This is a genomic window from Pseudoalteromonas sp. BZB3 (genome assembly GCF_040104455.1).
In the GTDB taxonomy this organism is placed as follows: domain Bacteria; phylum Pseudomonadota; class Gammaproteobacteria; order Enterobacterales; family Alteromonadaceae; genus Pseudoalteromonas.
Genome location: NZ_JBECOS010000009.1, coordinates 1 through 57,671 on the forward strand (window position 1 = coordinate 1; position 57,671 = coordinate 57,671).

Annotated in this window: 46 protein-coding genes and 1 rRNA gene (1 of these 47 running past the window's edge); 35 read left to right on the plus strand and 12 right to left on the minus strand. The window is 40.4% G+C overall.

All coding sequences use genetic code 11. The annotated features are described in order from the left end of the window. Nucleotides 1-4: 4 nt before the first annotated feature. The 4 genes from rrf (at nt 5) to ABMY35_RS08185 (ending at nt 2,959) form a co-directional block, all read left to right on the plus strand. Nucleotides 5-118 (plus strand): 5S ribosomal RNA (rrf, locus tag ABMY35_RS08170). Nucleotides 119-367: 249 nt separating this feature from the next. Continuing rightward, complete coding sequence (locus ABMY35_RS08175; RefSeq protein ID WP_349285748.1) at nt 368-1,006, plus strand: glycoside hydrolase family 19 protein; 639 nt, start codon at nt 368-370, stop codon at nt 1,004-1,006. Next, nucleotides 1,003-1,824, plus strand: a complete 822-nt coding sequence (locus ABMY35_RS08180; protein ID WP_349285749.1) for a lamin tail domain-containing protein — start codon at nt 1,003-1,005, stop codon at nt 1,822-1,824. The genes ABMY35_RS08175 and ABMY35_RS08180 overlap by 4 nt, the downstream gene beginning before the upstream one ends. A 31-nt stretch (nt 1,825-1,855) precedes the next feature. After that, nucleotides 1,856-2,959 (plus strand): hypothetical protein, encoded by a 1,104-nt coding sequence (locus tag ABMY35_RS08185; RefSeq protein ID WP_349285750.1) that lies wholly within the window; start codon nt 1,856-1,858, stop codon nt 2,957-2,959. Nucleotides 2,960-3,008: 49 nt separating this feature from the next. Here the strand turns inward: ABMY35_RS08185 and ABMY35_RS08190 are convergent, their stop codons facing one another. Further along, nucleotides 3,009-3,266 carry a hypothetical protein gene (locus ABMY35_RS08190; RefSeq protein ID WP_349285751.1) on the minus strand — a complete coding sequence of 86 codons (258 nt, stop codon included), beginning with the start codon at nt 3,264-3,266 and terminating at the stop codon, nt 3,009-3,011. A gap of 116 nt (nt 3,267-3,382) precedes the next feature. Between ABMY35_RS08190 and ABMY35_RS08195 the strand changes: the two genes are divergently transcribed. The 6 genes from ABMY35_RS08195 to ABMY35_RS08220 all read left to right on the plus strand — a co-directional run bounded on the left by ABMY35_RS08195 (nt 3,383) and on the right by ABMY35_RS08220 (nt 8,451). Next, nucleotides 3,383-4,378 (plus strand): hypothetical protein, encoded by a 996-nt coding sequence (locus ABMY35_RS08195; RefSeq protein WP_349285752.1) that lies wholly within the window; start codon nt 3,383-3,385, stop codon nt 4,376-4,378. Nucleotide 4,379: 1 nt separating this feature from the next. Further along, nucleotides 4,380-4,817 (plus strand): hypothetical protein, encoded by a 438-nt coding sequence (locus ABMY35_RS08200; RefSeq protein WP_349285753.1) that lies wholly within the window; start codon nt 4,380-4,382, stop codon nt 4,815-4,817. A gap of 15 nt (nt 4,818-4,832) precedes the next feature. Next, a complete protein-coding gene (locus ABMY35_RS08205) occupies nt 4,833-5,135 on the plus strand; it encodes a hypothetical protein (protein ID WP_058029318.1) in 303 nt (100 codons plus the stop codon). A gap of 55 nt (nt 5,136-5,190) precedes the next feature. After that, nucleotides 5,191-6,369, plus strand: a complete 1,179-nt coding sequence (locus ABMY35_RS08210; protein ID WP_349285754.1) for a hypothetical protein — start codon at nt 5,191-5,193, stop codon at nt 6,367-6,369. Between the two features lie 94 nt (nt 6,370-6,463). Continuing rightward, entirely contained in the window at nt 6,464-7,168 is a 705-nt protein-coding gene (locus ABMY35_RS08215; protein WP_349285755.1) for a hypothetical protein, read from the plus strand. 65 nt (nt 7,169-7,233) lie between these two features. Further along, nucleotides 7,234-8,451 (plus strand): hypothetical protein, encoded by a 1,218-nt coding sequence (locus tag ABMY35_RS08220; protein ID WP_349285756.1) that lies wholly within the window; start codon nt 7,234-7,236, stop codon nt 8,449-8,451. A gap of 130 nt (nt 8,452-8,581) precedes the next feature. On the opposite strand, the gene ABMY35_RS08225 is transcribed toward ABMY35_RS08220, so the two are convergent. Further along, a complete protein-coding gene (locus ABMY35_RS08225; protein ID WP_349285757.1) occupies nt 8,582-8,797 on the minus strand; it encodes a hypothetical protein in 216 nt (71 codons plus the stop codon). Between the two features lie 555 nt (nt 8,798-9,352). Here ABMY35_RS08225 and ABMY35_RS08230 point away from each other — a divergent pair. Together ABMY35_RS08230 and ABMY35_RS08235 are read left to right on the plus strand one after the other, a co-directional pair. Next, the gene (locus tag ABMY35_RS08230; RefSeq protein ID WP_349285758.1) at nt 9,353-9,475 is read left to right on the plus strand and encodes a hypothetical protein; all 123 of its coding nucleotides are present in this window, start codon (nt 9,353-9,355) and stop codon (nt 9,473-9,475) included. Between the two features lie 35 nt (nt 9,476-9,510). After that, nucleotides 9,511-10,500 (plus strand): hypothetical protein, encoded by a 990-nt coding sequence (locus ABMY35_RS08235; protein ID WP_349285759.1) that lies wholly within the window; start codon nt 9,511-9,513, stop codon nt 10,498-10,500. 22 nt (nt 10,501-10,522) lie between these two features. Here the strand turns inward: ABMY35_RS08235 and ABMY35_RS08240 are convergent, their stop codons facing one another. After that, a complete protein-coding gene (locus ABMY35_RS08240) occupies nt 10,523-10,990 on the minus strand; it encodes an Lrp/AsnC family transcriptional regulator (protein WP_349285760.1) in 468 nt (155 codons plus the stop codon). Between the two features lie 138 nt (nt 10,991-11,128). On the opposite strand from ABMY35_RS08240, the gene ABMY35_RS08245 reads away from it, so the two are divergent. Together ABMY35_RS08245 and ABMY35_RS08250 are read left to right on the plus strand one after the other, a co-directional pair. Continuing rightward, nucleotides 11,129-12,301 (plus strand): monodechloroaminopyrrolnitrin synthase PrnB family protein, encoded by a 1,173-nt coding sequence (locus ABMY35_RS08245; protein WP_349285761.1) that lies wholly within the window; start codon nt 11,129-11,131, stop codon nt 12,299-12,301. Nucleotides 12,302-12,305: 4 nt separating this feature from the next. Then, nucleotides 12,306-13,400 (plus strand): aminotransferase class V-fold PLP-dependent enzyme, encoded by a 1,095-nt coding sequence (locus ABMY35_RS08250; RefSeq protein ID WP_349285762.1) that lies wholly within the window; start codon nt 12,306-12,308, stop codon nt 13,398-13,400. 81 nt (nt 13,401-13,481) lie between these two features. On the opposite strand, the gene ABMY35_RS08255 is transcribed toward ABMY35_RS08250, so the two are convergent. After that, nucleotides 13,482-13,826 (minus strand): hypothetical protein, encoded by a 345-nt coding sequence (locus ABMY35_RS08255; RefSeq protein ID WP_130256660.1) that lies wholly within the window; start codon nt 13,824-13,826, stop codon nt 13,482-13,484. 222 nt (nt 13,827-14,048) lie between these two features. On the opposite strand from ABMY35_RS08255, the gene ABMY35_RS08260 reads away from it, so the two are divergent. Next, entirely contained in the window at nt 14,049-15,164 is a 1,116-nt protein-coding gene (locus tag ABMY35_RS08260) for a serine hydrolase domain-containing protein (RefSeq protein ID WP_349285763.1), read from the plus strand. A gap of 20 nt (nt 15,165-15,184) precedes the next feature. Here the strand turns inward: ABMY35_RS08260 and ABMY35_RS08265 are convergent, their stop codons facing one another. Both ABMY35_RS08265 and ABMY35_RS08270 read right to left on the minus strand, forming a co-directional pair. Next, on the minus strand, nt 15,185-16,195 hold the full coding sequence (locus tag ABMY35_RS08265; RefSeq protein WP_349285764.1) for a hypothetical protein: 1,011 nt from the start codon (nt 16,193-16,195) through the stop codon (nt 15,185-15,187). 189 nt (nt 16,196-16,384) lie between these two features. After that, a complete protein-coding gene (locus ABMY35_RS08270; protein WP_349285765.1) occupies nt 16,385-16,915 on the minus strand; it encodes a sigma-70 family RNA polymerase sigma factor in 531 nt (176 codons plus the stop codon). Nucleotides 16,916-17,234: 319 nt separating this feature from the next. On the opposite strand from ABMY35_RS08270, the gene ABMY35_RS08275 reads away from it, so the two are divergent. The 8 genes from ABMY35_RS08275 to ABMY35_RS08310 are packed head-to-tail and all read left to right on the plus strand — an operon-like array spanning nt 17,235 to nt 29,696. Then, nucleotides 17,235-18,887: a (2,3-dihydroxybenzoyl)adenylate synthase gene (locus ABMY35_RS08275; RefSeq protein WP_349285766.1), complete on the plus strand. Its 1,653-nt coding sequence runs from the start codon at nt 17,235-17,237 to the stop codon at nt 18,885-18,887. 15 nt (nt 18,888-18,902) lie between these two features. Continuing rightward, nucleotides 18,903-19,802 carry an isochorismatase family protein gene (locus ABMY35_RS08280; protein ID WP_349285767.1) on the plus strand — a complete coding sequence of 300 codons (900 nt, stop codon included), beginning with the start codon at nt 18,903-18,905 and terminating at the stop codon, nt 19,800-19,802. Further along, nucleotides 19,799-24,124 carry an amino acid adenylation domain-containing protein gene (locus ABMY35_RS08285; protein WP_349285768.1) on the plus strand — a complete coding sequence of 1,442 codons (4,326 nt, stop codon included), beginning with the start codon at nt 19,799-19,801 and terminating at the stop codon, nt 24,122-24,124. Before ABMY35_RS08280 ends, ABMY35_RS08285 begins: the two co-directional genes overlap by 4 nt. Next, a complete protein-coding gene (locus tag ABMY35_RS08290; RefSeq protein WP_138632413.1) occupies nt 24,121-24,942 on the plus strand; it encodes a siderophore-interacting protein in 822 nt (273 codons plus the stop codon). The genes ABMY35_RS08285 and ABMY35_RS08290 overlap by 4 nt, the downstream gene beginning before the upstream one ends. Further along, nucleotides 24,943-25,716: a 2,3-dihydro-2,3-dihydroxybenzoate dehydrogenase gene (dhbA, locus tag ABMY35_RS08295; RefSeq protein ID WP_349285769.1), complete on the plus strand. Its 774-nt coding sequence runs from the start codon at nt 24,943-24,945 to the stop codon at nt 25,714-25,716. It abuts the gene before it with no gap. 13 nt (nt 25,717-25,729) lie between these two features. Beyond that, a complete protein-coding gene (locus ABMY35_RS08300) occupies nt 25,730-26,983 on the plus strand; it encodes an aminotransferase class III-fold pyridoxal phosphate-dependent enzyme (RefSeq protein WP_349285770.1) in 1,254 nt (417 codons plus the stop codon). Next, nucleotides 26,983-28,515 carry an amidohydrolase family protein gene (locus ABMY35_RS08305; protein ID WP_349285771.1) on the plus strand — a complete coding sequence of 511 codons (1,533 nt, stop codon included), beginning with the start codon at nt 26,983-26,985 and terminating at the stop codon, nt 28,513-28,515. The genes ABMY35_RS08300 and ABMY35_RS08305 overlap by 1 nt, the downstream gene beginning before the upstream one ends. Further along, the gene (locus ABMY35_RS08310) at nt 28,512-29,696 is read left to right on the plus strand and encodes an MFS transporter (RefSeq protein ID WP_349285772.1); all 1,185 of its coding nucleotides are present in this window, start codon (nt 28,512-28,514) and stop codon (nt 29,694-29,696) included. Before ABMY35_RS08305 ends, ABMY35_RS08310 begins: the two co-directional genes overlap by 4 nt. A 102-nt stretch (nt 29,697-29,798) precedes the next feature. On the opposite strand, the gene ABMY35_RS08315 is transcribed toward ABMY35_RS08310, so the two are convergent. After that, the gene (locus ABMY35_RS08315; RefSeq protein ID WP_349285773.1) at nt 29,799-31,025 is read right to left on the minus strand and encodes an isochorismate synthase; all 1,227 of its coding nucleotides are present in this window, start codon (nt 31,023-31,025) and stop codon (nt 29,799-29,801) included. 646 nt (nt 31,026-31,671) lie between these two features. On the opposite strand from ABMY35_RS08315, the gene ABMY35_RS08320 reads away from it, so the two are divergent. Beyond that, nucleotides 31,672-33,840 carry a M3 family metallopeptidase gene (locus tag ABMY35_RS08320; protein WP_349285774.1) on the plus strand — a complete coding sequence of 723 codons (2,169 nt, stop codon included), beginning with the start codon at nt 31,672-31,674 and terminating at the stop codon, nt 33,838-33,840. A 67-nt stretch (nt 33,841-33,907) separates the two neighbouring features. Here the strand turns inward: ABMY35_RS08320 and gdhA are convergent, their stop codons facing one another. Further along, complete coding sequence (gdhA, locus tag ABMY35_RS08325) at nt 33,908-35,251, minus strand: NADP-specific glutamate dehydrogenase (RefSeq protein WP_349285775.1); 1,344 nt, start codon at nt 35,249-35,251, stop codon at nt 33,908-33,910. A 268-nt stretch (nt 35,252-35,519) separates the two neighbouring features. On the opposite strand from gdhA, the gene ABMY35_RS08330 reads away from it, so the two are divergent. The 4 genes from ABMY35_RS08330 (at nt 35,520) to ABMY35_RS08345 (ending at nt 43,480) form a co-directional block, all read left to right on the plus strand. Further along, complete coding sequence (locus ABMY35_RS08330; protein WP_349285776.1) at nt 35,520-36,650, plus strand: efflux RND transporter periplasmic adaptor subunit; 1,131 nt, start codon at nt 35,520-35,522, stop codon at nt 36,648-36,650. A gap of 24 nt (nt 36,651-36,674) precedes the next feature. Further along, entirely contained in the window at nt 36,675-39,935 is a 3,261-nt protein-coding gene (locus ABMY35_RS08335; RefSeq protein WP_349285777.1) for an efflux RND transporter permease subunit, read from the plus strand. After that, on the plus strand, nt 39,922-42,990 hold the full coding sequence (locus ABMY35_RS08340; RefSeq protein WP_349285778.1) for an efflux RND transporter permease subunit: 3,069 nt from the start codon (nt 39,922-39,924) through the stop codon (nt 42,988-42,990). The genes ABMY35_RS08335 and ABMY35_RS08340 overlap by 14 nt, the downstream gene beginning before the upstream one ends. A gap of 160 nt (nt 42,991-43,150) precedes the next feature. Then, nucleotides 43,151-43,480 carry a hypothetical protein gene (locus ABMY35_RS08345; RefSeq protein WP_349285779.1) on the plus strand — a complete coding sequence of 110 codons (330 nt, stop codon included), beginning with the start codon at nt 43,151-43,153 and terminating at the stop codon, nt 43,478-43,480. Here the strand turns inward: ABMY35_RS08345 and ABMY35_RS08350 are convergent. From ABMY35_RS08350 to ABMY35_RS08365, 4 genes are all read right to left on the minus strand, one after another. Further along, nucleotides 43,461-46,670: a hypothetical protein gene (locus tag ABMY35_RS08350; protein ID WP_349285780.1), complete on the minus strand. Its 3,210-nt coding sequence runs from the start codon at nt 46,668-46,670 to the stop codon at nt 43,461-43,463. The genes ABMY35_RS08345 and ABMY35_RS08350 overlap by 20 nt on opposite strands. A 9-nt stretch (nt 46,671-46,679) precedes the next feature. After that, nucleotides 46,680-47,447 (minus strand): hypothetical protein, encoded by a 768-nt coding sequence (locus tag ABMY35_RS08355; RefSeq protein WP_349285781.1) that lies wholly within the window; start codon nt 47,445-47,447, stop codon nt 46,680-46,682. Nucleotides 47,448-47,527: 80 nt separating this feature from the next. Beyond that, nucleotides 47,528-48,037, minus strand: coding sequence for a hypothetical protein (locus ABMY35_RS08360; protein ID WP_349285782.1), 510 nt, complete (start codon nt 48,035-48,037; stop codon nt 47,528-47,530). 260 nt (nt 48,038-48,297) lie between these two features. Next, nucleotides 48,298-49,104, minus strand: a complete 807-nt coding sequence (locus ABMY35_RS08365) for a helix-turn-helix transcriptional regulator (RefSeq protein WP_349285783.1) — start codon at nt 49,102-49,104, stop codon at nt 48,298-48,300. A 77-nt stretch (nt 49,105-49,181) separates the two neighbouring features. On the opposite strand from ABMY35_RS08365, the gene ABMY35_RS08370 reads away from it, so the two are divergent. The 7 genes from ABMY35_RS08370 to ABMY35_RS08400 all read left to right on the plus strand — a co-directional run. After that, nucleotides 49,182-50,357 (plus strand): MFS transporter, encoded by a 1,176-nt coding sequence (locus tag ABMY35_RS08370; protein ID WP_349285784.1) that lies wholly within the window; start codon nt 49,182-49,184, stop codon nt 50,355-50,357. A gap of 156 nt (nt 50,358-50,513) precedes the next feature. After that, on the plus strand, nt 50,514-51,452 hold the full coding sequence (locus ABMY35_RS08375; protein ID WP_349285785.1) for an ATP-binding cassette domain-containing protein: 939 nt from the start codon (nt 50,514-50,516) through the stop codon (nt 51,450-51,452). Beyond that, nucleotides 51,449-52,642 carry an ABC transporter permease gene (locus tag ABMY35_RS08380; protein ID WP_349285786.1) on the plus strand — a complete coding sequence of 398 codons (1,194 nt, stop codon included), beginning with the start codon at nt 51,449-51,451 and terminating at the stop codon, nt 52,640-52,642. The genes ABMY35_RS08375 and ABMY35_RS08380 overlap by 4 nt, the downstream gene beginning before the upstream one ends. A gap of 237 nt (nt 52,643-52,879) precedes the next feature. Beyond that, complete coding sequence (locus tag ABMY35_RS08385; RefSeq protein ID WP_349285787.1) at nt 52,880-55,636, plus strand: PAS domain S-box protein; 2,757 nt, start codon at nt 52,880-52,882, stop codon at nt 55,634-55,636. A gap of 162 nt (nt 55,637-55,798) precedes the next feature. Beyond that, a complete protein-coding gene (locus ABMY35_RS08390) occupies nt 55,799-56,635 on the plus strand; it encodes a DUF350 domain-containing protein (protein ID WP_349285788.1) in 837 nt (278 codons plus the stop codon). 8 nt (nt 56,636-56,643) lie between these two features. Continuing rightward, nucleotides 56,644-57,459, plus strand: a complete 816-nt coding sequence (locus ABMY35_RS08395; protein ID WP_349285789.1) for a hypothetical protein — start codon at nt 56,644-56,646, stop codon at nt 57,457-57,459. Further along, nucleotides 57,459-57,671, plus strand: partial view of a polyamine aminopropyltransferase gene (locus ABMY35_RS08400; protein WP_349285790.1) — the beginning only. The gene runs 1,302 nt beyond the window's last position; 213 of the gene's 1,515 nt are visible here — the first part of the coding sequence; it begins with the start codon at nt 57,459-57,461; its stop codon lies beyond the right edge, outside the window. The genes ABMY35_RS08395 and ABMY35_RS08400 overlap by 1 nt, the downstream gene beginning before the upstream one ends.

Here is a 57,671-nt window from a genome sequence, read left to right on the forward strand (position 1 = left end):
TTTGCTTGGTGACCATAGCGTTTTGGAACCACCTGACTCCATGCCGAACTCAGAAGTGAAACGAAACAGCGTCGATGATAGTGTGGGTCTCCCATGTGAAAGTAGAACATTGCCAAGCACCTATTTAGAGAAAGCCCGATTCGAAAGAGTCGGGCTTTTTTGCTTTAAGTCTCTCTGCAATAGATAAAATGGCTCACTTCACCTTGCGCAAAGCAAATGTACTCGCCTTGCTCGCTGTCATTAACTTTGCACTGCTTCACTATCGGTAACCTTTTGCACCATTAACCCGAATCTATCCTTGTTTTCACTGAGTCCGAATTTATGGCTCAGGCATAGTAATAACATCCATTAAAACAAGGAAACTGTGATGAATATAGACTTCGACATGCTGCGTCATATCATGCCTCAGGCTAAAGACAACGACATCCAACACTACTTACCAGCTATCCAAAACAGATTAGCTACTTTTGATATTAATACCCCGTTACGTGTTGCACATTTCATTGCGCAAATTGCTCATGAAAGTGGTCAGTTCAAATATAAGGTTGAAAACCTAAACTATAGTGCGAGAGCATTGCGATTGGTGTTCGGTAAATACTTTCAAACAGATGAAATAGCTGAACAATATGCGAGAAATCAAGAAAAAATTGCAAATGTTGTGTATGCCAATCGCATGGGTAATGGTGATATAGGCTCTGGTGATGGCTGGAAATATCGAGGGCGAGGCTTAATACAGCTAACTGGTAAAGAGAACTATCGAGCCTGTGGGAATGCCATAGGGTTGCCGCTTGTTGAGCAACCAGATGGTCTCGCAAACGATCCAAATGCGGCGGTGATGACTGCATGTTATTTTTGGCATAGTCGTCACCTAAATCAGTATGCAGATCAGGATGACCTAAAGTCGATTACGAAGCGCATAAATGGTGGTTACCATGGTCTTGAAGAGCGGGCCAAGTTTCTTAATAGAGCAAAGCAGTATCTTGAGATTCAAGGAGCGGATGTATGAGTAACTTCACTTTAGATGACTTGGAAAAAGCACAATCTCTTGTATTCAGTAAAGACAAACTTCGTACTTGGCAGCAGTTAAGTGAGTTGCTGACTGCACAATTAGATACTGTAAAAAAAGAGCCGGATCCATTTTCTACTTGGTGGAATACTAACTTTGCGCTCTTTAGTTCAGTCCAAGTACAGATTAGTGCAGTAAATGCTGGTTTTGCGTCTTTCGAAGATGAGTATATTGAAATAAGTAACTTAGGACCTTCTATTATTGATTTATCAGGATGGCGATTGAATGCGGGCTCTGAAGGGCAAGATTATGATTTCAACAAACACACTTTGCTATTTCCACAAGATGTTATCCGTGTTTATACCAATCGTGAAAATGCCTATAGCTTTGATAGTCGCCGACCCATTCTAAATAATAAAGGGGATACGGTTTCTCTTTATGACAATCAAAGTAATCTGGTGAGTTGTTATGCTTATGGCCGAGATGCGCATCATGATGTTGGGATCACACATATCTTTTTTGACGGTAATGACCCGAAGAAAGAATCCGATGAATATATAGAGATCGGCAATTTAGGTAATCATATTATTGATCTGAGCCTTTGGGAAATTACTTCTAATGGAAGACAGAGATTTCAATTCCCTGTGGGTAGCAAGCTGATGCCTCATTCTGAACTTAGGGTGTATACCAATCAGATTAACGAGTCTACTGGTGGGTTCTCGTTTAATAGCAATAGAGCAATTTGGAATAATAACGGTGATGTTGGCAGGCTATTCGATTATCAAAAAGTATTGGTTTCAGAATATGCGTATGCATAGAGGGAGGGGCTAAGTGCCCCTTAGTTTATTAATGCGAAAGAAAAAACCAGAGCAAATAGTGAATAAACCCAGCCAAGATATTGTCACCCTAGTCGACGATGCATTGCAGTTACTCAATTATATGTCTCGAGAGGGCGCCATTGAGCTAGATGAGCGTATTGCCAAAAATGTTGTTGAAGCTAAGTTTAAGGTCCAGAGCGGTACTTGGCAGGTTGAAGACGAAACCTTATTCCTTTTGAACTATGATGCATTATCAAAAGCTGTTCACCCAGTCACAGTTGAAAGTATTCAATCAGTTATACCAAATGAGAGAGCTGAAAAAAGAGCACTTACAAAAGCAGAAAGTGCAGTTGCTTGGTATCGTCGTTATGCCTTATTGGCGCTTGTTTCTTTATTGATTATTCAGGTGTACTATTTATTCGGAGCTAACCTAAATAGCAATTTAAAGCATGCCTTTACTGAAAAAGCGCGGATTACACTCAAGTTGGAAACACTGCCTGCAAACAGCCTTGCGAATGAGTACACACAACTTAATCAGGCGCTAGAGACCCTTGAGCAGCAGTTTGATGCGAACTATAGCCTGTTAAAGTCTTGGAACAGCATTTGGATGTTGGGGTTTAGTTTTAACCCAAATTTACCTGATTACAATCAGTTGTCTTTTCAGCTTAGGGCAGAGCAATTGAGCTTGAGCGACCCTGAACTGAAGGTAAAACAACAGCAGCTTCAGCTAGAGCAAGCCCATTACTTGTCTCAGCTAACCTTCTTCGAACATGACTTATTTTCAGACTCTATTTTAAATGTGTTGCAAAGTTATATTCTGCCTTTGCTCTATGGCTTACTCGGCGCATTTATCTTTGTGCTTAGAGATCTTCTTCGTGAGATAAAATCTCTTACATTTACTTATGATGACGAAATACGTTATCGCTTAAGGTTACCCCTAGGCTCATTGGCTGGCATGATTGTTGGTTGGTTCTTGAAACCTGAAGAGGCAGGTTTAGGTGCTTCGTTATCACCTATGGCTTTAGCTTTTCTTATGGGCTATCACGTGGAGATATTGTTTGCGATGATGGACAAAGCGATCGCTAATATTCGTAAACAACTCGAGCCAAATCAAACGACCCCTCAATCTAAGTAAGACAGGGTTGGATAAATTGAAACTATCTAACCCTTGTCATTTAAACTGGCTACTTGTCAAAGAAAGCGGCAAGTTGCTGGTTTAATTTATCTTGCTCTTGTTTAAGTTTTCCTAGCGTAACAAGTCCAACTAATGACCCTTTTAAGCAAACTTGCACTTTTTGTTTTTGGCTAAAGTGTTTGGCTTTGAACTTGGGTTTAATTTTTTTGGGTTTATAGACTTTTAGTGTGCAGACAATTGCACTTATTAATGCTTTTTGGCTCATTTTTATTTCCTTACTTTCTCCTCCAGCATGTCTGAAATACATATTTAAAACACAGGCAATAAAGCGATTCTATTTGCGTTAATGCCACCGAGTTTTCTGTTCAAGGGTACTTTAAATTTAAGCTTTCAATCTAAGTTCTCAAACAAGTAAGGAATATCATGGAACATGAAAAGCATTTTGAGGCCGAGGGCTTTGAACGGCTAAATGTCTTGGAAAACAGAAGTACAGATCTTCATGAGAAGCTGCTCAAACAAGGTCAAGCTATGGCACATTTTGCTTTGCAAAAGGGGTTAGCTGTGCCAAGTAAGCTGGTAGAGCAACTCCAACAGGAGCAAACTCACACAGACATTGTCAGTTTAACAAAAGCACATAATCAGTTAGCTGAACTCGTCACGCCAGCAATGCCAGAAACAATTTTAATGATGGCCCAAGAGCAAGAAAAACAAACATGGTTTTTGTTTTTAGGCAGAGTGCCACTTATACGCAAAATGATGTTAGTGGCAATCATCTCTTTGGTTACGCTGATTAGCCTGAGTCTGTCCTCATATATTAACAACGATAATATGGTGGCCAGCATGTTCGATATGGAAGGTGCTCGCCTTTTGTATGTGCAAGCGATATTGCTTGCCTCTGCGGCCATTGGCGCCTCGTTCTCAGCTTTGTTTAAAGCAAACAGCTATGTGACTGCAGGATGCTTTGATGCCAAATACGAGAGCTCTTATTGGGTTCGATTTGTGGTTGGTTTAATCTCAGGCATTATTTTGACTCAGCTTATTCCTATTAATTTAGATGCTGTAGCCAAAACCGCAGAGCAGAGCGCGGGTATGGGCGGCGGAATGAGTCATGCTGCTTTGAAAATTACCATGGCTTTGGTGGGCGGCTTTTCGGCCAACTTGGTTTATACCATCCTCGATAGAATAGTTGATACCGCACAGTCGTTTATCTCACCGCAACAACCAGAAGATCTAGAAACCGTCAAACAGAGCTTATTAAATCAATTTAAGTCTGAACAGCTTGAATATGAAGCGCATCTTTCACAAGAACTTATGGCGATTCAGCAACAAGTTGCGAGTTCCCCCTCTATGTCGAGTGCTGATTTCCAGCAGTTACTCAGTCAGTACTTAGCAAAGATAATCCGCAATGAGGAGAAGTAATATGGTTAAGTCTTGGTTAAAAGTACTGGTAGTGATTGGTAGCTTGTTGATTCTCAGCATGGCCTCAGGCTGTGCACTGCAAATGGTATCAAGTTTTGATAGGCAAACTGAGCAGCAGATCATGGATGTCGCTAAAAAAGTCGATAGATTTTATGTACAGCTGAGTGAGCTGCCAAAAGAGAAGCGCACCTTTCACTTTAGTCAGAGTACATATCTCAATATTGAAGTTGAGTTATCAGCCCTACTTATGCGTCAAAAAGTCAGAGAATTAAATGAGTTAACAACCAAGCAGGTGGAAATAACCCAAAATCTTTGGCTACAAGATAAAAAACAGCATCAGCAAGCAAATAGCATTTCAGACTTTTTGATCAAAACGCGCAAGCAGCAGTATCAGCGACTTTTTCTTGCCATGATCCGTGGCGAACAAGCAAAACAGTAATAAAAGGACAACCTTATGAACATAAATGATTTATACAAACAGATGTTAGACACCGCGTTGAATGTCGTTGGTGATGAAGCACAGCAAATGTCAGGGCCTTTGCAGAAAGCCTTGAATGCGCAGAAAGCATCAATTGAAGCTTTAGCGCAGGCTAAACTAAATGGCGAGATAAATGAAGATGAGTTTACAGCTGAACTAGAACGAGAAAAAGCGATTTTGGAGGTTGAACTTATCACTTTAGAAATCATAGCTAAAGCGACGGTCCAAAAAGCCATTAATGCCGCCATGTCATGTTTAACCTCTGCACTAGCTCGTTAAGTTATGATGTTGTATCCGTCGAAGTGTTATGCACTTCGATGGTGAGGAGTTTACAATGACAGATAAAAAAAAGCGCCAGCAAGCGACTAGAGTCAGGATCATTCGACCATTCAAGTTTGCGCCTATCAGAGTAGTAAGAATCACCCAGCGTTCAGCAACGGATAACGGCCAATCTTCTAGCCTCAAAAAACACGATGTATTAGAAGCTGAGAAGACGCATGTTGAAGATGATTTAACAAAAGAACCACAAGATGGTTTGGAACTAGAAAAACAAAATGATAATAGCGATGCAGAGCAACCTGTTGAAACAGACGCACCGCTGGCACATTTTGACAGCGCTGCAAACCCCTATGCATTCTATGTCGCACAAATCCCCACTATGTTGTGCAGTTTACCCTCGGAGGCCATGAGTTCTGTTAGTAATAGTGATAACGACAGAACACGTTCACTAACCGATGAAGTTCAAAATGCTCAGTATGACAAACAACTAGAAAGGCCAGAACCAGAGAGGGTAGAGTTAAACGAGCAAAGCCAGCTGGAAAAACAAACTTATGAATCTAATTTTGGAATGCCACAAGAAGATATTCAACAAGCTCGCTTTGGTGGACAACCAGATGAGAAACGGAGTAAAGAGTTAAAACACAAACTTAATACCACGCATATTGAAGGTTCAGAAGAGCAAGTAAATATCACCGCTCCGCTTATTGCAAACAAGTTGCAGATAAGCCTGGGAGAGCTCACCTTTTGGCTAAGTAGTCCGAGGGAGGTAGTTAACAGCGTCATTACAGAAGACCTCGATAAGGTTTTACCTTTATTAAAACAAACCAGTAATATTCAATCACTGACTTTTGCTCATGTGCTACATGCTTATCAACAAAATGTATTTACTGAGGCGCAAGCATGGTCTATTGAGCAGATGATAGCGCGATTAATATCCAAGTCAGCAAAAGAGCAAATTAGTTTAACTACCTTGTTGGCATTAGCCGCACAAGCTAAAGACGAAGACTATACCTTTGTGCAATGGATACAAAAGGGAAAAAGCAAATCGTTATTTAAGCCGTTGAGTGCTTTCACTCAAGCAGATTATCTTGATGAATTGAAAGACTCGGCTCCTAACCATTTTTTCTACGCCCCTTTCACTCTGTCTCTTGAATACTTAAATGAATGCTTAGTTGCTCATCAACAACGCTGGCAAACATGGCTCCGTCAACCTCTAGTTAAAAGTGTAATTTAGCCTGACTAATTAGGCTTTTAACCCAAGTGACTTAGTTAGGATATTTTTAAACTCATTCAGACACAAATGACATATTAATCGTGGAGTTTTCTGAATGACTAAACTAGTTTTTTGCTCTTGCGTTGCAGCAGATGGCCGCAAGTTTGCATTTTTAACCGACCAACCTGAAGTCGAAGAGCTGTTTGATAATGGCTATAAGGTCGCCTACAAAGATAGAGATGGACGTGATACCCCTGAGTTATTAGCACATTGGCGCAGTGCGATAACCGTAGAATCAAAAGAGTTCAGTTTGCTACCTGAAGACGACCAAATCCCAGACATTGTGCAGAGTGCGTTCAATACCATGCTGTCTCACCTAGTGAAGGGGATTGATGTTTTCTTCTGTGATTACAACTTAGGCGTCGAAGGCGACTTACCTATGTGTAATCAAGTGATGGATGAATTTAAGTCGACAGACTTTGTGTTGTTCTCATGTGCAGACATTGTTGGCAATGACCCCACAGTGCAACCTTATATGGTGTCGTATTGTGCACCTCGTTATAAGCAAGGTAGCAAGGTTGCACAGCAGCATCGTATTTATTGTAAAACAGATCCATTTGCGTTTTGCCAAGCCATAAACGCCATCGTTGTGCAACGTCAAAAAGATGATTTAACTGGTGGTCATATTCGTAGCGATCTAGACCCTTATATCAATGAATCTCCAATAGACAAAGATACGGCAGATCAAGTGCTTAATAGATTTGTAGAATCGCTGCGTAGTAGCAACCCAGATACCGTTGCGATTGGGTATAACGGTTAATAACGGCTAGCGCCGCCAGCACTTAAAAAGGTTTTTTGAGTAAAGGGCGGCCTAAAAGGATTTTTATGGATCAGCAATTTCATTATTACGCAACGCTTGTAGCCGGGATCATGGCGGGTATGCCTTTAAATGATGCCAGAGAGTTAGCCTATTATTGTTACGGGACAAGCCAGCAGTTCGCTAACTCTGAGCAGACCGAATCTTGGCAGTTTAACGACTACAGTTTTAAGCCAATTGTGGCCCGTAAAGGTCAGTCAGAACTGCGTTATGGACCGAATAACTGTGCTTTAGCATTTGAGGAGTTCCCGGCGATGGAAACTTCGTCAAATAGCGAGTACTCTGCATCAAGTAAAGTCACCGTGTGTAAAGTGGGCTCTAGTACTTCGGTGAATAACATGGCGCAACACAATACGCAATTTGCACAAACACAGTGTTTTTACAACCCGTTGACCGACGTAGATTGGCAAGGGGGAGGAGATTTAAAGCATCACTTTAAGCAGCGTTTGGCCCATAGAGCCTCGCAGCAAACTCAAAGCGTAAAAACGCAATATGAGCTTCAAGCGCAGCAAGTTCAGAGCAAGATATTTGACTCAGAAGCGATTTCAGAACCTGACGATGCACTGTCGTTATTGAAGCCACTAGAGAACAGTAAATTCATTCACAAAGCCATCAATGATGTGATTTACAAACAGCGTTATCACGACCAGGTGCGCTCAGCGCCTCTGGCATTGCTTGGTTGTCGTTTGTTCGTACTGCAACAAAGTTGGTCTGCTCCTCATTCAACCCAGTCACTATTGCATGCGTGGTTGAATACCTGGTTGGCCATTTATAGCTTTAAGCAAAACAGGCCCATGCCGCAAACAGCGCCTTGGGAATTATTTAGCTCACAACCAGGGAGCGGTCAGTTTTATGAAAAACTGGAGCAATGTTTAGAGGAGTTAAATCGAAAACGTTATGGCGAAGCTGTTTGGTTAGCGCTTATTACTGAAGCTTGCTCATCTCAGCAGCAAAGCACAAATTTTGATAAGTTACCTTTGTTGCTGCTTTATGGTTTAGCATTAAGGCCCGCGTATTTATTAGACCAAGCACAGAATTTAGCGGGCGGTGACAAAGAGTTTGTTATTCACAATCTAAATGGCTTTAAGCAAAGTCAGTTCTACCAATTAAATTTGGCAGCGCACTATCATTGTGATTGGTTAGCTAGACAACTCGCCTGTAAAGGCTTGAGTGCTTTTAACACCCAACAGTCTTTAGGTAACTTATCGCTTTGGAGAGAGAAATGAGGTTATTTGAATTATTTATCGTGCTCTGGTTATTGTTTTTAACGTTATATACTTTTGTACCGAGCTTTAAAATGATGGTTGATATGCTTTTAATTTAATTGGTAGTGTCATTTGACACTACCAAAAAAAACTAAAGGCATGTACCCGCTTCTACTAGAACTTTGTTTTTCGTAGTTTCACCAGTAATGACAGCTTTTCGATTAAAACAGGGAAAGTGTAACGTGCCAACTACCTTACCGTTTTCATCAACATAGTTATAGATGCGAAAATCCCAGTAGCCCGCTACGGCAGAAAATGAAAGTACAATTGTTGCGGTTGCAAGAGAGGCTAAAACTAACTTCTTCATAAAATGTCCTTTTATATATTAGATTAATAACAAGCTTGAATATGATCGGTAAAGCAAGGCTTGGCACTTAAGCAATCGCGAAAAGTTTCTTGACCATGGCAGTTGTATTCAAAGGTATTACAAAAAGTATAAAAGCTCGGTCTTACACCCCCACCTTGCACTTGAGGCGTTTGCTGTATGTTTAGGGTGTTTGTTGTAGAGAGACTTTTAAGGCTGGATTTTTTTAAACGTATTTTCATAACTTTCCTTATTTTTGTTAATTAAAGGTTAAAATTAACATTCTGCTTCAACAAGGTCAATTTTCGTTCTATAAAAATTATAGCTAAAGGCCAAGAAGTTCGTCTGTAAATTTAATCAGTTTCCCCGATTCATTTTCATGGCTTAAGCACACAATAGCATTCCAACCAGTTAAAGGAGTAGCGACATTCAGCATAAGCAGAATTCGTTCCGCGCAAGGATGCGGCCTTTGTTGGCACTTCCCAAAACGCAGGTTTGGCCGCTCTGTTGAGCGGTCTTTTTTCAAGCTTCTTCGTGTATTTAAAAGGTACTTAAATCATGATCGATAAAGGAAATAATGAGACTAACCAGACCCTAAAAACAGGGTTATTAAACAAAACTAAAAGCCATTTAAAGGGGCTTGTGCTTGGAGGGCTTGGGGTTGTGTCTGCGGCACAGTAACCGTATGGCAAATCTACTTTGTAGAAACGTCCGAGGTGGCTATTGATATCACTTCAATCAGTCGAATTGAATCGGCTCATTTTAAGGTTGCCCTTGATACCGATGAGCTGCAAATGCTAGAGCCTTACATTCCTGAAAACTTGTTGTATGAATTTAATCACTTGGGGCAAAGGGGCGATAAAATTGATTTTCCTGAATTCTCTCTTGGCACTCTATTTACTGCTTATGATAAAGCAAAACAAGACCTTAAAAATATCTCAATCACAAAAACGAAATTACAACAAAGCGTGGAGCGAATAGACGCTTATTTAGATCCTGCCAATCAACAGTATCCGTTGGATGAGTTTCGTGTCAGCGAGTTAAAAAGCTGGGATTTGAGTAATCACATTGATGACGCCGAAGCACAGTATTTTGAGAACCAAGTGTTAGCTATTACACGAGATTATTCGCAGATGGAATTTAATGCCCAAGCAGAGCCTGCACTCAATCTGTCGGCATTGGCATTTCTGCTTAATGATGTAAAAGAAGATATAACCGATGTGATCCGTGAGTCGAATAATCGCCATGAACGTTTAAGAGATGATATTCGCAATATCGAAACACAATTACAAAAACTAAAAGATCAGCAATTTGAGCAAAATACGTTTTTTACTGTGGACGCAGTGGTGTCAAACTCGGGTAGAGCAAGCACATCGCTGCGGCCTTTAGCACTGATGCGAGTACAAATTAGTGATAACAACTATGTTGATATTCGCCCAGAGCAGCAACGTAACTCAGAGCAATCTGAGTTACTACCATCTTCTTCCAATACGTTGAGCTATCGCTCATTAGAGCTATATTCTTTTCCGAGTGAAAAGCAGGCATTGATCAACACCTTATGGGGCAGCACTGGGCGCGTGCAAATGTATACGATGGACACTCAGCAAAATGCATTCAGTTCAAATCAAATTACTTTTGTCGATAATCGAAATCAAAAAGTCATTTTAGATAAACTAAAAGAAGTGGCCTCAAAGCAAATGCAGTAACTTATTAATTAGGCGAAAATTTTTACGGCGTTTTCAAAGGCAACTGATTGCGCGAGAAAGTCTGTTTTAACACTACGGTGGATTCAATCGCTGCGATACTGCTGATCTGTCCCAACGATTTTTTCACGAAGCTTTCGTAGTGGCTTAAATCTATGGCGACTATTTTCAACAAATAATCATAACTGCCTGTGATCACCGAGCATTCCATTACTTGCTCAAGGGCTTCTACTTCGTTTTCAAACTCATCGGCGAGCTTATCAGTATTGGCGTTTAGCCTGACTAGGGCATACACCAAAATCGATAGGTTAAGCTTTTCTCGGTCTAGAATGGCCTGATAGCCCTTAATAATGCCTTCTTGCTCCAGTTTCTTTATCCTTCTAAGGCAAGGGGTGTCAGATAAATTAACCTGTTGTGCCACTTCAGTGGTTGTCATTCGGCCACGATACTGTAATAGGTCTAAAATGGCTAAATCTTTACTATCAACACGCATGTTAGTTAATTCCACTAATTTTTATTGCTATTTTATTAAATATCACTCATTGGGGGCGGAATAATCAAGTTTATTGGTGAATTTTTATCACAGCCTACTGCTACTATTAATTTATCAATACCAATAAGAATAAAAATTATGACAGCATGTACACGAGAGTTTGATGTTTGGATCCGTAGTTCATTCTGCGAGATAAACTCACAGCTCGAAACCTTATATTGGCAGCAAGAAGACAAAGCGAATGTCGAACATATCGGTGAAGCATTAAAGCAACAATTGCAGGCCGAAGGCACAGAGTTGATCAAAGCTTTAGTTGCTGAAGGTAATACCGATGAAGGGTTCGATAATGCCTTTGATTTACTAGGCAATGTTGGCCTCTATATGGCAGCTTGCAGACGCCATGAAATAACTGAGCCGAGCCGAGAGCGTACTTCACCCTTAGTTGAAGCCTCTACATTAGCCATGCACATTGGCGCGTCGATAGGTGTCACGCCACGTTTTGCCACCGCGCATTTAACGACACACAACACCGCGGTAAATGGAGTGTATAAACGCTTTACCGATCTCGCAGACGAAAAAACCTTCGTTGATTACAACACCAAGGGTATTCTGGCCTATAAACGCGCTGCTGACGCCTTGTTAAAAATCTTACCGCTGGGCGTATCGCACCCAATCACGGGCGATTTATTAAAAGTTGCTAAATTTGCACTGCAAGATGTGATTGACTCTAACCAAGAGTTGTTTGATAAGCTCGACACAGACCGATTTTTTTACTGTGTAAGACCTTATTACAAACCACATAGAGTGGGTTCTCAGGTTTATCGTGGTGCCAATGCTGGAGACTTTGCTGGTATTAATGTGATTGATATGCTGCTCGGGTTATGTGTTGCCAATGAGCCCAGTTATTCACAAATGCTGGTAGATAAATTCTTGTATATGATGCCAGAAGATCAGCAAATTTTGCGTGATTGTATGCGACGCACAAGTTTGATGGATTTATTTTTAAACCTTGAAAGCCAGCACAGCGCTTCTTGGTATCAAGAGAATGTGTCATTATTTTTAGAAGTGTGTGAGTTACACGGAAAAGGCGCTACTCAGCACCATAATCAACTGGTTGAAAAGTATATTGCGCAGCCTTCAAACTCAATGTCAGAGCAACACCTAGATAAAGTAACAGCCAGCGGCCCGCCACTGTCAGTCTTACTTGGCTCACTCGAAAAACTTCGAGACCGTCGCGCCGCCAATCAGCGAGAGGACATTTTTACTCGTTATCACGATATTCAAAAACTCAAAGCCATGTTAAGCAGATAACCAGATGAAACAAGATTTTGTATTACCGAGTGAAGCGTACTTATTGAATCACTCGGTTGGAAGACCACTAAAAAGTGCCGAAACCCATTTTAAACAAAGCTATTTATCACCATGGCAAGATTCGGGCAGGGAGCCTTGGCAAGCTTGGCTGGCCATTATTACTGAGTTTCAACAAGCGTTGGGCCGACTTTTTAACTCATCATCTATGCAGTTCTGCCCTCAAGTTAATTTATCGAGTGGACTTACAAAACTCATTATGGCGTTGCCTGAACTAAACGAAAATAGTGTTGTTTTAATGAGTGCGCAAGACTTCCCAAGTATGGGATTTGCGATGCAAAAGGCCCTCCCTGACGGGGCGATAATTCGCTATATTCCCGAACACAAAGACATCACGAAAATTGACGTTTGGCAGCAACATTTAACTGCCGATGTCGATTTGGTTTTTGTTAGTCAAGCCTACTCAAATACCGGGCAGCTCGCGCCAGTCAATGACATTGTAAAGCTTGCTAAAGCCAATCATACATTAAGCATTATTGATGTTGCGCAATCTGCTGGGATTATTCCTCTAAATTTAACCGACCTTGATGCCGATTTTATGATTGGTTCAAGCGTAAAGTGGTTATGTGGTGGCCCAGGGGCCGCCTATTTGTGGCTTAACAGTAAGCATATTGAGCGATTAGCGCCAAAAGATGTAGGCTGGTTTTCTCATGAAAACCCGTTTGAGTTCGATATTCACCACTTTGCTTATCACGATAGCGCTTTAAAGTTCTGGGGCGGTACACCCAGTGTTGCCCCTTTTGCTTTTGCTTCGCACAGCATTGACTATTTTTCTAAGCTTGGCGATAAGCTCAGGAAGCATAATCAAGACTTAATAGACTTACTGATCCAACATTTGGGCGAACAAGTGGTTTCACCCCACGATAGAAATCACCGCAGCGGGACTGTGATTATAAATCCGAAAATGGGAGTAGAAACAGCTTTAACTGAATGTGCTAAAGATGGAATAAGCATAGATGCTAGAGCACATGGATTGCGTGTTTCACCGCATATTTATAATGACGAAAGCGATATTTTAAAGCTATTGGCAGTGTTAAAGTAGAGCACTTCTTATTAAAGTTATGAATGTGTAGTTGCTCAATAAGTATAGGTTTATTGAGCAACTTTCTAGAAAGCTTAAAGTTTACTCACCATGTGTTTCATGGAAGTGATTGCCATGTTGGTGGTGCCAGTGACCATCGTGTTTATATTCTACTCGCCCATTTTCGATACGCTGTTTATGACCACATTCTAAACTGTGTGCATGTTTGTGCTTCTTATGCGTTTCAGTTAACGCTTCATGAGTATGCCCTGCGTGGGTGTGGTGATCATGACCATCATGATTATAATCAAAATGGTCAATATGCCACTCTGAGGCATGCCCGCATTTGGCATTATGCATATGTTTATGGTCATTATGTTCTTTGTGCTCACCGGCTATCACAGACCCTGCTAAAAGTAATGTCGAAAACAAAATAGTATTTCTCATCCTAATTTCCTTAAGTGGTTTTCAAATACCATTTTATATTTGCTTATATGATGAAAATGTCAAATTAAACAGTATGTTATAAGGTATCAGGTTCAACTTCGATTTGTTGAAAAAATAAGTTCTTTTGCTTGAGTTTTCAACACTTTGTTACAAACAATCAGTTGCTAACTACAAAAAAAAATATGTAATTTTATTTAATTTTTTAATAACTCAAGGATAGTTATGAAAAGCAAACTTATCGCATTGGCTGTATCCGGTTTAATAGCAAGTACATCTTCACAAGCGACTTCGCTTAACAAAACAGAAATCGATAATGTGTTTTCAGAGATCAAATCAACCAGCCCTGGTTGTAGTGTGGGCGTGATCAAAGATGGAAAACTCATTCACAAAGCAGGCTATGGTTTAGCAAATATGGAGCTAAACGTGCCCCTTGATGGCTCACATGTTCACCGTATTGCGTCTGTTTCCAAGCAGTTTACAGGGATGGCAGTCTTATTACTTGCCGATGAAGGTAAAATTAATTTAAATGCTGATATTCGTAAATATCTACCTGAGCTTAGAGATTACAAAGAATCAGTAACGATTAATGCGATGTTAGGTCATTTTTCAGGCATGGGAGATTATGATTTTGTCGATGCAGAGCTAGACAAAGACGCCTTCAAACTTAAATCGACCATGGGTGGAGAATTCCGCTTAGGTAAAGAAGACTATCTAACCATTGAAGAGTTTTACGATTACGTAAAAACTATGCCTCTTAGAAATAAGCCTAATCAAGAGTTTAGTTATAGTAATTACGCTTACTTCTTATTATCTATGCTGGTGGAGCGCGTTTCTGGTGAAAGCTTAAGAGAGTACAGTGATGCTCGCATTTTTAAACCGCTAGGGATGAGCAATACCTTTTTCAGTGATGAACCAACAGAAATTGTCAAAAACCGTGCTGATGGTTACAGCAAAAATAAAGAGGGTGAATACTTTACCAATATGACCAATCTGTTTTGGGTTGGTGATGGCGGGTTACACACCACAGTTGAAGATATGGCTAAATGGGACGCCTATTTTTATAACCCTAAATTAGGTAATGATCCTGCAAAGCTGCTTAGGCAGTTTATGCGTCCAAACAGTGTTGAGATCACCATGGAAGGGCGTAAATATGCAAACGGACAATTTATTGGTGAAAAGGACGGTGTTGAAATTGTTTATCACAGCGGTGGTTGGCTTGGCACAGTGACAAACTACGAGCGCATACCAGAGAAAAATTATGCTTCGATTGTGTTTTGTAATGACACTTCAGTAGACATAGCAGAGCTAGTTGACGGTTTGCGTAAATTAGTTTTATAAATTTGGTCACAAGGCCATTTTTATGGCCTTTTAACTTCCTTTGTTTGTTCTAAATCTTCACACCATGGAGCCCCTAAATTCGCTTCTAAAATGGGTTCTTTAGGCTGCCTTTGTTGTTCAGGAGTGAGCAAGCTTTCTAGTTTCATCGTCTGTAATAATAAGCGAATATTTTCATTGGCATCGTCATTTTTAAAAAGGCGTAAAAGCAATTCAGCAAACTCTTTTGTTTTTAACTGTGTATTATCTTTGAGTTTGATGGCAGTGTAGGCCATGTCTAAAAAGTTAATAAAATCAGTTTGTTCAATATGAAATTGTTGTAATTTAACCTCTATGCCTTGACGGTATTGTTTGAATGTTGAGAGGTCTTTTGCCATCAATGCAGCTGTCATAATACTAAACTTTAAGCGAGTCTCATCCCTGAGCTTATTCTGTGATTTGAATAGTGTGAGGGCTTTTTGATAGTGTTTAATCGCATCTTCAGTCTTGTTTAAGTGCAGAGCAAAATTGCCTGTGGTGATGTAAATACCAGCACGGATCTCCTTGTCTAATACTGTATATTCAATAGAGTTTAGCAAGCTATATCCAAGAGCAGGCTGATTTTGAATACGATAAGCTGCGGCAATATTACTCTTTAAAGCTGCAATATAATTGGCATTTTCAGTCTTGGTCATTGCACACTGGAAATGTGCAATTGCATCATCTAATTGATTGTTAATCCGATAAATGATCCCTATGTCATTTATAATCTGAAGCGCTTTTTTTTCAGTAACCGGGGTAAACTCATCGTGTTTGATGGTGTTTAAAATATCTAAGAAAGTATTAATGTCTTTTGTATCTATAGCGGCTCTGATTGCAATGCGATGATATTGAAGTGCATCAAGCGTAAACTCATTAGTAATATGTTTTGCTTTTTTCTTATAGTCTAAAAGTGCCCGCTGCGGATTGTTTTTTTCTAATTCGATAAAACTCGTCAACACTTCAGGCGTGATCAAGGCGCTAGATATTGCAATCAGTGAAAAGAGTAAGTTCATTACAATGACCAGGTTAATACTATATTCTTATGTATTGTAAACGCTATGTTTTGTATAGGGAATGCTAAAATCTAAAAATTAAACGTGATATTTAGGTGAGCATCCAGTGCTTAAATATAAAAACTGGATGCTTATTTTAAAGACAAAAAATGAATTCAATGACTCAGTCTTAGAACTTTAGTGAGCAGCCTAATGTGTGATAGCTCTTTTGCAAGTGGTTACCACTTCTTGAAGTGTGAAATTGACTAACGTTGGAGAAATTGCACATATTTTAGCAATTTCGTTTTGCTTATATCCGCCTCTTTTGTATAAGCTTAATATATGCTGATGCCGATTAGATAGGCGGTTTACTGCTTGTACTATACGTTTATTAAGTTTCTGTTTAATATAGTTTTCTTCAAGATTTCCTTGCTCATCAGTAAATTGAAGGTACTCAGTATTTTCAATACTTATCCAATTCTCTTTATTCTTTTTTCTCAACATATCAATCGCAATATTTTTGGCTGTTTGATAGCAATATGCGGAGTGATTAGATACAGAGTCAACTGGTTCACACATGTGAGAAAGCCTAATGAATGTTTCTTGTAGAGCATCTTCAGCTAGGTGTTGACAGTTCAATATTGAAGTTAGATAAGTTATTAATTTCCTTCTTTGTATTTCAATTATTTTTGACCAATGTTGATCTGCTTTTGGCAAATCTTTAGTTCGAGCAACAGTCATTCTACTTCCTTAAATAAACCGCTAATGTAAATTATTATCATTTAGATCCTAATTCTCATCATTTCCTTGTGTCAATGAAAAAATTCATAAATTGTTGCGGTTTTGTAACTTGTAACTTGTAACTCTTAATTTTGACCTTGATAAAAAACTTTAAAAAACCTCTAAATTTTTTGTGAAATGATTCGTCTTTAGGTTGTTATAAAAAAGATAGCGTAGTTTTTTATCTGTAACAGGTTGATTTTTAAATTATTTTTGTTTTTTTGTTCATTCTGAATTTTATTGAAAGTTAATTTTGAAATTTATTTTTGAAAGGGTTGTCATGTTAAACAGTTGTATCAAATGGTCTGATGAAGAAGCTAAGCTGTATCGTAGTCGTGGCTATTGGATTGATGAAGAGCTATGTCAAATATTAGAGCGTCAAGTTCAAAACTCGCCTACGAAAATAGCTGTTATAGACAATGGCATAGAAAAAACTTATGGCTGTTTAGATAAAGAATCAACCCGATTAGCTGGATATTTAGCTAAGCAAGGGCTCAAAGCAGGCGATACTGCAATTGTCCAATTACCTAATTGTTACGAATTTTATATTGTATTTTTCGCATTGCAAAAATTAGCAATTTTACCTGTAAATGCGCTTATGAATCACAATGAATTAGAGCTTGCTCATTATGCTGGTGCGCTTAATCCTTCCCTAGTCATTGCCGATGCAACACATTCATTATTTCAAAATGATTCTTTTTTTAAAAAATTGCAAAATGATTCATCAAACCTTAGCCATGTTTTACTGAGAGGAAATACTGATTGGGCCCCCAATATCAGTAAAAAGTTATATGCATCTGCAAGCTTTGATGATTTTGAATCTGTGCCATTTCGTAAGCACAATGCTGAAAATGTTGCTTTTTTCCAACTTTCGGGCGGTAGCACCGGCACTCCCAAGTTAATTCCCAGAACACATAATGATTACTTCTATAGCGTCAGGCAGAGTGTTGAAATATGTCAATGGAATGAAAATACACGATACTTGTGTGCACTTCCTGCAGCGCACAACTTTCCATTAAGTTCACCTGGGGCGTTGGGTGTATTTTATGCCGGCGGCACTTTAATTTGTGCATCAAACCCGTCTCCAAGTAGTTGCTTCCCTTTGATTTCAGCTCACCAAGTTAACTGGACTTCACTGGTTCCGCCAGCTGTAGCACTTTGGTTGGACTCTCATGAGAGAAGTCATCACGACCTTAGTTCACTCAAAGTCATTCAAGTTGGGGGCGCAAAATTGAGTGCGACTTTGGCAATCAAGTTAGAAAATGAGTTCAAGGTAATACTTCAGCAAGTTTTTGGTATGGCTGAAGGCTTGGTTAATTATACGAGATTAAATGACAATGACTGGGTAAGACATAACACTCAGGGCAGGCCTATGAGTGAAGCTGACGTTATCAAAATTGTAGATGAAAATAATCAGCCTGTTTCCCAAAATGAGGTTGGCTTGTTAACGACAAAAGGACCATATACTTTCAAAGGGTATCTAAATGCAAAGTTGCATAATTTAACAGCCTTTACGGAAGATGGTTTTTATTGCAGTGGTGATCTTGTCAAGTTGAGTAAATGTGGGAACATCATTGTAGAAGGTCGTGATAAAGACCAAATAAATAAAGGTGGTGAAAAAATCGCCGCTGAGGAAGTTGAAAATCAATTACTCGCTCACCCTGATGTGCACGATTGTGCCGTAGTCGCAATGCCTGATCACCTTCTAGGTGAGAGAGTATGCGCATTTGTTGTTAAACGTGAAAATAATAGAGATGCATTAACCAAAGTTGCTTTGAATCGCTTTATTCGAAGCAAAGGCTTAGCAGACTATAAGTATCCTGATCGATTTGAATTTATTAGCGCTTTACCGAAAACAAAGGTTGGTAAAGTCGACAAACGTGCACTTCGCGAACATATCAAAAACCTACTTGCTCCAATTAAAAGCGTTTAATAAGGAATAGAAATTATGGCGATCCCTCGCATTCAATCATATGCGTTACCTCAATGCTGCCCAGAAAATAAGACAAATTGGCAAGTCGACCCTGATAAGGCTGTCCTATTAGTTCATGATATGCAGTCTTACTTTGTTAATTTTTACGATGTTGAAGGTGAACTCGTAAAGAAACTAGTTAAGCATATAGATGCACTGATATCGGCTGCTCGTGCCGCTAACATTCCGGTTATTTATACAGCTCAACCTGCTGATCAAAAGCCTGAGGACAGAGCATTGCTTACTGACTTTTGGGGCAGTGGGTTAACAAATCGAGACACCAGTATTCTTTCAACGATTGCGCCAAAAGATAGTGACAAGGTGTATACCAAGTGGCGTTATAGTGCGTTCAAAAGAAGCAGTTTGCTGGATGACATGAAAGCACAAGGAAGAGATCAACTGTTGATTTGTGGGATTTACGCACATATCGGAATTTTATCGACCGCATTAGATGCTTTCATGTATGACATAAAAGCATTTGTGGTTGCAGATGCAATCGCTGACTTTAGCCTTGAAGAACACCTACAGGCTATAGGGTATATTTCTTCACGATGCGGTCAAGTTGCACTTTTAGAAGACTTAAAAGAAAGCTTAAGCGTTGATCATGAAGATCGAAACAATCATAGAGACCTAGTATCAATACCATCTCTACAGTGTGCGGTTGCAGAGATTTTAAATATAGAGGTAGATGAGGTCGATCCTGAAGAAAATTTATTATACCTAGGTTTAGACTCTATAAGAGTAATGACTTTATTAGAGAAATGGCGCGCTCAAGGTATCAATATAACTTTAGAGCAGCTCGCTGAAGGTGCTTCAATTCGCGATTGGCATGAAATCATGCAAACTAGATCTCAGTTAGAGGCTGTGATTGCATGATAAAAAAGTCTTTAACTGCAGCGCAATTAGGTATTTGGCTTGGCCAAGCTAAACACGCTGGTAGTGTTCGGTACAATACCGCCGAGTATATTGAATTAAATACAGCTGTGAACGCTGAATTATTTCTGCTGGCAGCTGCTAGGGTTTTACAAGAAACATCATCGTTAAACGTGAGCTTCGAGCAAAACCAAGGTTTACCAGTTCAAAGCATATTGAATGCGGTTGAACGAACGGCTAAACATGGAGATTACCTAGACCTATCAAACCAAAGTGAGCCAATTATTGCTGCAGAGCAATTTTTAGCTCAGTGGCAAATGCACCCTTATGATTTAAGTAAGGGAGATTTGTACCGTCACATCTTGATCCGTATTAATAGTAATAAGTTTTTGTGGGCTTTGGGAGCGCATCATATCGCGCTGGATGGGTTTAGTTTTTCATTAATAACTAATCGTGTGTTAAATGCTTATGAAGGGAATGAGGTTGTCTCTGACATAGCGCAATATGAGGCTTTAATAGATGAAGACATAAAATATAAAAATAGCAATGCTTACCAAAAGGATGAGAATTATTGGACTGAAGAACTCAGTTTTTTTGGCAATGCAGTCACTTTGACGCAACAACCGCTTAACGGTAATGCGGAAAAGCTAAAAGTAACCGCATTTATAGATAAGTCGCAACTGACGAGTTTGGACACGCTCGCAAAAGAAAAAAACAGTAATTGGTCAGAACTACTTTTTACAGCTGTTAGTTACCTAACTTATCAACAAACAGGCGTCGAAAAAACCATCATTGGTATGCCTGTTGCCAATCGCATTGCTTCTAAAGCTGCCAATACACCTTGTATGCACATGAATATAGTACCAATTAAGGTGTTGTTTAGTGAGTGTGTTGATTTTGCTGAGTTACTCGTCCAAGTAAGTAAAAGGCTCCAAAAGGCAAGGCGACATTTTCGCTTTAGATATGAAAATCTAAGAGCTAAAAGCAATGAGGGTCTTATCCCTAAACGTCTTTTTGGTCCTGTTGTTAACATTTTACCTTTTGAGCGTAATGCAACGTGTGAAGGGAGTCGAGTTGTTAATCATCCATTATCTGCTGGGCCGGTTGAAGATATTGCTTTCATTTTTATTATGCAGAGTAATAGTAGTGTCCGTTTTGAAATAGAAGCAAATCAGAGCGGTTATAGCTGTGAAGATTTGATTGGGTTGCAAAAAACATTCATAACACTTTTAGATGACCTTACATCGCAACTATCACAGCCTTTAAGAGTAACGAGATCAGATTTTGCTTTATGTTCGGCTCAAAAAGCGCCAGATGATAGCAATGTTTTAGAAAGCTTATTTGCACAAGCGAAAGCTTCACCTTCAAAAATTGCATTGCAGAGTATAGAAGGGGAAAGTTTAAGTTACGAACAACTCGTTGAAAAAGTTTCGCATCTGGCAAGCAAATTAGTTCAGATAACGACGCGCTCCGATAGTTGTATTTTGTTGGCCTTACCCCGTAGTCAAAATACCATAATTGCAATGTGGGCAGTCCTATTAGCTGAATGTCGCTTTGTCTTTATCGATATTGATGCACCTTTAAGTCGAAACCGAATGATTATTGAAGACGCCTCTCCAGAATTGGTTTTAGTTGATGCTTCAAGTGCACATTTGACGATTTTCGATGAATTGAACATAACAAAAGTAAGTGTTGATTCAGCTTTAATTGAAGTAAGAGAAGGTGACATACATTTGCCAACTATACTGGCAGATTCTAAACAGGCATATTTGATTTATACATCAGGATCTACGGGTAAGCCAAAAGGTGTACAAATAAGCCAAGGAGCACTCTCAGGTTTTGTAAATGGTGCTAAAACGGCTTACGGCATTAGTCAGGATGATCGCGTATTGCAATTTGCACCATTTCATTTTGATACTTGTATTGAAGAAGTCTTTGTTACTCAAACTTTGGGTGCGACATTAATATTGCGAAATGATGAAATGCTGAATTCATTTGAGTGTTTCATTAGTGAAGTTGAAAGGTTGCAAATAACAGTCTTGGACTTACCTACTGCTTATTGGCATGAGCTTTGTCACTTTGTTTGTGAGACTAAAACGACCATGCCAGCTTCAGTACATACGATTATTATTGGTGGCGAGGCAGTTAACAGACAGCGTGTTGAGTCTTGGTGCCAGCTATTTTCTAACTCAATTAGATTGCTAAATACGTATGGTCCAACAGAGGCCACTGTAGTTGCTACTTTCACCGATTTAAGTACCAATACAAATACCAGCCTTATTGGGCATCCTTTACCGGGTCGTGAGACATTAGTGGTCAGGGAACCGAGACAACTGGCAAAATTTGGAGAGCGAGGCGAGCTTTGGTTATCAGGCGCAGGCTTAGCCAGTGGATATTTGGGCTTAGATAAACAAAACGAAGCGGCATTTGTAAAATTTTGGCATCCAATAAAGCAACACTATATCGATGCATATCGCACAGGTGATGTTGTTCGAATGTTACCTGACGGGCAATTAGAATATATTGGTAGAGCTGACTCTCAATTAAAAATTAGTGGTTATCGAATAGAAATAGGAGAGATAGAAGCTGTGTTGCTTGGCTTGAAAGGGATCCAAGAAGCTGCAGTGACCATTATTAAGGACCCCACTGGAAAGCCAAAAGGGCTTTGCGCTCATATTGTAAGTGAATACGAATGGAATTTAGCTACTTTACGTGAGGCGTTGGCTTTATCTCTACCAAGTGCAATGCTCCCAGGGCAGTATCATAATCATTCATCATTGCCTAAAACACCTGCAAATAAAGTCGACCGTAAACAACTCGAAGGTTTCCAAAGTTACGAAATACTTAATGGCTCTCTTACTGAATTAGAACAAAGCATTGCAGCAGTTTGGCAAGAAGTTTTAGGCATTGAAGTACAAAATGCTGAGGACAACTTTTTTAATATAGGGGGGCAATCACTCCAATGTATTCAAGTTGCAGCTCGGCTGAGCCAGCTATTTAATAAGCAGGTTAGTGTTGCTTTCTTATTTGCACACCCAACTTTAAAAGAGTTGAGTTTCGCATTAGAGAGTAATACTGAAAATCAAAAGCAGGGCTCAAATAGTGTCGCTGCTCAATTAGACAAAGACTTATTAGAGTTCAAAGAAGCGCTGCAATCAGTTACGCCTATTAAGATGAGTTCACGATCTGTTAATAAGGTTTTATTAACGGGCGCTACAGGCTTTGTTGGCGCGCAAATATTAAAGAGCTTATTACTTCAACCTGGTTTGAAAATAGTATGTGCTGTGAGAGCAAACGATATTACGCACGCAAAAGCTAGGCTCCAAAGTGCATTCCAGGCACAGAAAATAGGCTCGATTGACTTTTCTAGGGTCGAGTTTCTACTTACCGATATCGCTAAACCACTTTTAGGTCTTGATGAGCAAGCTTACAATTTACTTGGTCATCAAGTAACTCAAGTGTTACATAACGCCGCACACACGTCTGTTCTGCGAGATTACAAAAGTTTAAAAACAGCCAATGTAACGACGACATCGCAGCTATTGATGTTTGCGAAGAAATTTTCAGCTTCTTTTAATCAGGTATCAACTATTGCAGTAGCACCGACTGATGGTGCGCCCCTTGCTGAAGAGTTTGTTGCGCGACATTCAGGGTTAAATGACGGTTATCAACAATCAAAGTGGTTGTCTGAAGCGATGGTTGAGACGGCAATTCAACAAGGTATCACTTCAAAAATATATAGATTGGCACGTGTGACAGGGTCGCTACTAAGTGGCTATATTAACCAAAACGACTTGGTATGGCGCATTCTTAAGACTGGTTTGAAACATCTTAAATTGCCCCAACTAGCCGTTTTTGAACCCTGGACCCCGGTTGATAAGGTCGCCAAATTTGTGGCAGACCAAACACTACATGGTACGCAAAATAGCGTGTTCAATGTCACCCCTGATACTTTGGTCTCTCTATCACAATTATATTCGTGGTTACAGGAATATGGTTTTGCATTCGAAATTGTCCCTCTGGAAGATTGGTTAAAAACCATTGAGCAATCGAGCGATGAAGATGATTTAGCCATAGCGAGTTTTTTCAGAGCTCAAAGCCAAAAGTCTCATGAACCAATGAAGCTTGAAGCATTTAATCAGAACTTTAAATCGGCAAGTCGTTCGAGCGAGACTCGGTTAGAGTCTCTCACCAAAAGTGATTTAGCTATTTATCTTGATTATGCGTTTGACAGCGGATTAATCAATGTGACGTCTCACTTAGTTGCTTTCCAAAATATAAAAAAATTAATTGCATTTCTAAAACTTGAAAAGGAATTGTCATGACTCAGCGACAGCCTATTAAACCAAGTGGCCCTCGACGCGTTTATTGCGTAGCAAAACGCTATATTACAAAAAACCTTTTACGTATAACTGTTTCTGGTGAGGAGTTATTGGGTTTTCCCGATGGCTATCATGGGGCACATATTAAGCTCTTTTTTGCTAATCGTGAAAGCGGCACTTTAGAGCTACCAGTGCGAGACAAAATGGGCAAAATCAAATGGCCTGACAATAAACCTATCACACGTGCATATACGGTAAGAGCGTACCGTTCTCACAGTAATGAATTGGATATTGACTTTGTAGTACATGGAGATAGTAGCCCAGCATCGGGTTGGGCTGTTAATGCCAAGGTCGGTTCTGAGATTGGTGTTGCAGGTCCAGGTGGTCCTGATCCTCTTCTTGCAAAAGCTGATTGGCACATCTTAGCTGGTGATTTGACCGCAGTTCCCGCGATAAGTGCTTTAGTTGAAGGATTCGAGTCTCATGTTACTGCGAAAGTATTTATAGAGTTAGACAGTTTAGAAGATAAGCATTTTATATCTGCCCCGAGTGGAGTTGAAATTCGCTGGTTCGAGCGCAAGAAAGGCGACTCTACTCAACTGGCAAAAGCAATAGCGAATACAGCGTTCCCAAATAATGCAACATCGATGAGTGCTTTTATTGCTGGTGAAAACAGTGCTGTACTTGCCTGTAGAAAGCAGTTGATTCAGGATTTTGGGCTGAGCAAAAAACAACTCTATGCCATTCCTTATTGGCGACGTGGGCAAGATGAGGAGACTTATCATGAACAGCGTCACGTTATTATGGATGAGGTTTACTAAATGCCTTCACCTAATGAGTTTTACGGAAAAGTAGTTTTAGTCACAGGCGCACATCAAGGAATAGGAAAGGCTGTGGTTGAACTACTGGTTGCTCGTGAAGCGATTGTTGTTGCTGCAGATATTGCTTTTAGCTCTTCCGAGCTTGTTGAGCAAACTGCCAATCTATTTCAAATACATTTAGACGTGTCTAGTCAAGAAAATGTAAATGATGTAGTTGGGGTGGTTGAGGATAAACTGGGCCATATTGAGTATTTAGCCAGTGTCGCTGGTATTTTGCATATGGGCTCAATCTTAAAGCAGGGCAATGCTGAATGGCAAAACACGTTTGCTGTGAATTGCCACGGACCATTTTATCTGTGCCAAGCAGTTGCAAAAAGAATGCAACAGTGCCGCCGAGGTTCAATTGTTGCTGTTGGCAGCAATGCGGCACAAACGCCGAGGATAAACATGGGCAGCTATTGTGCTTCAAAGGCCGCATTAACTGCATTAATTAAAAATCTAGCATTAGAGCTTGCGCCATATAATGTTCGTTGCAATTTAGTCGCCCCTGGGTCGACAGACACCCAGATGCAACAACAACTCTGGCGTGATAAAAGCGGCGCTGCGAAAACCATCGCAGGCGATCTAGAACAATTCAAACTAGGCATACCTCTTGGTCGCATTGCGACACCTATTGATATTGCCAATACCATTTTATTTTTACTCAGCGATCAAGCTAAGCACATTACCATGTCCAATTTATTGGTAGATGGTGGTGCAACGCTGGGACATTAATTTCGAGGATACTATGAATAATCAGCCACTTTCTTTTACCCAATCACAAAAATTGCAATCGCAGGGCGAGCAAGTTATTGCCGGTTTTACCCAGTCTATGATGAAAAAGCCAGAGCAGTTTTCACCTGGAGCTTTTCCTGTTTATTTAGCTGGGGGTGAAGGAGCAGTAGTGACAGATGTAGATGGCAATCAATATATTGACTTCATTTGTGGTCTTGCTGCAAATACTTTAGGTCACAACCACCCAGTTGTGACAAAGGCTATTTCAGACAATTTAAGCAATGGATTAATTCATTCTCTCCCCACGCCTGTCGAAGTAAAAACAGCCCAAACTTTAGTTGATGTGATCCCTGGTGCTGAGATGGTTCGTTTCTTTAAAACAGGTGCAGACGCAAACTCAGCAGCTGTTAGATTGGCTCGTCACGTTACAGGTCGAGATGAAATAATGACAGTGGGTTATAACGGTTGGCATGACCAATACATGTTTGATACTCCAGGGGTACCTTCTGCTATTGCATCACTTACGCATAGAATGCCGCTTTTCACTCCTAATGATGAGCCTAAAATAATTGAAAAAATTGCAAACAGAAAAGACCAGCTAGCAGTTGTTTTATTATCAGTGCCTTATAATCGGGTTCTAAAAAAAGCCTTTTTGCAAGAGCTCAGAGAGACCTGTTCTGAACATGGGGTTGTGCTAGTTTTTGATGAAGTTGTAACTGGGTTTAGACTTGCACCTGGTGGGGCTCAAGAATATTTCGGGGTTAATGCTGATTTAGTCACTTTATCTAAAGGGATTGCTGCTGGTATGCCACTATCAGCTGTTGCTGGTAGCTCAAAGTTAATGTCACGTATTAATGAACTTCAAGTGTCGACCACTTTTGGTGGTGAAATGCTGTCACTAGAGGTGTGTGATGCCGTTATAAAAGAATACAAACGAACAGACTTTACTACGTATATTGCTAAATTAGGCAGTATTTTAAAATCGGAAGTCAATCAGATCTCTGAGCAATTGGGGACCCCACTTCGCGTTGTAGGCTATGATGCTATCCCTATGTTTTTATTCGCTAAGAACCCAGAAGAGCATGTAAAATTTGCAATCCCATTTTTAGCACAAATGGCAAAGCGTGGCATTTTAATGCGCAGAGAGGTCAACTTCATTTCTGGTGCACATACAATGGAGCAGATTAATGACACGATTACTGCAGTGAAAGCATCGCTAATAGAAATGCAGTCAGAAGGCGTATTTGATACTAAGGAAAATACGTAATGGCATGTTCATGTTTATCGACGCAGCGTTTTGCTGCGCTTGCCAAAGCTATGAGTGAGCAGCCTTTTGGCAGTAATCAAGTGAGCGAACTCAATAGTCTAAAAGCGGTATGTAAGAAACCGCATGACGAAAATCTGAAGACGCTAATTGATAATGTCTTTATTTATACAGCAGACTTAAACAATACAGTGATCTCAGACGGTTGGGTTTTAATTCATGGCAAGCAGATAGTTGCTTTAGGAAAACAAGGAGAGCAACCGACAGATTTTGATAAGAAAGTAGATGGCGGCGGTAAGTTGATGTTGCCGGGGTTAGTTAATCCTCATTGGCATGAAAGCTTTGTTGCGCCAAACTTTGAGTCACCTGATGACTGTAACTTAGAGCCTACCGCTTATTCGAATGGCGGCAATATTGCAGCGTTAGGCTCGATGTTTGGTTTTATCTCAACAGTAGGCGATAAGTTAACGCTCGAAGAAGGGTTAGCAATTGCAAGATGGAGTATGTGGACTCAGCTTCGATCTGGCACGACTGCTTTGGGCGACCTAGGCTCAGCGAATAAAGCAGACTCAATGGCATTAGCAGCCATTGATTTGGGAATGCGATTGCGAGTAAGTCGTTGGGGTTCTGATGTGATGTTAGAAGCTGATAAATCTTCCCCAACGATTATTGCAGACACTCAATTGCAAACTGAGGATTGGCTGTCACTTATTGAAACTTGGGATAACCATAGTTCAGGTTTAATTGGTGCGATGCCTTCTGTTATGGGCGCTTTTGGTAGTTCTGATAAGCAACTGGAAGCTTTAGCTAGTATCACTCAACAATACAAAGTTCCTTATGCAACGCACTTAGCGCCTCTAAAGAATGAACGACGAGAGGTTGAACGAGTATTCGGTCTTTCACCTATTGCTCGTTTTGATGCTATGGGGTTACTGACAGATAAACTGCTCGCAGTTCATACAGCATATGCCAGTGAAAGCGAATACCAAAGGCTTATCGAAACTGGCGTTAATATCTGTCACTCACCGGCCCATTATGGGATGCTTGGAGAGTCGACAGTCAGTGAGACCGGACAAATCGGTAGATTCTTAAAAGAGGGGGTTTGGGTCTCAAGCAGTACAGATGGAGACATCTCCTTTATAGGTGGTATGTGCGAAGCAATGAGAGGTGCTCATCTAGGCCACAATGAAGCACAAAACTGTAATACAGCTTGCCCGCCAACATTAGCACTGAAAACTGCGACCTTGTTTGGTTCTAAAGCTTTAGGGTGGGAGGATAAAATAGGTTCTATCGAGGTTGGTAAACAAGCCGACTTTGTACTGATCAATAATGATGATTATCGCTATAAGTTATCCGGGCATCCACTTAGAACGTTTATCGTAACGGGCTCTAGTAAAGATGTAGACTCGGTCATGGTTGCTGGTGATTTTGTTGTTAAAGATGGTCGAAGTACTCGCTTTAATGAAGATGAACTATATCAAGATTACCAAAAAGCCGTCGAAAGTGCCCGTAAACGCATTGGGGGACCTGGATGAGTCACTCAAGATTAACGACTTGTTTTTTGTTACTTGCAAGCACTATGACAGTGCTTGCAAGTGCAACCTTAGCACCCGCATTACCAGCAATGACTGCGACTTTTTCACATATAGATAATGCTGCATTTTGGGCGCAAATGACGCTTGCGCTACCTGGGTTAATCATTGCTGTGTGCGCACCATTAGTTGGCGCTTTAGTCGATAAATTTAATAGTCAAAAACTACTGATTAGTGGCTTAGCACTTTTTTTAGTTAGCGGGGTATTAGGCTATATATGGCAATACTCTATTTGGCTTATTTTATTTAGTAGAGCTTTGATGGGGGTGGCCGTAGCGTTAATTATGGTTTCTGGTACCACTCTCGCAGGTAGATACTTTGAAGGTCCTCGCTTTTCTAACTATATGGGTCTTCAAGCGGCCTTTGGTGGTTTTGGTGGCGTATTATTCCTTTCTGTGGCAGGCTTTCTAGCTGAGCAGCATTGGTCATGGGTATTTGCAATTTATTCACTCTCTTTGTTGGTTTTACCTGGAGTTCTGTTATGGGTAAAAGCACCAGAGATTAAAGAGTATCAGGGTCAAGCAGCAAATCGACCTAAAGGTTGGATGAATAAAACCTTTATACTCTGCTGTGCTTTGGCTTTAGTAGAAATAGTCGTGCTTTATGGCCTGACATTACACTTGCCATTTCACTTAGCGGAACTTGGTCATTCTGCCAGTACAATAGGGCTAGTCATTGCGGCCTTTTTGCTCGCTATGGCAAGTGTCTCAGTAAGTTATGGGAAAGTTAGAAGTCTACTTAGTGTTAAACAAACTCATGTATTTGGTTGGATTATTGTTGCTCTTGGATTCACTTTACTTAGCTTTGTTAATGGGTTGTCTAACATAACAGTTTCGGGTTTGGTGATTGGCGTTGGGCTTGGATTAGTCAGACCGAATTTGGTTGTGTGGTTGTTCGAATTTGTGCCTCCTATGATGCGTGGTAAAGCCATGGGCATTATGACGACCTGTTACTTTTCAGGTCAATTTATCAGTCCTTTAGTATTTGAGCCTGCAATTTTAGCACTTGGATTTGAAGTTTTTTGTCTTGTTTTAGCAGCCCTTATCGCGTTGGTAATATGCTTAGCCATTATTGCAAACTTCAAATTGACAAAGTCATTACCTTCACGTTTGGTTGATAATTAAACATTCAAGTTTTGAATAACTAAGTGTTCAGAGTACTGTTTGATATTGTTAGGGAAGTTGATAGAAATGCCCAATTTGATTGGGCATTTTTTTATTTAGGACTTAGGCAATTTCTAATTCTAAAGCGCTTGTTTCACTGAGTTTACGATAGCGCTCTGCGACTTCAAGTGCATTAAGCATTGTTGACATTTTTGCTTCTGTTTCAAGCCATTCAGCCGTAGGATCTGAAGCTGCAACAATGCCTGCACCTGCAAATAGTCTTGCGTGATTTGTATCCAACTCACCACAACGAATTACGACGACCCATTCTCCATTGCCATGTCTATCACACCAACCAATGATCCCTGAAAAATAGTCTCTATCTTCGCCTTCTAACTCTTTAATTAGAGGGTAAGCAGATGGAGTAGGTTTGCCGCAAAGTGCGGGGGTAGGATGTAACTGATTAGCAAGTGACAGAATATGCGTATTCGGATTAATAAGTTGTCCTTCAATAATAGTTGATAAATGCCACATTGTTGCGGTACTTAATAGTGAAGGTGTACTTGGTATAGTCAGTTGCTGGCACCAAGGGTTTAATACTTGAGACATTTCATCTAAAACCACAGCATGCTCAAAACGGTCCTTCTGTGAGGCCAACAATGCTTGCTTGCGTTTATATTCAATTTCAAGATCTTCAACACGTTTTGTTGACCCAGCTAAGGGGTTACTCATGATTGAGTGACCTTGTTTTTTTAGAAGCAGTTCAGGGCTAACACCGACTAATGTTTTTCCTTGCTCTGTAGGGAAAGAAAAATGAAAGCCACTGCTGCTTTGAGATAGCAGGTTTGCTATTACAAGAGTTTGATTTATGTCTTGATCAAAAAATAAGTCTGTTTGTTTGGCTAGTACAATTTTGTCTAATTTTCTTTCTGAAAAATAGCGTTTGGCTTTAAGAATTGCACTTTCATAGTGCGCCTGATCTTGTCGATGAGACACCTTGTTGAGGCTTGCTTGTTTGTTATTATTTAATTGACTTCTTAACTTTAAACGATGTGTGAAAGTTGCTTTATCATACTTATTTATTTGATCTGTTACTATAAACTGAGCTTGTTGAGATTTGCAAAATGGCAACACACCAAAAGCGACAGCATCTCGCTGATCAGTGTCATTGATTGCGCTTGTTATATTTTCGACTAATTCTCGATGATTATTTATATCGGTTTTCAATCTTAATAAAGTTTTTCGTGTTACAAAGCAGCTTTCACCTGCTGCGAATAACGCATTTTGTGAAGGGTCAAATGATTCTATAAATGCGTCAATTTGATTCACAGATGTTTGTTCGGTCAACATTACGAGTCCTTTTTAGCGAGTATTTAACGTACTTTGTTGACGAAATTGAGAGCCAAATATTTAGTAATATTACGAAGCTATGAAAAATAGAGGGAATGAAAGAATTAAGATAGACACTCAAGAATGTTCAGTAATGCAGGGCTGTGGTTGAATGAAAGATGCAACAGTGAAACCAAAGAGCTTGCACTGATAATATTGGAAAAAGTGTGATTGTTTTAATTTTGGTAATTATCACTTTTGACTATATCAGCATCTTGGTTTCGCCAATGAGAGTAAAAGTAAACAAGATTCCCTTTGATTAATTCAATTGTATCTAGGGCAATAAAGGTTCCTTCTAGCAATTAGGAATATTCTCAAAGTCATTGATTATGCAAAACTAAGTTCTATATAGCAGCGCAGAAGCCAAGATTTACCGACCAAAGTCAAAGTTAAAGATAAAGTTAAAGTTAAAGTTAAAGTTAAAGTTAAAGTTAAAATATAACAGGGTAAGTTAATTAGTTAAATGCTGATTTTAAGTATTAAAAATATGCTGTTGGTCAAATAATGCATCAGATTTACATTTAGATACTATTCTCATCGCATTTATTATTGCACTGACCAGTTTGCCTCGTAACATAGAGGGGTTAACAAACTGAGAACATATTTAATGAAACTAAAAATCTCTCTATTAAGTGCAGCGGTTGTTGTTGCACTGAGTGCATGTAGCAGCACGCAAAGCACATCACAACAAGTTGAACCTGTAGTACAAAAAGTTGAAAAACAATACGACAATATTTTATTGCAAAAGTACGCAGGCCCGTATGACGGTGTACCACAGTTCGACAAAGTCACGATTGCGGATTTAGAGCCAGCATTGGATATTGCAATTGCTGAAAACCTTGCAGAGATTGATGCGATTGCAAATAACCCTGAGAAGCCAACTTTTCAAAACACCATAGTGGCACTTGAAGCGTCAGGTGAAGCACTTGATCGTTTATTCCCATACTATGGCATTTGGGCAAACAATAACTCAAGCCCTGCATTTCGTGAGTTACAAGGTAAACTAGTGCCTAAGTTTTCTGCGATGAGCTCTAAAATCACGCAAAATAAAACCTTATTTGAACGTATTCAAGCGGTTTACAATAGTGATGAGTTTAAAAACTTAACCGCTGAAGAGCAGCGTATTACTTGGATGCGTTACAACGGTTTTGCGCGTAACGGTGCAACACTTTCGGGCGACAAAGCCAAGCGTTATGCTGAAATTAACTTAGAGCTGTCAGGCTTACATTCTAAATTTGGCAACAACGTATTGGCTGATGAAGAAAACTATGTTGTTTATCTTACAAAAGATCAGCTAGCTGGTTTACCTAAGTCATACATCTCAGCTGCAGAAGCAGCAGCAAAAGCGCGTGGTCAAGAAGGCAAATATGCCGTAACGAATACGCGTTCATCAATGGACCCATTCTTAAAGTATTCTGAAGAACGTGAACTACGTGAGCAGGTTTGGAATAACTATTATAACCGTGGGAATAATGCGGGCGAAAACAATAACCGTGACGTGATCAGCCAAATCTTAAAGCTACGTCATGAACGTATTCAGCTTCTAGGCTACGAAAACTATGCACAGTGGCGTTTAGAAGATCGCATGGCAAAAGCGCCTGAAAATGCCATCGAACTGATGAATAAAGTATGGCCTGCTGCGATTGCACGCGTAAAAGAAGAAGTGGCAGACATGCAAGCGGTAGCAGATAAAGAAGGTGTGAATATCACTATCGCGCCTTGGGATTACCGTTTCTACGCAGAGAAAGTGCGCAAAGCGAAATACGACTTAGACTCAAATGAAGTGAAAGAATACCTTCAAGCAGACAAGCTAACTGAAGCCATGTTCTATGTGGCGGGTGAGTTATTTGATTTCACATTTACACCAGTACCAGAGGGTTCAGTGCCGGTCTTCCATGAAGACGTGAAAGTATGGGAAGTGAAACGCAAGTCGAATGGCGAGCACGTTGGTTTATTCTACCTTGACCCGTTTGCACGTAAAGGTAAGCGCTCTGGTGCATGGGCAACATCGTTCCGTTCACACACGACATTCCAAGGGAAAACAAACGTACTTAGCACCAATAACTCAAACTTTGTTAAGGCGCCAAATGGTGAAGCGACATTGGTTTCTTGGGATGATGCGAATACCTATTTCCATGAGTTTGGTCATGCGTTACACGCGCTTTCTTCAAATGTGAAATACCCGAGCTCGAACGGCGGTGTGCGTGATTACACTGAGTTCCAATCTCAGTTACTAGAGCGTTGGTTATCAACTGACGAAGTGATCAATAAGTACCTTGTTCATTACAAAACGGGCAAGCCAATGCCAAAAGAGTTAATCGAAAAGATCCAAAAGTCTTCAACGTTTAACCAAGGTTTCTCAACAACTGAATACCTAGCGTCTGCGATCATGGATATGAAATTTCATATGACTGATCCTGAATTAATTGGCGATCCGGTTGAATTTGAAAAAACAGAACTTGCGAAATTAGGCATGCCATCTGAAATTGTAATGCGTCACCGTACAACGCATTTTGGTCATATCTTCTCTGGAGAAGGCTATTCAGCAGGTTACTATGGTTACCTATGGGCTGAGGTATTAACTTCTGATGCAGCAGAAGCATTTGCAAATGCACCGGGTGGTTTCTACGACAAAGACTTAGGCGACCGTTTAGTTCAGTACTTATTCTCAGTGCGTAATGCAATGGATCCAGCTGAAGCTTATAACAAGTTCCGTGGTCGTGATGCAGAAGTAGGCGCGTTAATGCGTGACCGTGGCTTCCCAGTATCTGAATAATTTTTAGCAGTTAGCATTAAATAAAAGATATTAAGCCCAGCGGTCGCTGGGCTTTTTTGTATAAGTATCAAACAACTCCATAAGCCAGCATGGCATCAGCCACTTTAATAAAGCCCGCGATATTTGCACCTTTTACATAATCAACGTGTTCTTCATGTTCACCATATTGCACGCATTTATCGTGTATTTGTTTCATGATGTTGTGCAGTTTCTCTTCAAGTTCCTCGTGCGACCAAGACATACGAATGCTGTTTTGCGACATTTCTAAAGCTGATACAGCCACACCACCAGCGTTTGCCGCCTTACCTGGCGCATAAAGGATTTTATTATCATGAAACACTTTGACGGCTTCTGGCGTACAAGGCATATTGGCGCCTTCTGATACCGCAATACAGCTATTTTCAGCCAATTGTTTTGCGTCTTCTTCTGTAAGCTCGTTTTGAGTAGCACAAGGCAAAGCGAGTTGTGCATTGATATGCCAAGGCTTTTTATTTTCGAAAAATTCGCAATTAAACTCATTGGTCAATACATCTAGCCGTTTGCGTTGCTGAATCTTGATTTCTTTAATTTTATCAAGTTGTACTTGCGTGAGGCCATCAGGGATAAATAGTGTGCCACTTGAATCTGAAAGCGTGAGCACTTTGGCATCAAGATGTATTAGCTTCTCTGCACAATGAAGCGCAACATTACCTGAGCCTGATACTAAGCAAGTCTTGCCATTAATGTCGTGCTGGTGGTGAGTGAGCATAGCTTGCATAAAAAACGCATTACCATAACCTGTTGCTTCAGTGCGAATAAGGCTGCCACCATACTCAATGGCTTTGCCCGTAAGCACACTTTCTACTCTATGGGTAATGCGTTTGTACTGACCGAATAAATAGCTAATTTCTTTTGATCCCACGCCGATATCTCCGGCGGGTACATCCATATTAGGGCCAATATGTTGATAAAGCTGGGTCATAAATGACTGGCAAAAGCGCATGATTTCTCTGTCAGACTTGCCTTTAGGATTAAAATCAGCGCCGCCTTTGCCTGCGCCTATGGGTAAGGTCGTTAAGCTATTTTTAAAGGTTTGTTCAAAGCCTAGAAATTTCAGCACACTTAAACTGACAGATGGATCGAAGCGAAGTCCACCTTTGTAAGGCCCGATGGCATTATTAAATTGCACCCTATACCCACGATTGATGCGAATATTGCCCTCGTCATCTTCCCAAGTAACACGAAAGAACACGACTTTATCCGGCTCAGTCATTCTTTCTAAAATATGAGCATGTTGATACTGCTTATTTTTATTTATGAAAGGAATAACAGACTCTGCGACTTCTTTGACAGCTTGATGAAATTCAGGCTCATGCGGATTCCTTTTAATGAGCCCGTCCATAAAGTGTTCTAAAGTTAAATCATCGTACATATGTCCACCTGTTAGGTTTGTGCGTTATTCTAGAAAATGGGCTATTTCGTTATATTGAGCCTAGTCTAATTTGTAGGAATTGTGATTTATTTTGTTTATTTTCCAGTTATTTAGTCTATATGAGTTCTCAGCTGGTTTAGATCAAATGTTACCAATTGTTTCCAATTTACAAACTCTTACAAATAAACAAAATGAGCGTTATTTTTTCTTTACCTTTTCGCTTATGATGTGAGCAAATAACATATGGCTAGTAAAATAAGAAGGGAATATGTCGTTGCTAAATTCATTTCAAAAATCACTTTTGGCGTTATCAGTATTAGGCTTAGTGGCCTGCTCAGGCGAAGAAAGCACTGAAAAAGCTGATAGCAAAACAGAGCAAACAGCGAAAAAACAAGAAAAAGAAGAGTTTGCAATTCCTGTCGAAGTCACCTTTTCAAAAGTAGGTGATGTTGCCAAGTTTTATCAAACCACTGCCATTTTAGAAGCAGAGCAAGAAAGTAAAGTGGTTAATAAGGTAACGGGCATGCTTGAATCTGTGCATGCTCAAGAAGGTCAGCGTGTGAGTGCTGGAGAGTTACTTGCACAAATTGACCCGCGCAATTATGAATTAGATTTTGAGCGAGCCAAGATTGATTACGAATCAGCAAAGTCAGAGTACCGTCGTAGCCAGCCAGTTGACGGCAAACAACTGATCTCTGAAAAAGACCTTGATAAACTGCGTTTTAGAGTGCAAACCACAGAAAATCAACTTGAAGTTGCCAGAATTAAACTTCGCGACAGTAAAGTTGTTTCGCCGATTGACGGTGTTATCGCAAAACGTTCAGTCAAAGCACATAACATGCTAAGTAATTTAGGCAATGAAATGTTCCATGTTGTGTCACTGGACTCACTCATTGGTGTGGTATATCTGCCTGAGTCAGAGCTTAGTAAAGTTAAGCTTGGCCAAGTTGCAAAGCTTCACTTTCCTGCAGAGCCGAATCTACAACTAGAAGCAACTGTATTGCGTATAGCACCTTTGGTCGATAGCAAGTTAGGCACCTTTAAGGTCACACTGACGATTGATAATCAAGAGAATATTTTAAAGCCGGGGATGTTTGCCCGTGTTGCCTTATTACTTGATAGCAAACAAGGTGTTACCTTGGTGCCTGAAAACGCAGTAATCAAAAAAGATGGTAAAGCAACCCTGTTTGTTGCACAAAATGACAGAGCTAAAAAGCTTGAAGTCGAAACGGGTTATACCCAAGACGGCTGGGTAGAAGTTATCACGCCTATTTCGAGTGAAGATGGCGTTATCACTGTAGGTCAACATGGCCTGAAAGACGATGCTTTACTGAAAGTGTTAAATCACGACCAAAGTGCCATCGTGACCAATACTGAAGACAAATCTCAACAGCTTTAATCGCGCCAGAAGTAAGGACAGAGTATGAATATTGCTAGGCTTGCTGTAAAGCGCCCAGTGACCATAACCATGTTGGTTTTGGCGGTGATGTTGTTCGGTATGGTGGGGTTCTCACGCCTTGTGGTGTCGTTACTACCTGATCTAAGTTACCCAACTTTAACAGTAAGAACAGAAAACCCCGGTGCGGCCCCCGCTGAAATTGAACAATTGATTTCAAAACCAATTGAAGAAGCTGTGGGTGTTGTTAAAGGCATTCGCAAACTGCATTCTATTTCTAAACCGGGTCAATCAGACTTAGTCATCGAGTTTCAATGGGGCACAGATATGGATCTGGCCATCATGGAGCTTCGCGAAAAACTCGATATGGTGATGTTACCCGTTGAACTGAGAAAACCCGTCATTTTAAGGTTTAACCCATCTTTAGATCCAATTTTAAGACTAAGCATCTCAGGTGATGCGCAATCTTACACACAACTAAGATCACTGCGTACCTACGCAGAAGAAGAGTTAAAGCGCGCCCTTGAACCTATTGATGGGGTTGCAGCAGTCCAGCTCAGTGGTGGTTTAGAGCAAGAAATACAAGTGCTTATTGACCAACAACAAGCCAATCTTCGTGATGTGACCGCTGAGATGATCACAAACCGAATTAAAAACGAAAACATTAATGTGTCAGCCGGTCGAGTTTATGACGGTCAGCAAGAGTTTTTGGTTCGCACCCTTAACCAGTTTACTTATATCGAAGAAATTGGCGATGTCATTATTAAACAAGATGCCGGACAAACGGTTTATTTACGTGACATTGCCACTGTGGTTGACGGTGTAAAAGAGCGCCAAGATATTACTCGAGTTAATGGAAACGAAGCAATCGAGATGGCTTTGTACAAAGAGGGCGATGCCAATACGGTGGCTGTGGCCAAACGTGTACAGGCTAAGATCAAACAGCTACAGGACGAATTACCAGAAAATGCTGAGCTAAAAATTCTCTCAAATCAGGCTGAGTTTATTGAAAAAGCCATTGATGAAGTGAAGCAAACTGCCATTATTGGTGGTCTACTTGCGATTGTGGTTTTGTATCTTTTCTTAGGTAAGTTTAAGCCGACAATCATTATTGCACTGGCTATTCCAACCTCCATCATTGCAACCTTTAACTTGATGTTTGCCAATAACATCAGCCTAAACATTATGTCTTTAGGCGGTATTGCACTGGCGGTTGGCTTATTGGTCGATAACGCTATCGTAGTGCTTGAAAATATCTATCGTAAAAAAGAGCAAGGTCAAGATGTTGAACAAGCTGCAATCGAAGGTACCAATGAAGTATCGGGTGCAGTAACAGCGTCTACGCTAACAACATTAGCAGTATTTGCGCCTTTGGCATTTGTCACAGGTTTTGCTGGTGAGATTTTTAGCGACCAAGCGCTAACGGTCACCTTTGCTCTACTTGCTTCATTAATTGTGGCACTGAGCTTTATTCCTATGTTGGCGTCACGCCAGTTTTCAATTGCCTCGGGTGATGCAAACCTTGACAACATTGAATCTGAAAAGCCCGTGAAAACAGGTGCAAAGAAATGGCTTAGCCTGTTATTACTGCCATTCAAGTTTGTAGCAGTTGTGATCCCATGTTTTATTGGGCGTTGGATATTGCGCCTCATTATGATGCTGTCGAAAATTATTGGCTGGTGCACCAGCAAAATTACTTATCCAGCTTATGTTGCATTCAATGGTGTCTATAAAATTTTTGCCAAAGGGTATGACAAGCTACTTAAAGGCGCGATGAAACAGCGCGCATTGGTCATTTCAATTTCTTTAATTTTTGCTGTGGGTGTTGCAAGTTTATTGCCTAAATTGGGCATGGAGCTGATGCCTGAAGTGGCGCAAACAGAGCTGACTCTAGAAATAACGCTGCGCCAGGGCACGCCGATCGAACAAACCGACCAGCAGCTTAATTTGCTGGCTCGCTCAGTCGTTGATATGCCAGGTGTGGTGCACACTTATAGTATGTCGGGCACAGGTAGTCTGATGATGAGCAGTGCGACACGCGGCGGCTCTCACTGGGGGCAACTGGTTGTTAAAACTGAAACACCAGCACAACTAAGTGCGGTGCAAGATGCGTTACGTGCGCAACTATCTGGCATGGCGCAGGTCAATGCGGAGTTCACGCAAAGTCGTATGTTTGAACAAGAGCGTCCTTTAGTTGTGGTGATGAGTGGTTATCAGCTTGATGAGTTAAAACTGTACGCCGATAGATTGGTGTCACAACTACAACAGCAAAACCGTTTTGCCGATGTCACAACATCGCTCAGAGCAGGACAACCTGAGCTGAAAATTGAGTTTGATCATCAACGTTTAAGTAGCTTAGGTTTAACTGCTGCCGGCATCACCGATATTCTGGCAACCAAAATAGGCGGTAATGTCGCTAGCAAATATAACCTAGATGATCGTCAGGTTGATATTTTGGTTCAGGTTGATCGTGATTCACGTAACTCAGTGGCGGCGATCCGCGACTTAATCATTCATGGTGAGAATGGCCAGAGCGTGCCTTTGTCAGCGGTTGCAAAAGTCACTGAGTCTATTGGCCCGAACGAAATCAATCGTTTAGATCAGGCGCGCGTTGCCATCATTACAGCCTCTGTGAAAGAAGGTGATTTAGCAACAGCTGCGCAGGTCGTTCGCAGTGAAGTGGCATCTTTAGGGTTACCTGAACGTATTTATAGCCAAGTGATTGGTCAGAATCAGCAAATGGAAGAAGCCTATTCGTCATTAATGATGGCGCTATTGCTGGCGGTGTTCTTGGTTTACTTGGTGATGGCTTCACAGTTTGAGTCATTGTTAAATCCGTTCATCATTTTATTCAGCGTGCCACTGGCGGTACTCGGGTCAATCTTTGGATTATTTATCACGGATACCAGTTTAAGTGTGATCACCTTTATTGGCTTGATCATGCTAAGCGGTATTGTAGTAAACAACGCCATTGTATTAATTGACCGTATTAACCAGTTACGCGCGCAAGGTTACGCGATGTTAGATGCTATTTTAGAAGCAGCCAACTCACGTTTACGTCCAATCATCATGACGACCATGACCACAATTTTGGGTTTATTGCCTATGGCGATGGCAACAGGGGAAGGCGCTGAATTACGTGCGCCATTGGCGATTACGGTAATGAGCGGTCTATTAATTGCGACTTTCTTAACTCTGATTGTTATTCCTGTTTTGTATAGTGTGTTTAACCGTGACCAAGTGCAAGTAAATGAGAACTTAGGTAAGGCGGACTATGAAGCAGGCTAAATCAATCAAAAACCTGACTGCACTGGCCCTAAAGCGGCCAGTGACTTGCTTTATGTTGATGCTATCAATGATAGTAGCTGGTCTTATGAGCAGTAAGCTTATTCCCCTTGATAGCTGGCCTGCGGTCAATGCACCTGCCGTGTTTGTAAGAGCATCATACCCAGGTTCGACGCCTGAAGAGATTGAGCGTCTTATAACAAAACCGCTTGAAGAAGCTTTGGCAACCATGGGTGGCGTGAACTCAGTCACTTCTCGTACTTCTTCAGGGTGGACGTCACTTACCCTACAGATGAAGTTTTCGACCGACTTAAATGTGGCAATTTTAGAAGCACGTGAGAAGGTTGATTTGGTTCGACACCTTTTACCTGAAGACTTACAACGCGTAGACGTAATGAAATTTTCAACCCAAGATATGCCGGTTGTTGAATTAACATTATTGAGTGAAAAATCTTTAAATCGTGACTATGAGTTTTTAGAAAACAACCTAAAAATGCCATTGGAGCGGATTCAAGGCGTGGGGCGCGTAGAGCTTTATTTACGTCAGCCAAGAATTTGGGTGAAACTTGATCCTGACAAACTCGCCATGCATCGCGTTGATATTCAACAAGTGACGCGAGTGCTTCAAGAAGCCAACTTTTTAAAGTCTGTGGGTGAAGTACATACAGAAGATTATCGCTATGCGGTGACACCGCAGGGCCAATATCGTGATATCGAAGATATTCGTGCGCAACGCATCAATGAGCGAGTGAAACTCTCTGACATTGCCAACGTGCACTATGCTTTGAGTGAGCGTCAATGGCAGCGTCGTGTTGACGGTCAACCTGCGGTAGGCTTAGATATTTTCAGAGAGTCGGATTCAAATGTGGTTGATGTGGCAAAGCGCATTCGTGAAACTCTTGATGAAGTGATGCAAAAGCCACAACTGCAACATATTGATATTCAATATGACAGAGATGATGGTAACAGTGTTGAAGTATCAATTTCTTCATTGTTACAGGCTGGCGCAATCGGGGCGGTATTATCATTCTTTGTACTGTGGTTCTTCTTACGTAACCTCAAACTGACCGGCGTTGTGGTGCTTGCAGTGCCTGTTTCATTAAGTATTTCGTTGGCGATTATTTACTTCATGGGATTCAGCTTAAATATGCTGACCTTGATTGGCTTGATCATCGCCATCGGCTTGCTTATCGACAACTCGGTGGTAGTTTGTGAGAGTATCTTGCAACAACGAGCACAAGGTGACTCGGGTAAAACTGCTGTCATAGAGGGCGTTGATAAAGTCAGCACGGCTATTTTGAGTGCAACACTCACTACAGTGGTGATCTTTTTGCCTTTGCTCATGGGTGATAGTAATTTCTTAACTGTGATGTTACAGCAGATAGCTGTGTCTATTTGTGTACCATTATTGGTGTCATTATTAGTTGCGAAAACTCTGATCCCATTGTGTATGTATCGTGTTTTACCAGACAATGCAGGCGCAAACGAATCTGGCTCAGATAAAGCACAACAAAAATACCGCAAAGCATTAAATTGGGGTCTTAGCCATCCTAAGCGAGTGGGCGCTTTTTTCTTGATTCTGTTTACCAGTGTCATGCTGGCAAAAAGTATTGTTGATAAGAGCTCAAGTGACGCCCAGTCACAGAAACGATTACAGATTTTTTATGAGTTTAAGGGGGAACCTGAGCTCGATAAAAAACTCGCGTTTTTGCAAGAAATAGAGACTTATTTACTCGATAACAAGCAATCTCTTGGGATTCAAAAACTTTACTCTGGCGTTTATCAAAGAGGCGCATGGTCAAGTATTCGTTTTGTTGAAGACTTACCAAGACCCATTGAGGATATTAAAAAAGATATCCGTGAAAACTTTCCTGAATCAGCGTATGCAAAAGCGTCTTTGCAACGAGAAGCTGGATCTCGAACGGCGGTGAGTGTTTATCTATTCGGTCGTTCGACTGCAAAATTAAATGAGTTGGCTGAGCAACTTATACCTGTGCTTGAAGCCCACCCACATTTTACTGATGTAAAAAATAGTGCTGAGGGCGATGTCTATGAAATGCAGCTGGTGGTAGACAGACAACGAGCTATGCAGCTGGGTGTTTCGACGCAAGAAATTGCCACTAAAATTGGTAATGCCATGCGTGGTCTCAATTTGAAAACGCTGAGGACTTTAGACAAAGGTGAAGTTGAAATTATCGCGGGTTACTATGAACAGGGAGCTATTCCTATAGAAGAACTTAAAAGCTTACCCGTCATGGAATCAAACGGCGCTATTTTAACCTTGCAACAACTGGTAGAAATAGAAACACGTCCAGCCCCGCGCACAATTTCACGCAGAGATCGTCAAACTCAGATTTCTATTGAGATGAATATTCAAGATGTGAGTCACAAAGAAGCCGCTAAGTCGTTGAACCAGATGATGAACGCGATCACATTACCGCGAGGTTATTCATGGGGCTTAGGCCCTAAATTTGCTGAGCAAGATGAGTCAATGAAAGACATGGTCTTTAATATGATGATTGCGCTTTTCTTGATCTTTATGATCATGGCGGCGTTGTTTGAGTCATTGCTATTGCCAATTGCAATTCTAAGCTCGATAGGCCTTGGTTTTGTTGGCGTTTACTGGACCTTTGCACTACTTGGTATGGGCTTGGGTGAAACAGGCATGCTAGGTATGTTGGTACTCATGGGTATTGTGGTAAACAATGGCATAGTCTTGATTGACCAGATCAACCGCTTTAAGGGCTCAGCAGAGCACTTACAGCAAGCGATTGTTGATGCTTGTTCAACACGTTTACGCCCAATCTTGATGACTGTGGCGACGACGGTAATTGGTATGTTACCTGTGTTATTCGATAGTAGTTCAGCAGATTCAGGTGTATTAGATTATAAACCCATGGCGATTGCGATTATCGGTGGCTTAATCTTTTCAACGCTGACTAGTTTAGCCTTTGTGCCTTACTGTTATTACCTACTTTACCGTTTAGGTCAGGGAAGTAGTAACCGACTTGCTGAGGCAAGGGCGTATGCCAATCATAAGTTAAGTAGGCTTAGCTAAGCTTTGAAGATAAAAAGCGCGACGAGTTCGCGCTTTTTTGTGTCAGTAGGTAGACGAAAAAAAACCTCCCTTTGTTTAATCTCAATATCCCTTCTACACTCATACAGTAAATTATGTCTTAACTTAGGAAGTGAAGCCTGTATATAAGGACATATTAACCATGCGTTTACTGCTTATTTTATTGTTATTACTGATAACCGTTACCTTATCTTTTCAACCTGCAAAAGGGGCTTCGGCCAACTTCAAAGCGAGCATTAAAGGTTGGCGTCCAGAAGTGCAAAGTAAAATTCAGGTATTGGGAGAGTTTTCCAGTTGTAGAGTGGTTAACGCCTTAAAATTTGATAGCATCAATTCGGCTTGCTTCTTGAAAAAAGAGAATAAAGGCTGGCAGTTAGAGTCTTTTGCTAGTCAATGTGAAGTCGAATGCATCAAGGTTTCGAACATCAATACAATCACTAATACAGTGCGTTTTAATCAAATAAATCCGTAATCTTATTAAGCTCTTTATAGCGTTTAATGATGGGGGCGCTTTTTTCATTTAGTGCAGTACTTATTTTTGTGTCACATTCTGCTTTACCAATAGATTCAAATGGCCCAGATAATACAACCGTGTAGCTTTTCCCTTGCTTGCTTATTTCAGAGAGAAAGATATTTTTATTTGATTCAATGAGTGGCACATTCACGGAAGAGCGCTTTGCATAAAGAGCATATTGGCAATAGTAATGGGCTGTTTTAGGTCTTGTTTGAGTTTGAGGTTTAGTAGGTAATTCAAAATTACTATCGATCCGTTGCCAATTTATAGAATCATATTTTCTGGCATCTATCATAAAACTACCAAATAAAACTGGTTGAGAGTAGGCCTGATTAATGACGAATTGTGCCTGTTTTTTAGTTTTGTACGGACCCGCAACAAGGTAATAGTTTTCATGATTTAAGTGTTGATATAGCTGTAGCGGGAAGTTAAGCGCTTGAATACTGTGAGCAACGATATTTGCTGAAAACCTTTTCTTAAATACACCTAGTTGAACAAAATATTGCGCTTTGTATGTGTCAGTGGGCTGTGTAAGCAACTGTGTTTTATCTTGAAGTACGATGTCTCTCAAAATAACAGTATCTCCATACTCTGGCGCGACTATCTTTTCTGGGAGGTTTTTTGTGATTAAGTTATCTACAGAAAATTGGTTTTGCTCTAGTTTTATACTGTATTCACCAGCTTTCACCTTAGGAAAAAAATAGTACCCATCATATTCACTGATGGTTTCGTATTGTATGTTGCCTTCATCATCGAGTAATAGCACAGACACGCCTGAAGCAGGCTTAGTCTTGTTATTGGTCGTGTAATAAAGCGTGCCTTCAACCTCATTGACAATATTAATAGGGATTTTGATATTGGTTACGCCACCTCTGTGAGAAGACGCTTTTATGCGATTATTAACTGGCTGATAGTATGGGTTAGACAGACTCATCAAATCTAAACTCAAAATTTGCCCGCCAGTACTGCTAGGTAGTAAAACTTGCCCGTTGGAGTTCGTTCGGTGCTCTTTCCATAAATAATTACCAGTGAAACTTGCATCCGCAATGGGTTGATCTTGTGTATCAAAAATCCCATTTTTATTCTGATCAACAAAAGTTTCTACTGCTAGTTGCCCTGAACTTAATGAACGAGGGGGCAAAAAATTGATGTTATTATTGAATTGGTCGAAGCTTATTGTGCCGCTGATCCCCAAGGATACTAGCCACTCATCTTCACTATCATATTGCCCGCTAAGGCTAATATTAAATACATCATTACGGTAAGTATATTGATGGCCGAGCACGACTTTTGCTGCAGAGCGTGGGTTATAGCTTAACTGTGTTTGGTTAAACATTTGGCTGGTTTGTGGCCACCGGAGACTGCTCCGATAATTGAGCAGCTCTTTGTCTTCAAATGGTTTCCAGTCAACAGAGTTAGTCCAATGCCATTTACCAAGATCCATAGACCAATAACTTTGATTGATTAATTCATCTTCAAGCTTGTCATATTGAAAACGACTGGACCAGTTCCCTCCTAAATAACTTGCATTGAGACCAAATTGGGTGAATTGACGCGTTTCTTTTTGTTCTCGCTTTTCATTTAAAAATCTTAAGTTCCAACTTAAATTATCAAACTGACAAAAGCGACTATTGAGGCTCAGTGAGGCACGGGATTTTAAAGGGTAATTTTGTTTTAAAAATACAGCACTATTGAATTCATTCAGGTGGCTGTATTCAAAGTTAATATTGATATTCTCTTCAGTAAACTTTGACGTTTCACCACGGTAACCTGCAAAATAAGCTGAGCCAAACTCAACCTGTTTTGCACCCACAAATTTGAAACTGCCAAGCTCAGAATTGCTCTGCAAACCCGTACTAAGATAACGACTGTTTTCATCTCCAGTTAAATAGTTCAAACCCATATCATAGGTGAGGGTATCTGATAAACCATAAGACACACTGCCAGATATAGACTTACCAAAACTAGCAGCATTGTTAGATTGTCCATTTAGTACATTACGCGTGCTATCTAATAATTCTAGCTGGTAACTCATTTGACCTTTAGCAAGTGCAGTATTACCCACAGAGATCTTTCTGGTTTTAGTGAGCTGCTCACCTTGGGGACCATAGAGTCGAATTTCAAAGATGTTGTTGCCATAAAATGTTTCCACATCTTCAAAACGCACAATATTTTCATCGGTAGACTCCGAAGACGCGACAAATTGCCCATTACGGTAGAGTTCAGCAAGCCAGCCTGGCAGCGTAGCTTCTTCTATTGTTATTGTTGAGAAGCTTTGTGAGGTGTTCGGGTTTATATTTGATAGGTATACACCACGACCTTGGCTAAAGTTCATGATGAGTGGATCTCGTTGAGACTGAATATCACCTAGTTCGTAATGTAGTTGAGTGATTAGTCCTTCTTGGTTTGAGTCCTCATATGACTTTGTGAGTTTAATGAATTGGTTAGTGCCAGTTTCATTTTGGTTAAACCTAAATTGAGCTTGATGTTCGAATGCGTCGAAATAACTATTGAGAGTGAGTAGGTTTTTGCTTTTTTCAAGCCTTGATAAATAGCTAGAAGTGAGAGAATAATCAGTGACAGGATAAGTTATTCTCTGAAATTGATCAGCAACCTCAATGTCGAACTCCGGAGAAGTAAATTGACGGCGAATGACAGGTAATATAGGCGTTTTGTTCTGAGTTGATTCGAGTTGATTGGTGGTCAAGCTTAACTGCATTAAGGTGTAGTCAAAATCAGCGTCGATGTTCAGCACAGTATTAATGATCTGGAGATCAATATAATGGTCAAAGTCATCTTCAGTCCATACAGGCAGCTCATCTGAATCCACTTTATGTTCGAGTTTTGAAATAGTAAAAATTAATTCACTTTTCTTGATAACCCCATTTATTTGTTTATTTTCTACTTGTAAATCAATACCAAGTGCACTATCAAGTGGTGAAATAGGCAATAGAAGTCGACCAGATTGAGTGTAGTAACCTTCTAAATCAGAAATAACAGAACGACCGTTTAGCTTTACATTAACAATAACAAAGTCATCGTCCACTACTGGCCAATGGTATAAAGTGTAATTGGCTGCACTTACATTAAACGTAAAAAGTAATGTATAAAAGCAAAGTGCAGCCTGGAGATGAAACCGAAGTTTCACTTTAAGAAGTTACTCATTAATATTTAGCGTTTCAGTAAGAGAAACTTTACCGCCATAACGAATATTTTCTTCGTACTGGATTGTCAGAGGTCCAGAAGCATTTTCTGTTAAAGGAATAAACACCTTACGACGAGTAAGTGGGGTATAAACGGCCAAGTTTCTTATTTCTCCAATTACTTCTTCATCTTCATTGAGAATTTTGAAGTCACCGAATAATGAACGGTTGCCGTTAAGCGTTTGCCAAAACATAACTGTAGGTTGGCCATTTTGCGTCACTAATTGCGGGTTCACAATATCAGACTCTACTTCCAATCGACCATGGCGAACAATCACAGGGATACTATAAGCCACTTTAGGTTTGATACTGATACCAGCTTCATTGGGATCTTGGGCCTCTGAAGCAATTATCTTGAGTACGGCTCGGTATTCGCCGTGGACTAAATCTGCTTTTTTACGCACCGTCATTCTAATGGCTTGCATGCCTTTTGGTTTGATTGTGCCTCTTCGAGGGGAATAGCGGAGCATCGATTTTGCAGAGCGGCCTTGTACATCTGATTCTGAGACATTGATGAGATTACCTTCTTCGGTCATGTCTTTGTGAACAAGCACTAACCTAAAGTCGAGGTTTTTATCAGAAGTATTTCTGATCATTAAAGAGTTATTCTTGGTACGGCCGTCAAAATAGAGACGGTATTCTGATAATGCAAGATTGGCAAAAACAGATGAGCTAAAAGTCGCTATAAATGAGATAACAATGAGAAATAAAGAATGATGCATAGCACTATAAACTTACTACAAAAATTAAAAAGTGTGAGCAATGCCCACACTTTATTTAAAAAGCTTTTTATGAATAGTTCTTATTGGAAAGAAACATCAACAGTGTAATCAACAGTGTAGTTACCATCTGCTGTCAAAGCATTATCAACAGTAACTTGGCCATATACATTAATTGTAATGTCTGTTGCTGAAGCATCTGTCGTGAATGCTGACGCTACACCATCAGCTGTTGTTGTTGTAGATGTACCATCTGTTGCAGTAGTTGCAGGAGCAAATGTCAGGTTTGAACCTGTGCTTCCTGATACAGTGATGTTCATTGCCGAACTTGGAGCTAGACCAGAAACAGTGATACCACCTAGTTGGATGTTAGCATCAGAAGCATCACAATCACCAGTTACAGCACCAGCGTTGTCCATAGTACAAGTTGAACCTGCTGCTAAACGTACTTTACCGAAGTGAAGAGCGTTTGTTTCAGCAAAAGTTGGTTCACTCCAACCGTTGATAGATGCTTGAAAAGTTTGGCTAGATGCGAAAATTGAGCTTGAAGTAGCTGCTAAAAGCGCCGCTGAGAATAGAAGTTTCTTGTTCATTAATACTTACCACTTAGTTATTAGTTTTGAACTTCCATGTATTAAGGGCTAGCTAAAAATACACAACGCCGTAATCCATTAGTATTGATTTAAACATACTTTGATACATATCAAAAATACTTTATTTACATTTGTGCATTTTTATAAATAACTTTCTTTAAATTGGGTAATAGATAAAACTAAAGTGCTGACTTAAAAAGGTACTTACTAGTCCTTTAGTTGTTTTTTGTTGTTGGTATTGTAATTAAATTGTAATTTTTCTATTTCTTCAAATATTGCCCCGGTGTGCATTTAAACACCTTTTTAAACGCGGTATTAAACGCAGAGCTAGATTCAAACCCTAATTGCTCAGCAATGGTTTGCTGTGTGTAACCTGCTTCAATCATTTCAACCGCACGAAGGCCTCGGAGCTTCTGTTTCCATTGGCTAAAGTTCATAGCAAAGCTTTTATGGAATAACCTATTAAGCGTGCGAGTCGACGCGCCAACCAGTTCGCCCCATTGTTCAAGGGTTTTATTGCTGCCAGGGTTTGCGTGTAACTCAGCAATAATAGGCAATAAGCGGTCGTCTTGTGCGGTGGGCATAAAGAAACTGCTGGTTTGGGCACATTCTAATTGGTCAATGAACACTTGGGTAAAGCGCAGTTTTTTATCGTCAGGTTGGTAGTTGGGAGGCCAGTTACATACCTCTAAAATCATGGCTTTAAGTAATTCATTCACATGGAGCAGTTTGGCCTCATTACCTAATACTTTTACATATTTTTCGTCAATATAAACACTTCTAAAATGCCCGCCATAACGACAAAAGGTCTCATGAGGAAGGTTGGGGGGGATCCACAAAGCTTGATCTGGGGGAATAACAAATTTACCCGCGGGCGTGTGTACACCTAACACCCCATCGCTGGTATAAGCGAGTTGCCCCCAAGTGTGTGAGTGAGTTTGCACATGCTGCCAAGGCGGCATTTCAGTGGCTCTTGGGTAGATAGGCTTGCCAAGGGTTTTTAGGTTAAAGCGTGTTTTAACACTCACCCAGCTCGAACTTGGCTGATTTGATAAATTATCTGTCATAACTTTGTATTTTGGTCACACTGTGCAAAGCATACAATGTGCTTGCGTTTTAATCAAAGTGCTTATATGAGGGAAAAGTGGAACAGAATAAACAGTGGCAGTCACCGTTTGGATTTTTAACTATTGCAACCATTGTCATGGCGGTCACGTTTTCGGCGTGGAATGCCTTATTAAATAATTTTGCAGTAGAAGCGGCACAATTTAATGGTGCCAATATGGGTATGTTGCAATCTCTTCGAGAAATACCAGGCTTGTTAGCATTCACAGCGGTTTATATTTTATTGGTATTAAAAGAGCAAACCTTTGCACTCATTAGTTTGTGTTTATTGTCGGTTGGTGTTGCGCTAACAGGCTTGTTTCCGAGTGTTTATGGGCTATATGCCACAACGGTACTCATGTCGATTGGCTTTCACTATTTCGAAACCCTAAACCAGTCTTTGAGCTTACAATGGTTTAGCAAAGATGAAGCACCGCAAAAACTAGGTAAATTGATGTCGATTAAATCCATGGCCTCATTGGCAACCTTTGTACTAATTTGGCTAGGTGTGACCTTCTTTAGTACCGCCTATCAAGGGCTTTATTTATTCTTTGGTGGCGTAGGTTTGTTACTAACTTTATTTATGATGGGCGCTTTTCCGCATTTTCCTGAAAAGAATGTACAACATAAAAAGTTAATCGTGAGAAAAGAATATAGCTTGTATTACATTTTGCTGTTCTTCTCAGGCGCACGACGCCAGATCTTTATGGTCTTCGCGGGTTTCTTGATGGTGGAAAAGTTTGGGTTTGATGTAGCACAAATAACCATGCTGTATATGTTCAACCACGTAATCAATATTTTTGCCGCGCCTTTAATCGGCAAGATGATAGGTCGTATTGGCGAGCAAAAAGCATTAACCATTGAATATGCAGGTTTAGTGTTGGTATTTGTCGGTTATGCGCTGGTGGAGTCGGCAGAGTTTGCTGCGGTACTTTACGTGGTAGATCATTTGTTTTTTGCTATGGCCATTGCCCTAAAAACCTATTTCCAAAAAATTGCCCGACCTGAAGACATTGCTGCTACGGCCGGTGTGAGTTTTACCATAAATCACATTGCCGCGGTGATCATTCCAGCAAGCTTTGGGGTTGTGTGGTTATACGATAGCTCACTGGTGTTCTACTTTGGTGCGGGTTTGGCTGGGTGCTCTTTAATTATGAGTCAGTTTATCGGCGGACATTTGGCAAAGCATCAAGCTCAAAGTGAGCAAACAGCATAATTCTTTTAGCTTCGTACGCTCGTGTTGTAGTCAAGATGAGCGTACGTTAAAGACTTTATCATGTTACATTTGTTCATAATCTGTAACGTTTCAGTCTGTCTATCATTGCTGCTCTGTGGTTATAATCGAGCCAAATGTTTATTCATAGGGAACGTTATGCATATCAAAGTGGACAACATCAGCAAGCATTACAAAGAAGTGACCGCCGTAAATGGTCTCAGCTTTGAAGTACAACAAGGTGAGGTGTTTGCACTGCTTGGCCCCAATGGTGCCGGTAAATCATCTCTCGTGCGCATGCTTGTAGGCTTTACTCAGGCCGACGAAGGTCAAATCACAATTACAGTCAATGGTGAGCAATACACGTCTATTCCAGCCTCAGAGTTGGGCTATTTGCCTGAAGATCGTGGGCTCTATTTAGAAAAATCTTTAGCACAGAATCTAATGTATTTTGCAACGCTTCGTGGCGTTGATAAAAAAACAGCCAAAGAGCGCATTGATTATTGGCTCGAACGTTTTGATTTACTCGAGCGAAAAGATGATCAGCTTAAAAGCCTGTCTAAAGGCAACCAGCAAAAAGTGCAGCTAATTAGTGCGGTGTTGCATAAACCACAATTGGTATTACTCGATGAGCCATTTTCAGGACTCGATCCGGTGAACCAAGAAAAAGTTGTGTCGTTTTTAAAAGAATTAAAAGCGCAGAATATGACGGTTATTCTGAGCGCACACCAAATGTCGATGGTTGAAAAACTTGCTGACAGAATGTTACTGATGAACCACGGGCAAAGTGTGTTGTATGGCACATTGGCAGACATTCAATCACAAGTTGGCGTGGGGAGTGCTTTGAAGGTGACATTCACTCACGCAGTGAATGGAATTGAAGCGAGCAACAAGTTGACGCAATTTGAAGTTGAGCAACTGAATGACACGACTTTGGCAATTCGTGCCGAGCGCGCAGATCAACTTAATCAATTATTAGCGCATTTACCTGAGTTAGGTGATATCGCGTTTATCGATAGCCAAAGAATGGATTTACACCAGCTCTACTTACACGCCATAGAAGCGGATCAAGCAGTACAAAAAGGAGAAGCCGCATGAGTAGACTAAATCAAACCCTGACAGTGGCTAAATGGGAGTTCATGCAATTCTTTAAATGGAAGCAAGAGGTCATTGGCAAATCAATTATGTTGCTGGTGGCGCTAGGTATGTATTTATGGCATAACCAAGTGCTTTATCAGCCTGAGCCGCAGCAAATAGTCTCTAATATTGAATTACAGGGTCTTCAATTAGACGATGACTTTGTGCTTAGAACAGAATCAAAATCGAACGATGCGCTTATTGCTGAAGTCAAAGCGGGCAATATTGACGGTGCGTTGATCTTTGCTTCACAGGCGTTACCGCAACAAGTGACCTTATATTCTCAAGGTAAAATGTCTTGGCAAAATGACTTGCAAGTCCAGTTAAACGACTATGCGCGTTCAAATGTTGCCGCTTCTTTGAACCTTGGCCCAAATCAATTGGCTTTACTTGAACAGCCACTTCAGTTTGAAACAAACTACCTAGATGAAGCTGTCAAAGATGCGATGCAGCAATCTTCAATTACCGCTAATGGCTTGCTATTTTTGATGGCCATCGGTGTGTTTATGACTTTTGGACAGGTGTTTGTGGCAATTACTGGCGAAAAGCAACAGCGCGTCACTGAGCAGCTTTACTCTTGCATTGATGCAAAGACGTGGATTGAAGGTAAAATCATCGGGCAGATGTTGCATGCAGTGAAAGCCATGACGACAACCGCCATTACTGCATTATTGGGTTTTGCATTTGTACAGGTCATTTTGAAAGGTAGAGCACTTGATTTCAGCATTTTCGACTTTACTGTTTTACCTTGGTTTATTGTGTTTGTACTCGTGGGCATTTATATGTGTACAGCATTTATAGCCGCTATTGCAGCTGCGATCGATGACCCGAACCACAGTGGCAAGTCAGCGTTTATGATGATCCCCCTGATCCCGATTGTGGCTGGTTTTATGATGATGGATAGCCCAAGCAGCTTGGCTGTGACTGTGTTAAGTTATTTTCCATTAACAGCATTTGTTTTTATGCCAATGAAAATGGCGTTAATTGATGTGGCATTTTGGCAAGTAGCTATCGCCTTCATGAGTTCATTGCTTGGCTGTGTTGTTATTCGAAATATGGCGGCGCGCATGTTTAAGATGGGGATGACCATGTATGGAAAAGAACCAGACTTCAAAACCATGATGAAATGGGCCATTGCCGTTAAATCTTAATCTTTACTTTGTAGTAAAAGGCTGAATTTATTCAGCCTTTTTTATTTGTGTTTCTTTATTTGATTTTTATTAACTGATCTTCTTTCTCATTCGAAAGTAATCATTTTTATTTAATTTAGGAACTAAAACAGACATATTTATCTGAAAATCATTATTTAGTAACAATTAGAGTCTTGGCTTGAAGAAAATATTCAACTATTGTTTTTAATAATATAAACAGCTAAAGAACGAATACCTATGTTTTTTAACTCAAGGAAAGAGCGCGAAATTTCTCAAGCGCTTCAAGTTAAACTTGATCTTCTCTCTCAAACACATGCATTTCTTGAAATAAACAGCTCAGGTACGATCGAAAATGCCAGCGAGTACTTCTTATCAAAAACGGGTTACTCCTTGTTTGATGTAAAAAATCAGAACTATAAAGCGTTTTTTGATGCTGACTTAAATGAATTACAAAAAGCAGGCATTAATGAGCTTGTTCAAGTGAATTGCAATAACAATCAAGCAAAATGGTTTTCGCTGAGTATCAGCTACAGCAATGAGATTTTAATTATCTTATCTTTCACAGATGTGGATGCTTACGAACAGCAAAGTGTTGATCAAAGAGGTCAGCTTGAAGCAATTGGTCGTTCTCAGGCTGTAATTGAATTTGACTTACAGGGATATATTCTCCATGCAAATGAAAATTTTCTCGATGTAATGGGCTACAGTTTAAATGAAGTAATAGGCCAACATCACAGTATGTTTGCAGAACCAGCGTTTGCTCAAAGTGCAGAATATGCCGACTTTTGGGCTGCGTTGAGCCGAGGTGAGTTTAGTTCTGGTGAATATAAGCGCCTAGGAAAAGGCGGAAAAGAAGTTTGGATACAAGCTACTTACAATCCAATTTTTGATAAAAACAATCAGCCTTTTAAAGTCGTTAAATATGCTTCTGACATCACTGAAAGTAAGCAGCAAGCTGCTGACTACCAAGGTCAACTAGATGCTATAAGTAAATCTCAGGCAATTATAGAGTTTAACATGGACGGCACCATCATTACGGCGAATGAAAACTTTTTAGCGGCGATGGGGTATGATTTAAATGAAATTCAGGGCAAACATCACAGTATGTTTGCTGAGCCAGATTATGCACAAAGTGAAGATTATCGCGTTTTTTGGGCGCAATTGAATGCAGGCAAGTTTAGTTCTGGTGAATACAAGCGCCTGGCGAAAGGGGGCAGAGAAATTTGGATTCAGGCTTCTTATAACCCGATTTTTGATTTAAATGGCAAGCCATTTAAAGTCGTTAAATATGCCTCAGATATCACTGAGCAAAAGTTGCAAAGTGCCAACTATGAAGGTCAATTACACGCGATCAGTAAGTCTCAAGCGGTCATCGAATTTAATATGGATGGCACCATCATCACAGCCAACGATAATTTTTTAGCGACGACAGGGTATCAGCTTGAAGAGATCAAGGGGCAACATCACAGTATGTTTGCTGAGCCTGATTATGCAACCAGTGTTGAATATAAGCAGTTTTGGCAAAAGTTAAACAATGGCGAATTTGACTCAGGCGAATATAAGCGTTTGGCAAAAGGTGGCCGAGAGATTTGGATCCAAGCGACTTACAACCCGATTTTTGATGCCTGTGGCAGAGTAATAAAAGTTGTTAAGTTTGCCAGTGATATCACAGAACAAAAGCAGCAAAGTGCAAACTTTGCAGGGCAATTGCAAGCGATTGACAAATCTCAAGCCGTGATAGAGTTTAATCTTGATGGTACCATCATTACTGCAAATGAGAATTTTCTTAAAACAACGGGATATGCTCTAGATGAAATCCAAGGGCTGCATCACAGTATTTTTGCAGAGCCTAAATATGCCAGAAGCGACGAGTATGCCCAGTTTTGGCAAAAGTTAAACCAAGGTCTCTACGACAGTGGCGAATATAAACGTTTTGCGAAAGATGGCAGCGAAATTTGGATCCAAGCCTCATACAACCCAATCTTAGACAGTGAAGGGCGACCATACAAGGTTGTTAAATATGCAACTGACATCACTGAAAGAAAGCTGGCTATACGAAGTATTAAACAAGCAATCATTTCATTGGCTGACGGTCAACTGGCACAAAGCATTGATGAAGATTTAGGGTCAGAGTTTAATATCTTGAGAGATGCGATGAATGGTCTAATGCAAAACCTCAATAAAATGGTAATAGACATAACTCAAGCGTCGCAAATGGTAAATAATGGCGCGCAAAATATTGCATCAGGTAATGAAGAGTTAAGTCGTAGAACTGAGAGTCAGGCTGCAAGCCTAGAAGAAACGGCATCTACTATGGAAGAGCTTACCACCACAGTTCAGCAAAATGCCCGCAGTGCTGCTGATGTGTCGCTTCGTGCGGCTGATGCAATGCAAAATGCTGAAGAGGGTGGTGAAACAGTATCTACTGCCGAAAACGCCATGTCAGACATTGAAAACTGCAGTAAGCGCATTTCGGACATTATTGGAGTGATTGATGAAATCGCTTTCCAAACGAACTTATTAGCCTTAAATGCCTCTGTTGAAGCTGCAAGAGCCGGAGAAGCGGGGCGAGGCTTTGCTGTAGTAGCCAGTGAAGTTCGTAACCTTGCTCAGCGTAGTGCCTCTGCGGCGAAAGAGATAAAAATCTTAATTAAAGACAGTAGTGAAGCGGTTCATATTGGTAGTGCTTTGGTTGCTGAGTCCGGGGTGAAATTTAAAGATCTTATCTCTGTTGTCGGTGACGTTAATAAAATGATTAGCGAAATAACGAAGGCTAGCCAAGAGCAGTCTGAAGCCATCTCTGCGGTATCATCAACCGTTGCACAGCTTGATAACCTAACGCAAAACAATATGCATTTGGTTGCCCAATCGACCAGTGCAAGTAAAGATATGCGTGAGCAGGCAAGCCATTTACTTGATCATGTGTCAAATTTTGAAACAGATCAAAGTCAGCTACTACTTACATCAAATTCAGCGTCTAAAATACTTATCTAGTGAATACCCTCAGTACATAAGTGAAAATTAATATAAAGAGAGAAGCAATTTCTCTCTTTATCTCTACTTCGTTTATTTGTTGCGTTCTGTTTAATTATTAAAGTTTGTCACGCAAACAGCTTACTGCTAAAATCCGCAAAAATTTTAATAAGAAACAATAATATGGAAGTTTATTTAAACGACTATTTAGTCAATAGCAGCTTTTTAGTACTATTTTTATTCACGGTGTTTTCTGCAAAATGGGTGTACAACTTTACGACACCATATTGCACTTTTTCGCAACTTATTGAGCAGAAAAATCGTTCTTTGGCAGTTTCAATTTCAGGCTATTTATTGGCTGTTACTATCATCTATTTATCGGTGCTTAGCGGTCCATCTACTGGGCTCGTTACAGATCTGATAAATGTAGCAATTTACAGCTTGTGTGGCATGTCTTTACTTGTTTTGTCTCGTGTAATCAATGATAAATTTTTATTGCCTACTTTTTGTAATACAAAGCACTTAATTGAAAAACAAAATTTAGCGACAGGCTTTGTGCAAGCTGCCAGCTATATTAGCAGTGGTTTATTAATTGGAGGCGCTTTATCTGGAGAAGGCTCTTGGTCATCAGCCCTTGTTTTTTATGCACTAGGCCAGTGTCTTTTAGTTGTTTTTGCGAAACTGTATGACATTATCACTCAATTCGATCTTCAGAGTGAGTTAAAAAACCAAAATCTTGCTGCTGGTATTAGTTTTTCTGCGACATTGATCGCGCTGGGTATCATTTTATTTCATGCAATTGCAGGTGAGTTTGTGTCGTGGCAACAAAGTCTGACCTTATTTGCAATCGATAGCGTGATTGCCTTTTTGTGCCTGCCTATCTTCAGATTAGCTTTTGATAAGCTTTTGCTACCCAGTATATCGCTCGATAAAGTAATTGCAGAAAATAATGTAGCTGTTGCGCTTATTGAGGGAGCGATGGTTATTGGTATTGCGTTGGCAATCTTAATTGCTCTTTAGGAGTTGCCATGTCTATCAATAAACTTTTTGTGATCTCTACGATCACACTTATCTATTGTTGGCTCATGATTGGTCATCTAGATTCACCTGAGAAAATTGAGCCTTTCGCTAGTGGCTCGACTTACTCTAAAAAGGATACACCCTATAAATTTAGAGTGCCAAATGACGGACAAATAATGCTTTTTGAAGTTAAAGGTTCTGTGGTAATGAACTCTTGGAAAAGTATTGATATAGAAATCTACGACGCACAGGGCAATTATTTATTTGCTTATACAGATGAACTATGGGCCGAGTCAGGAAGAGATTCTGATGGTCGTTGGACGGAGTATCATACGCACCTTGAATACAAGCAGCGTTTCCCAAGTAAAGGTGAATATGTTGCATATATTCATGACATGTCTTCTTCTAGAAATGCATACAGTAAATCTTCTTTTAACTTTCGTATTCTCGCACTAAATGGAGATAGTCGAAAACTCAAAGTCATGTTATGGATTAGCGGAGTTATAGCTGTGATCTGCCTGCTTATCATCATGCACCGTTATGAAAATGGCTATAGTAGCTTCGAAAGAAAAAGAGCTAGACGGATCGCCAAAGAGGCTGCTCTGGGTATGAGCACTGAGCCAATGCAAGTAAAGACCGCTATTCTACTTTTTGCTGTACCAACATTTTTCTTAACATTATGGGCAATGCATGAAGATGATGCTGACATTGATTGGCTAAGTTACTCTCATAGTAAGCGTCATATCTATGTTGATAAGCAACTTCGTGAACACAGTTTAAAAAGTGCCCAGTTTAGAACTGGTTCAGGACGTGGTGGTAAATAGTGATCCGCGAAAGCCATATTCTGCTTTTTAGCATTTTCATCGCTGGTTTATGCTCAATCATATATGAGTTACTTATAGCGACAACTGGGGCTTATTTTTTGGGCGATAGTATCACCCAATTTTCTCTGACTATTGGTATTTACATGGCCTTTATGGGCGTCGGCTCGTATTTATCCCGCTGGGTGTCTGATACTAAGCTGCTTGGCTCATTT

Coding starts and splice junctions, on each gene's coding strand:
- ABMY35_RS08175 (WP_349285748.1), top strand. CDS start 368: ATGAATATAGACTTCGACATGCTGCGTCATATCATGCCTCAGGCTAAA.
- ABMY35_RS08180 (WP_349285749.1), top strand. CDS start 1,003: ATGAGTAACTTCACTTTAGATGACTTGGAAAAAGCACAATCTCTTGTA.
- ABMY35_RS08185 (WP_349285750.1), top strand. CDS start 1,856: ATGCGAAAGAAAAAACCAGAGCAAATAGTGAATAAACCCAGCCAAGAT.
- ABMY35_RS08190 (WP_349285751.1), bottom strand. CDS start 3,266: ATGTATTTCAGACATGCTGGAGGAGAAAGTAAGGAAATAAAAATGAGC.
- ABMY35_RS08195 (WP_349285752.1), top strand. CDS start 3,383: ATGGAACATGAAAAGCATTTTGAGGCCGAGGGCTTTGAACGGCTAAAT.
- ABMY35_RS08200 (WP_349285753.1), top strand. CDS start 4,380: ATGGTTAAGTCTTGGTTAAAAGTACTGGTAGTGATTGGTAGCTTGTTG.
- ABMY35_RS08205 (WP_058029318.1), top strand. CDS start 4,833: ATGAACATAAATGATTTATACAAACAGATGTTAGACACCGCGTTGAAT.
- ABMY35_RS08210 (WP_349285754.1), top strand. CDS start 5,191: ATGACAGATAAAAAAAAGCGCCAGCAAGCGACTAGAGTCAGGATCATT.
- ABMY35_RS08215 (WP_349285755.1), top strand. CDS start 6,464: ATGACTAAACTAGTTTTTTGCTCTTGCGTTGCAGCAGATGGCCGCAAG.
- ABMY35_RS08220 (WP_349285756.1), top strand. CDS start 7,234: ATGGATCAGCAATTTCATTATTACGCAACGCTTGTAGCCGGGATCATG.
- ABMY35_RS08225 (WP_349285757.1), bottom strand. CDS start 8,797: ATGAAGAAGTTAGTTTTAGCCTCTCTTGCAACCGCAACAATTGTACTT.
- ABMY35_RS08230 (WP_349285758.1), top strand. CDS start 9,353: ATGATCGATAAAGGAAATAATGAGACTAACCAGACCCTAAAAACAGGG.
- ABMY35_RS08240 (WP_349285760.1), bottom strand. CDS start 10,990: ATGCGTGTTGATAGTAAAGATTTAGCCATTTTAGACCTATTACAGTAT.
- ABMY35_RS08245 (WP_349285761.1), top strand. CDS start 11,129: ATGACAGCATGTACACGAGAGTTTGATGTTTGGATCCGTAGTTCATTC.
- ABMY35_RS08250 (WP_349285762.1), top strand. CDS start 12,306: ATGAAACAAGATTTTGTATTACCGAGTGAAGCGTACTTATTGAATCAC.
- ABMY35_RS08255 (WP_130256660.1), bottom strand. CDS start 13,826: ATGAGAAATACTATTTTGTTTTCGACATTACTTTTAGCAGGGTCTGTG.
- ABMY35_RS08260 (WP_349285763.1), top strand. CDS start 14,049: ATGAAAAGCAAACTTATCGCATTGGCTGTATCCGGTTTAATAGCAAGT.
- ABMY35_RS08265 (WP_349285764.1), bottom strand. CDS start 16,195: ATGAACTTACTCTTTTCACTGATTGCAATATCTAGCGCCTTGATCACG.
- ABMY35_RS08270 (WP_349285765.1), bottom strand. CDS start 16,915: ATGACTGTTGCTCGAACTAAAGATTTGCCAAAAGCAGATCAACATTGG.
- ABMY35_RS08275 (WP_349285766.1), top strand. CDS start 17,235: ATGTTAAACAGTTGTATCAAATGGTCTGATGAAGAAGCTAAGCTGTAT.
- ABMY35_RS08280 (WP_349285767.1), top strand. CDS start 18,903: ATGGCGATCCCTCGCATTCAATCATATGCGTTACCTCAATGCTGCCCA.
- ABMY35_RS08285 (WP_349285768.1), top strand. CDS start 19,799: ATGATAAAAAAGTCTTTAACTGCAGCGCAATTAGGTATTTGGCTTGGC.
- ABMY35_RS08290 (WP_138632413.1), top strand. CDS start 24,121: ATGACTCAGCGACAGCCTATTAAACCAAGTGGCCCTCGACGCGTTTAT.
- dhbA (WP_349285769.1), top strand. CDS start 24,943: ATGCCTTCACCTAATGAGTTTTACGGAAAAGTAGTTTTAGTCACAGGC.
- ABMY35_RS08300 (WP_349285770.1), top strand. CDS start 25,730: ATGAATAATCAGCCACTTTCTTTTACCCAATCACAAAAATTGCAATCG.
- ABMY35_RS08305 (WP_349285771.1), top strand. CDS start 26,983: ATGGCATGTTCATGTTTATCGACGCAGCGTTTTGCTGCGCTTGCCAAA.
- ABMY35_RS08310 (WP_349285772.1), top strand. CDS start 28,512: ATGAGTCACTCAAGATTAACGACTTGTTTTTTGTTACTTGCAAGCACT.
- ABMY35_RS08315 (WP_349285773.1), bottom strand. CDS start 31,025: ATGTTGACCGAACAAACATCTGTGAATCAAATTGACGCATTTATAGAA.
- ABMY35_RS08320 (WP_349285774.1), top strand. CDS start 31,672: ATGAAACTAAAAATCTCTCTATTAAGTGCAGCGGTTGTTGTTGCACTG.
- gdhA (WP_349285775.1), bottom strand. CDS start 35,251: ATGTACGATGATTTAACTTTAGAACACTTTATGGACGGGCTCATTAAA.
- ABMY35_RS08330 (WP_349285776.1), top strand. CDS start 35,520: ATGTCGTTGCTAAATTCATTTCAAAAATCACTTTTGGCGTTATCAGTA.
- ABMY35_RS08335 (WP_349285777.1), top strand. CDS start 36,675: ATGAATATTGCTAGGCTTGCTGTAAAGCGCCCAGTGACCATAACCATG.
- ABMY35_RS08340 (WP_349285778.1), top strand. CDS start 39,922: ATGAAGCAGGCTAAATCAATCAAAAACCTGACTGCACTGGCCCTAAAG.
- ABMY35_RS08345 (WP_349285779.1), top strand. CDS start 43,151: ATGCGTTTACTGCTTATTTTATTGTTATTACTGATAACCGTTACCTTA.
- ABMY35_RS08355 (WP_349285781.1), bottom strand. CDS start 47,447: ATGCATCATTCTTTATTTCTCATTGTTATCTCATTTATAGCGACTTTT.
- ABMY35_RS08360 (WP_349285782.1), bottom strand. CDS start 48,037: ATGAACAAGAAACTTCTATTCTCAGCGGCGCTTTTAGCAGCTACTTCA.
- ABMY35_RS08365 (WP_349285783.1), bottom strand. CDS start 49,104: ATGACAGATAATTTATCAAATCAGCCAAGTTCGAGCTGGGTGAGTGTT.
- ABMY35_RS08375 (WP_349285785.1), top strand. CDS start 50,514: ATGCATATCAAAGTGGACAACATCAGCAAGCATTACAAAGAAGTGACC.
- ABMY35_RS08380 (WP_349285786.1), top strand. CDS start 51,449: ATGAGTAGACTAAATCAAACCCTGACAGTGGCTAAATGGGAGTTCATG.
- ABMY35_RS08385 (WP_349285787.1), top strand. CDS start 52,880: ATGTTTTTTAACTCAAGGAAAGAGCGCGAAATTTCTCAAGCGCTTCAA.
- ABMY35_RS08390 (WP_349285788.1), top strand. CDS start 55,799: ATGGAAGTTTATTTAAACGACTATTTAGTCAATAGCAGCTTTTTAGTA.
- ABMY35_RS08395 (WP_349285789.1), top strand. CDS start 56,644: ATGTCTATCAATAAACTTTTTGTGATCTCTACGATCACACTTATCTAT.